42 protein-coding genes are annotated in these 46,285 nt (G+C 61.6%); 20 read left to right on the top strand and 22 right to left on the bottom strand.

Annotated elements, in window-relative coordinates; all coding sequences use genetic code 11:
- The coding region (locus BFQ04_RS18170; RefSeq protein WP_065952029.1) for a TPM domain-containing protein at positions 1–691 on the bottom strand (691 nt) is incomplete at its 3' end.
- An 18-nt stretch (positions 692–709) separates the two neighbouring features.
- The gene (locus BFQ04_RS18175) at positions 710–1,321 is read right to left on the bottom strand and encodes a LemA family protein (protein WP_065886194.1); all 612 of its coding nucleotides are present in this window, start codon (positions 1,319–1,321) and stop codon (positions 710–712) included.
- Positions 1,322–1,559: 238 nt separating this feature from the next.
- On the opposite strand from BFQ04_RS18175, the gene bglX reads away from it, so the two are divergent.
- The gene (bglX, locus tag BFQ04_RS18180) at positions 1,560–3,851 is read left to right on the top strand and encodes a beta-glucosidase BglX (protein WP_065951995.1); all 2,292 of its coding nucleotides are present in this window, start codon (positions 1,560–1,562) and stop codon (positions 3,849–3,851) included.
- 82 nt (positions 3,852–3,933) lie between these two features.
- Here bglX and BFQ04_RS18185 read toward each other — a convergent pair whose 3' ends face one another.
- From BFQ04_RS18185 to BFQ04_RS18200, 4 genes are all read right to left on the bottom strand, one after another.
- On the bottom strand, positions 3,934–5,091 hold the full coding sequence (locus BFQ04_RS18185) for a phospholipase D-like domain-containing protein (RefSeq protein ID WP_065951996.1): 1,158 nt from the start codon (positions 5,089–5,091) through the stop codon (positions 3,934–3,936).
- Position 5,092: 1 nt separating this feature from the next.
- Positions 5,093–5,674, bottom strand: a complete 582-nt coding sequence (locus BFQ04_RS18190; protein ID WP_065951997.1) for a YceI family protein — start codon at positions 5,672–5,674, stop codon at positions 5,093–5,095.
- A 171-nt stretch (positions 5,675–5,845) separates the two neighbouring features.
- On the bottom strand, positions 5,846–6,160 hold the full coding sequence (locus BFQ04_RS18195) for an amidase (protein ID WP_065951998.1): 315 nt from the start codon (positions 6,158–6,160) through the stop codon (positions 5,846–5,848).
- On the bottom strand, positions 6,157–7,230 hold the full coding sequence (locus BFQ04_RS18200) for a serine hydrolase domain-containing protein (protein WP_065951999.1): 1,074 nt from the start codon (positions 7,228–7,230) through the stop codon (positions 6,157–6,159). Before BFQ04_RS18200 ends, BFQ04_RS18195 begins: the two co-directional genes overlap by 4 nt.
- Positions 7,231–7,415: 185 nt before the next feature.
- Here BFQ04_RS18200 and olsB point away from each other — a divergent pair, with 185 nt between their 5' ends.
- Positions 7,416–8,171 carry an L-ornithine N(alpha)-acyltransferase gene (gene olsB, locus BFQ04_RS18205; RefSeq protein ID WP_065886188.1) on the top strand — a complete coding sequence of 252 codons (756 nt, stop codon included), beginning with the start codon at positions 7,416–7,418 and terminating at the stop codon, positions 8,169–8,171.
- Positions 8,171–8,962 (top strand): lysophospholipid acyltransferase family protein, encoded by a 792-nt coding sequence (locus BFQ04_RS18210; protein WP_065952000.1) that lies wholly within the window; start codon positions 8,171–8,173, stop codon positions 8,960–8,962. The genes olsB and BFQ04_RS18210 overlap by 1 nt, the downstream gene beginning before the upstream one ends.
- A 50-nt stretch (positions 8,963–9,012) precedes the next feature.
- Here the strand turns inward: BFQ04_RS18210 and BFQ04_RS18215 are convergent, their stop codons facing one another.
- Positions 9,013–9,597: an acyl carrier protein phosphodiesterase gene (locus BFQ04_RS18215; RefSeq protein ID WP_065952001.1), complete on the bottom strand. Its 585-nt coding sequence runs from the start codon at positions 9,595–9,597 to the stop codon at positions 9,013–9,015.
- A gap of 155 nt (positions 9,598–9,752) precedes the next feature.
- Between BFQ04_RS18215 and BFQ04_RS18220 the strand changes: the two genes are divergently transcribed.
- Complete coding sequence (locus BFQ04_RS18220; RefSeq protein ID WP_065952002.1) at positions 9,753–10,073, top strand: ArsR/SmtB family transcription factor; 321 nt, start codon at positions 9,753–9,755, stop codon at positions 10,071–10,073.
- 133 nt (positions 10,074–10,206) lie between these two features.
- The gene (locus BFQ04_RS18225) at positions 10,207–11,262 is read left to right on the top strand and encodes an alkene reductase (RefSeq protein ID WP_065952003.1); all 1,056 of its coding nucleotides are present in this window, start codon (positions 10,207–10,209) and stop codon (positions 11,260–11,262) included.
- A 304-nt stretch (positions 11,263–11,566) separates the two neighbouring features.
- Here the strand turns inward: BFQ04_RS18225 and BFQ04_RS18230 are convergent, their stop codons facing one another.
- The gene (locus tag BFQ04_RS18230) at positions 11,567–12,199 is read right to left on the bottom strand and encodes a TetR family transcriptional regulator (protein ID WP_065952004.1); all 633 of its coding nucleotides are present in this window, start codon (positions 12,197–12,199) and stop codon (positions 11,567–11,569) included.
- Positions 12,200–12,485: 286 nt separating this feature from the next.
- On the opposite strand from BFQ04_RS18230, the gene BFQ04_RS18235 reads away from it, so the two are divergent.
- The 8 genes from BFQ04_RS18235 (at position 12,486) to BFQ04_RS18270 (ending at position 25,955) form a co-directional block, all read left to right on the top strand.
- Positions 12,486–13,631: an efflux RND transporter periplasmic adaptor subunit gene (locus BFQ04_RS18235; RefSeq protein WP_065952005.1), complete on the top strand. Its 1,146-nt coding sequence runs from the start codon at positions 12,486–12,488 to the stop codon at positions 13,629–13,631.
- A 3-nt stretch (positions 13,632–13,634) separates the two neighbouring features.
- Positions 13,635–16,796 (top strand): efflux RND transporter permease subunit, encoded by a 3,162-nt coding sequence (locus BFQ04_RS18240; protein ID WP_065952006.1) that lies wholly within the window; start codon positions 13,635–13,637, stop codon positions 16,794–16,796.
- Complete coding sequence (gene adeC / locus BFQ04_RS18245) at positions 16,793–18,250, top strand: AdeC/AdeK/OprM family multidrug efflux complex outer membrane factor (RefSeq protein ID WP_065952007.1); 1,458 nt, start codon at positions 16,793–16,795, stop codon at positions 18,248–18,250. The genes BFQ04_RS18240 and adeC overlap by 4 nt, the downstream gene beginning before the upstream one ends.
- Before the next feature lie 163 nt (positions 18,251–18,413).
- The gene (locus BFQ04_RS18250; protein WP_065952008.1) at positions 18,414–20,111 is read left to right on the top strand and encodes a molecular chaperone HscC; all 1,698 of its coding nucleotides are present in this window, start codon (positions 18,414–18,416) and stop codon (positions 20,109–20,111) included.
- An 11-nt stretch (positions 20,112–20,122) separates the two neighbouring features.
- Positions 20,123–21,805, top strand: a complete 1,683-nt coding sequence (locus BFQ04_RS18255; protein ID WP_065952009.1) for a J domain-containing protein — start codon at positions 20,123–20,125, stop codon at positions 21,803–21,805.
- A 150-nt stretch (positions 21,806–21,955) separates the two neighbouring features.
- Positions 21,956–23,206 carry an OprD family porin gene (locus tag BFQ04_RS18260; RefSeq protein WP_065952010.1) on the top strand — a complete coding sequence of 417 codons (1,251 nt, stop codon included), beginning with the start codon at positions 21,956–21,958 and terminating at the stop codon, positions 23,204–23,206.
- An 84-nt stretch (positions 23,207–23,290) separates the two neighbouring features.
- Complete coding sequence (locus BFQ04_RS18265; RefSeq protein WP_065952011.1) at positions 23,291–24,190, top strand: polysaccharide deacetylase family protein; 900 nt, start codon at positions 23,291–23,293, stop codon at positions 24,188–24,190.
- A 103-nt stretch (positions 24,191–24,293) separates the two neighbouring features.
- Positions 24,294–25,955, top strand: coding sequence for a M91 family zinc metallopeptidase (locus tag BFQ04_RS18270; protein WP_256544589.1), 1,662 nt, complete (start codon positions 24,294–24,296; stop codon positions 25,953–25,955).
- A gap of 18 nt (positions 25,956–25,973) precedes the next feature.
- Here BFQ04_RS18270 and pcaC read toward each other — a convergent pair whose 3' ends face one another.
- From pcaC to pcaR, 11 genes are all read right to left on the bottom strand, one after another.
- Positions 25,974–26,372, bottom strand: a complete 399-nt coding sequence (gene pcaC / locus BFQ04_RS18275; RefSeq protein WP_065952012.1) for a 4-carboxymuconolactone decarboxylase — start codon at positions 26,370–26,372, stop codon at positions 25,974–25,976.
- Positions 26,373–26,382: 10 nt separating this feature from the next.
- Positions 26,383–27,174: a 3-oxoadipate enol-lactonase gene (pcaD, locus tag BFQ04_RS18280; RefSeq protein WP_065952013.1), complete on the bottom strand. Its 792-nt coding sequence runs from the start codon at positions 27,172–27,174 to the stop codon at positions 26,383–26,385.
- 10 nt (positions 27,175–27,184) lie between these two features.
- Positions 27,185–28,549: a 3-carboxy-cis,cis-muconate cycloisomerase gene (locus BFQ04_RS18285; protein ID WP_065952014.1), complete on the bottom strand. Its 1,365-nt coding sequence runs from the start codon at positions 28,547–28,549 to the stop codon at positions 27,185–27,187.
- A gap of 10 nt (positions 28,550–28,559) precedes the next feature.
- The gene (locus BFQ04_RS18290) at positions 28,560–29,855 is read right to left on the bottom strand and encodes an MFS family transporter (RefSeq protein WP_065932817.1); all 1,296 of its coding nucleotides are present in this window, start codon (positions 29,853–29,855) and stop codon (positions 28,560–28,562) included.
- A gap of 188 nt (positions 29,856–30,043) precedes the next feature.
- Positions 30,044–30,610 carry a protocatechuate 3,4-dioxygenase subunit alpha gene (pcaG, locus tag BFQ04_RS18295; RefSeq protein ID WP_065952015.1) on the bottom strand — a complete coding sequence of 189 codons (567 nt, stop codon included), beginning with the start codon at positions 30,608–30,610 and terminating at the stop codon, positions 30,044–30,046.
- A 1-nt stretch (position 30,611) separates the two neighbouring features.
- Positions 30,612–31,316, bottom strand: a complete 705-nt coding sequence (pcaH, locus tag BFQ04_RS18300) for a protocatechuate 3,4-dioxygenase subunit beta (RefSeq protein WP_065952016.1) — start codon at positions 31,314–31,316, stop codon at positions 30,612–30,614.
- A gap of 18 nt (positions 31,317–31,334) precedes the next feature.
- Positions 31,335–32,537, bottom strand: coding sequence for a 3-oxoadipyl-CoA thiolase (pcaF, locus tag BFQ04_RS18305; RefSeq protein ID WP_175413296.1), 1,203 nt, complete (start codon positions 32,535–32,537; stop codon positions 31,335–31,337).
- Positions 32,534–33,313 carry a CoA-transferase subunit beta gene (locus tag BFQ04_RS18310; RefSeq protein WP_065952018.1) on the bottom strand — a complete coding sequence of 260 codons (780 nt, stop codon included), beginning with the start codon at positions 33,311–33,313 and terminating at the stop codon, positions 32,534–32,536. Before BFQ04_RS18310 ends, pcaF begins: the two co-directional genes overlap by 4 nt.
- Positions 33,313–34,170, bottom strand: a complete 858-nt coding sequence (locus tag BFQ04_RS18315) for a CoA transferase subunit A (RefSeq protein ID WP_065952019.1) — start codon at positions 34,168–34,170, stop codon at positions 33,313–33,315. The genes BFQ04_RS18310 and BFQ04_RS18315 overlap by 1 nt, the downstream gene beginning before the upstream one ends.
- Before the next feature lie 263 nt (positions 34,171–34,433).
- The gene (locus BFQ04_RS18320) at positions 34,434–35,774 is read right to left on the bottom strand and encodes an MFS transporter (protein WP_065952020.1); all 1,341 of its coding nucleotides are present in this window, start codon (positions 35,772–35,774) and stop codon (positions 34,434–34,436) included.
- Between the two features lie 144 nt (positions 35,775–35,918).
- Entirely contained in the window at positions 35,919–36,761 is an 843-nt protein-coding gene (gene pcaR, locus BFQ04_RS18325; protein ID WP_065886157.1) for a pca regulon transcriptional regulator PcaR, read from the bottom strand.
- Here pcaR and BFQ04_RS29355 point away from each other — a divergent pair.
- From BFQ04_RS29355 to BFQ04_RS18335, 3 genes are all read left to right on the top strand, one after another.
- Positions 36,750–36,977 (top strand): hypothetical protein, encoded by a 228-nt coding sequence (locus BFQ04_RS29355; RefSeq protein WP_137201566.1) that lies wholly within the window; start codon positions 36,750–36,752, stop codon positions 36,975–36,977. The two genes, pcaR and BFQ04_RS29355, sit on opposite strands and share 12 nt — an antisense overlap.
- Before the next feature lie 292 nt (positions 36,978–37,269).
- On the top strand, positions 37,270–37,470 hold the full coding sequence (locus BFQ04_RS18330) for a hypothetical protein (protein ID WP_003172389.1): 201 nt from the start codon (positions 37,270–37,272) through the stop codon (positions 37,468–37,470).
- A gap of 329 nt (positions 37,471–37,799) precedes the next feature.
- Complete coding sequence (locus BFQ04_RS18335; protein WP_057723136.1) at positions 37,800–39,275, top strand: inorganic phosphate transporter; 1,476 nt, start codon at positions 37,800–37,802, stop codon at positions 39,273–39,275.
- Positions 39,276–39,443: 168 nt separating this feature from the next.
- On the opposite strand, the gene ccoM is transcribed toward BFQ04_RS18335, so the two are convergent.
- Complete coding sequence (ccoM, locus tag BFQ04_RS30230) at positions 39,444–39,560, bottom strand: cytochrome c oxidase subunit CcoM (RefSeq protein WP_017530457.1); 117 nt, start codon at positions 39,558–39,560, stop codon at positions 39,444–39,446.
- Positions 39,561–39,703: 143 nt separating this feature from the next.
- Complete coding sequence (locus BFQ04_RS29700; protein ID WP_090408332.1) at positions 39,704–39,865, bottom strand: hypothetical protein; 162 nt, start codon at positions 39,863–39,865, stop codon at positions 39,704–39,706.
- A gap of 132 nt (positions 39,866–39,997) precedes the next feature.
- Here BFQ04_RS29700 and BFQ04_RS18340 point away from each other — a divergent pair, with 132 nt between their 5' ends.
- The 3 genes from BFQ04_RS18340 (at position 39,998) to BFQ04_RS18350 (ending at position 42,609) form a co-directional block, all read left to right on the top strand.
- Positions 39,998–40,870 carry a LysR substrate-binding domain-containing protein gene (locus tag BFQ04_RS18340; protein WP_065952021.1) on the top strand — a complete coding sequence of 291 codons (873 nt, stop codon included), beginning with the start codon at positions 39,998–40,000 and terminating at the stop codon, positions 40,868–40,870.
- Between the two features lie 90 nt (positions 40,871–40,960).
- Positions 40,961–41,431 carry a RidA family protein gene (locus BFQ04_RS18345; protein ID WP_065952022.1) on the top strand — a complete coding sequence of 157 codons (471 nt, stop codon included), beginning with the start codon at positions 40,961–40,963 and terminating at the stop codon, positions 41,429–41,431.
- Positions 41,428–42,609 carry an aminotransferase class V-fold PLP-dependent enzyme gene (locus BFQ04_RS18350; protein WP_065952023.1) on the top strand — a complete coding sequence of 394 codons (1,182 nt, stop codon included), beginning with the start codon at positions 41,428–41,430 and terminating at the stop codon, positions 42,607–42,609. Before BFQ04_RS18345 ends, BFQ04_RS18350 begins: the two co-directional genes overlap by 4 nt.
- Here the strand turns inward: BFQ04_RS18350 and BFQ04_RS18355 are convergent.
- Entirely contained in the window at positions 42,606–42,947 is a 342-nt protein-coding gene (locus tag BFQ04_RS18355; RefSeq protein WP_065893415.1) for an aspartate-semialdehyde dehydrogenase, read from the bottom strand. The genes BFQ04_RS18350 and BFQ04_RS18355 overlap by 4 nt on opposite strands.
- A gap of 219 nt (positions 42,948–43,166) precedes the next feature.
- On the opposite strand from BFQ04_RS18355, the gene rapA reads away from it, so the two are divergent.
- Positions 43,167–46,013: an RNA polymerase-associated protein RapA gene (rapA, locus tag BFQ04_RS18360; protein WP_065952024.1), complete on the top strand. Its 2,847-nt coding sequence runs from the start codon at positions 43,167–43,169 to the stop codon at positions 46,011–46,013.
- The last annotated feature ends 272 nt before the right edge of the window (positions 46,014–46,285 follow it).

Below are 46,285 nucleotides of genomic sequence, written 5' to 3' on the forward strand. Positions count from 1 at the left end.
CGCCGCCGCGGAAACCACCGCCACCGCCGCCGCCCCCACCGCCGCCGCGTCCGCTGCTGCTGAGGATCGCCAGCAGGATAGCGCCCACCGGCAGGCCCATGCGATTGCACAGCCACAACACGCCGATCAGCAGGACGAACAAACCGATGGAAAAACCGGGATTGTCCTTGGCGAAATTCGTATCCGCCACGTGGGCCGGCACAGCCAACGGTTCACCGCCCACCACCTGGATCATCGCCGCGACACCGTCACTGATGCCCTGGCTGAAATTGCCGGCCTTGAACTTGGGCGCGATCACCTGGTTGATGATCACCCAGGACTGCGCATCCGTCAGCACACCTTCCAGGCCGTAGCCGACTTCGATGCGCAACTTTCGCTCGTCGCGGGCCACGAGCAACAGCGCGCCGTTGTCCTTGCCCTTCTGGCCGATGCCCCACGCGCGGCCCAATTGATAACCGTAGTCTTCAATCGGCACGCCCTGCAGGTCGGGCACGGTGACCACCACGATCTGGTCACCGGACGTCTGCTCCAGCGCCTGCAATTGCTGGGTCAGTTGTTCGCGCACCGCCGGGTCGATCATCTGGGCGTTGTCCACCACCCGCCCGGTCAATGCCGGGAAGGTCAGGGCCGCCTGGGCCATGCCCACGCAGCCCAGCAGCCACAGCGCCAGGCCTATCCGTAATAAACGCATCGACACCTCAAGGCAGCGTTATTTGAACTTCACCTGCGGCGCCTTATCGGCATCGGCACTGGTGGCTTCAAACGTGGCGCGGATCGGCAAGTCGCTGTACATCACGCTGTGCCACAGGCGACCCGGGAACGTACGAATCTCGGTGTTGTAGGTCTGCACGGCCTGGATAAAGTCGCGACGGGCCACGGCGATACGGTTTTCCGTGCCCTCGAGCTGCGATTGCAGGGCCAGGAAGTTCTGGTTGGCCTTCAGGTCCGGATAGCGCTCGGACACCACCATCAAACGGCTGAGTGCGCCGCTCAAGCCGTCCTGGGCTTGCTGGAACTGCTTGAGTTTTTCCGGGTTGTCGAGGGTGCTGGCATCCACCTGGATCGAGGTGGCCTTGGCCCGCGCTTCAATCACGGCGGTGAGGGTGTCCTGCTCGTGGGCGGCGTAGCCCTTGACCACTTCCACCAGGTTGGGAATCAGGTCGGCACGGCGTTGGTACTGGTTCTGCACCTGGCCCCAGGCCGCCTTGGCCTGTTCGTCCAGGGTCGGGATGTTGTTGATGCCGCAACCGCTCAGCACGCTGCTGATCAATAACAGCGCCGCGGCTTTCAAGCCCCAGCGGTAACCTTGTGCTGCTTGCATGGTGTTTCTCCTGCCCAATCTGGATGGAATGTGATGACTAACCCTATAAACCACGCGCTTGGGGCATAATCCGCCACCACTGGAATGCTTCGAGCCAATCAGCTACAAAGATGCCCAGCGCGAAAAAGAGTTCAGAGTGTGCTGCATTTATCTGAACAACACCCGAACAACAATAGACGCTCCCGTCATTTTGGCCGATCAGCCTGACCGCTGTGCAGTGAGCCGAAAAAGGATATTCATGAAGAAGCTGTGTTTGCTCGGCCTTGTTGCCACTCTGGCCAGCCACCCCGTATGGGCAGAAACAAAGCCTGCTGCGCTTAAAGACAAGGACGCCTTCGTCAGCGACCTGCTCAAGCAGATGACCCTCGATGAAAAGATCGGCCAGTTGCGCCTGATCAGCATCGGCCCGGAAATGCCCCGCGAGCTGATCCGCAAGGAAATCGCCGCCGGCCGCATCGGCGGCACCTTCAACTCCATCACCCGCCCGGAAAACCGTCCGATGCAGGACGCGGCCATGCGCAGCCGCTTGAAGATCCCGATGTTTTTCGCCTACGACGTCATCCACGGCCATCGCACGATTTTCCCGATCAGCCTGGCCCTGGCCTCCAGCTGGGACATGGACGCCATCGGCCGCTCCGGGCGCATCGCCGCCCAGGAAGCCGCCGCCGACAGCCTCGACATCACCTTCGCGCCGATGGTCGACATCTCCCGTGACCCGCGCTGGGGCCGCACCTCGGAAGGTTTCGGCGAGGACACCTACCTGGTGTCGCGCATTGCCGAAGTGATGGTCAAGGCGTTCCAGGGCGCCAGCGCCGCGAATGCCGACAGCATCATGGCCAGCGTCAAGCACTTCGCCCTGTACGGCGCGGTGGAAGGCGGCCGCGACTACAACGTGGTCGACATGAGCCCGGTCAAGATGTACCAGGACTACCTGCCGCCCTACCACGCGGCAATCAAGGCCGGCTCCGGCGGCGTGATGGTGGCGCTCAACTCGATCAACGGCGTGCCCGCCACCGCCAACACCTGGCTGATGAACGACCTGTTGCGCAAGGACTGGGGCTTCAAGGGCCTGGCCGTGAGCGACCACGGCGCAATCTTCGAACTGATCAAGCACGGCGTGGCCAAGGACGGGCGTGAAGCTGCCAAGCTGGCGATCAAGGCCGGCATCGACATGAGCATGAACGACACGTTGTACGGCAAGGAACTGCCGGGGCTGCTCAAGTCCGGCGAGATCGAGCAGAGCGACATCGACAACGCCGTGCGCGAAGTGCTCGGCGCCAAGTACGACATGGGCCTGTTCAAGGACCCTTACCTGCGCATCGGCAAGGCCGAGGATGACCCGGCCGACACCTATGCCGACAGCCGCCTGCACCGTGCCGACGCCCGCGACATTGCGCGCCGCAGCCTGGTGTTGCTGAAAAACCACAACGACACCCTGCCCCTGAAAAAATCCGCGACCATCGCCCTGGTCGGCCCGCTGGCCAAGGCCCCGATCGACATGATGGGCAGCTGGGCGGCGGCCGGTAAGCCGGAACAGTCGGTGACCCTGCTTGACGGCATGAACGCCGTGATCGGCGAAAAGGGCAAAGTCATCTATGCCCGTGGCGCCAACATCACCGGCGACAAAGCGGTGCTCGACTACCTCAACTTCCTCAACTTCGATGCCCCGGAAGTGGTGGATGACCCGCGCCCTGCCCAGGTGCTGGTCGATGAGGCGGTGAAGGCTGCGCAGAATGCTGACGTGATCGTCGCGGCCGTGGGCGAGTCCCGTGGCATGTCCCACGAGTCGTCGAGCCGCACCGACCTGAATATCCCGCAAAGCCAGCGCGACCTGATCAAGGCCCTCAAGGCCACCGGCAAGCCGTTGGTGCTGGTGCTGATGAACGGCCGGCCGCTGTCGATTCTCGAAGAGCACCGACAGGCTGACGCGATCCTGGAAACCTGGTTCTCCGGCACCGAAGGCGGCAACGCCATCGCCGACGTGCTGTTCGGTGACTACAATCCGTCGGGCAAGCTGCCGATCACCTTCCCACGCTCCGTGGGGCAGATTCCCACCTACTACAACCACCTGAGTATCGGCCGGCCATTCACGCCGGGCAAGCCGGGCAACTACACCTCGCAGTACTTCGATGACACCACCGGGCCGCTGTTTGCGTTTGGCTATGGCCTGAGCTACACCACGTTCGGCCTGTCGGACATGGCACTGTCGTCCACCACCCTGAACAAGACCGGCAAGCTGGATGCGAGCGTCACCGTGAAGAACACCGGCAAGGTCGATGGCGAAACCGTGGTGCAGTTGTATATCCAGGACGTGGCCGGCTCGATGATCCGCCCGGTGAAAGAGCTGAAGAACTTCCAGAAAGTCATGCTCAAGGCCGGTGAAGAACGCACCTTGCACTTCACCATCACCGAGGAAGACTTGAAGTTCTACAACGCTCAGCTCAAGTTCGCCGCGGAGCCGGGTGAGTTCAATGTACAGATCGGGCTGGATTCCCAGGATGTGCAGCAACAGAGCTTTGAACTGCTCTAGGGGGAGCTTCAAGTTACAAGCTACAAGCGCCAAGAAAGAGCAGTTCTGCTTTTAACTTGTAGCTTGTAGCTTGCCGCTGTCTTCAACCCCTTCGGTCAAGAAGGTTCACCACCAACCGATCAATCCACCCCCACACCCGCTGCTTCACCCGCCGCCACAACGGTCGCGCCTTCCATGTCTCCAGGCTCACCGCCTGGCTTTGCGCAAAATCGCGCTCGAAACTGCAAGCCACCGCCCGCGTCAATTCAGGGTCCAGCGCTTCCAGGTTGGCTTCCAGATTGAAGCGCAGATTCCAGTGGTCGAAATTGCACGAGCCAATGCTGACCCAGTCATCCACCAGCACCATCTTCAGGTGCAAAAAGCACGGCTGGTATTCAAAGATTTGCACGCCTGAACGCAGCAGACGCGGGTAATAGCGGTGCCCGGCGTAGCGCACCGACGGGTGATCGGTGCGCGGGCCGGTGAGCAGCAAACGCACCTCTACCCCGCGCCCGGCCGCTCGGCGCAAGGCGCGGCGCACACTCCAGGTGGGCAAGAAGTACGGCGTGGCCAGCCAGATGCGCGTCTTGCTGCTGTTCAAGGCACGGATCAGCGATTGCAAAATATCGCGGTGCTGACGGGCGTCGGCATACGCCACGCGACCAAGCCCTGGCCCGGTGGCAGGCACCTTGGGCAAGCGCGGCAAACCGAAATGCGTGGCGGGTTTCCACTCCCGACGTGCCGCGTTGGCGTGCCACTGGCGGTCGAACAGAGCCTGCCAGTCCAGCACCAGCGAGCCGCTGATCTGCACCATCACTTCATGCCAGTCGGCCGTGTCTTGTCCAGGCGTCCAGAACTCATCGGTGACGCCGGTCCCGCCGATCACCGCGACGTCCTGGTCGATCAGCAACAGCTTGCGGTGGTCGCGGTACAGGTTGCGCATCCAGCGTCGCCAGTTCAGGCGATTGTAGAAACGCAGCTGCACCCCCGCGTCGGTCAACCGCTTGCGCAACCCGAGGGTAAACGCCAGGCTGCCGTAATCATCGAACAGGCAGCGCACCTGTACCCCGCGCTCAGCGGCCAGCACCAGCGCCTGCACCATCGCTTCGGCACAGGCCCCGGCTTCCACCAGGTACAGTTCCAGGTCCACCTGCCGCTCGGCGCGAGCAATGCCGACCAGCATCTGCGGGAAAAAATTCGGCCCGTCGATCAACAACTCGAAACGGTTGGCGCTGCGCCACGGGAACACCGCACCGCCCACGTCAGCGCGCCGTGAAGATCAGTACCGCACCCACCGGCACCGACAAACTGATCGACTTCAACCCCGCCGCCTTGCGCAACGCCGCCACACCGGGTTGCAGCTCGAAATCTTCGGCGCGCACCACCACCGGCTCCAGGGTCACGACCTGAAAGCGCCGGTCATCCAGACGCGTGGCCAACAGCTCGGCGTTGTACGTGTGGGTCTTGCCATGCACGGTGATGCTCAGCGGCAAGCGCAATTCCAACTGCGCGCCGGACGCCAAGTCATTGATCGGTTGCAGGTTGATCTGCGTGCTGATCAACGCTTCGGGAAACTGCTTGATCTCGAACAGCTGCTTACGCATGCGCTCGTCACGCAGCGGGATACCGCTGTTGATCGACTCCAGCTCCACCTGCACCTGGGCCGCGCCCTGGCTGTCGACCTTGCCGTGCAGCACCAGGAAGCGGTGCACTTCAGCAATCTCGGTGTTTTTGGTGGTGACGAAGGACAAGCGTGAGGATTCGTTATCCAGGTACCAGTCGGCGTGGGCAGGCACGGTGGCACAGGTCAGCAATGCGAAGACCAGAGGTTTGAGATTGAACATAAAGGCTCATGGGGCAAAAAATCTGGATGAACCTTAAGCGCAATCTCACGAACGGCGCAAATCCAATGTGGGAGGGGGCTTGCCCCCGATGACGGCGTGTCAGCCAAACATTGATGACAGGCCCACCGCTAACGGGAGCAAGCTGGCGCATTGCAACAGGCGCCTGATACTTCATGGCAGCAACCGACACCCCTGCCTCTCCCCCATCCACCGCGCCGTATGCGTACGCCCCAACCCACTCGCCGTCACTTCACTGCGCTCCGGCGTGTCGATAAACCCACTGGTCGGCACATACTGCTTCACATACCCCAGGCAATACTGCGCAGGATTGTTCTCCACATACCGGCACGAGCAATACTCCTTGGCCGTGTACGCCGCGATGATGTCAGGGAAGGCTTGCAGGTTGACGCGCTCATGCCACACCCAGCCCAGCAGGGCGAGCAACAGCAGCACAAACAAGCTGGTAAATGGCCGACGGCAGATCATGGCTGCACCGCCGCCAGTACGCGCTTGAGCAGTTCGTTATGCCGGTAGCTGCCGTCGCGGTCATCGCCGTAGCGCACGATCACCAGGTGTTCGTCCGGCAGTACAAAGAGCGCCTGGCCCCAGTGGCCGAGGGCGGCGAAGGTGTCGGCGGGGGCATCGGGCCAGGGTTTGGACGCGCCTGTGTTGAGCCACCACTGGCCGCCGGGGACTGCTTCATCCTGGCCGCTTTTGTATTTGTCGAACGGCTGCCGATTGAAGGCCACCCACTCTTTAGGCAGCAACTGTTGCTCGCCCCAACGCCCGTCCCGTGCCATCAGTAGCCCGACACGCGCCAAGTCCCGGGCGGTGAGGTAGGCATAGGACGAGGCGACGAAGGTTTCATCGGCATCGGTTTCCCAGGTCGCATTGCGAATACCCAGCGGCTCGAACAGTACATCCCATGGATAGCTCATATACGCCTTGTGGCCGAGCATACCTTTGAGGGCCGCAGACAAGATGTTGCTGTCGCCACTGGAATAACGAAACGCCTGGCCCGGTGCAGCAGCGGCGTCGGTATTGGCGGCAAACTCGGCCATATCGGCACGTCCTCGGGTATAGAGCATCGCCACCACCGAGGACTTCAACGGTGCGTACTCGTAGTCTTCCTGCCAATCCAGGCCCGAGGCCCAGTGCAGCAGGTCGGCCATGGTCACCTTGGGGTGCTGTCTCATCGGCGGGTAGAAACGCGCAACGGGGTCGCTCAGCTTGAAGCGGTTTTCGCCGTAGGCCACGCCGAGTACGGTGGCCATCAGGCTTTTGCTCACCGACCAGGTCAGGTGCGGCGTGCTGGCGGTGGTGGGCGCGGCGTAGCGTTCATAGATGATTTCGCCGTCACGAATCACCAGCAGCGCATCGGTGCGGATGCCATCGCGGGTGGCGTCGTCACGGGTGGGAAAAGCATAGGCGTTCAGGGCATCGACAGCGGGACCCTGGAGTGGCTTGCCCGTGGCCCATTCTTTTTCGGGCCAGATTTCAGCGCGGGCAGTAACGGTGACGAACAGCACAACAACGCACAACAGGCCTCGGACCATGGGCACAAACTCAAGGGGGGCATTCAAGCCCGCGAGCCTAGCGCAGGCCCATGACAGATTTGCGACATAGGGCCTGTCACCCAACCGTCACCGTAACTTCACGGAGATGACACCGAGGCTACATAGCCTGACTTTGGACAACAAAGTCGACCGGCCGCAACCTGGCCGGCACTCGGAGACTCGCTATGACTCAGATCGCCCGCATCAGCGACAAAGGCAATGAACGCCGCCTGCAAGCCGAACGCCTGGTCGGCGCACAGGCCTTGCAGGAAGCCCAGGCCCTGCGGTTCAACGTGTTCAGCGGCGAGTTCAATGCCAAGCTGAAGGGCGCGGAACTGGGCCTGGACATGGATGACTATGATGTTCACTGCAGCCACATCGGCGTGCGGGATTTGAACAGCGGTCGGCTCGTCGCCACCACCCGTTTGCTCGACCACCAGGCCGCCAGCACCTTGGGCCGGTTCTACAGCGAGGAGGAGTTCAGCCTGCATGGCTTGTTGCACTTGCAGGGTCCGATCCTGGAAATCGGCCGCACCTGCGTCGACCCGGCCTACCGCAACGGCGGCACCATCGCGGTGTTGTGGGGTGAGTTGGCCGAGGTACTCAACCAGGGTGGCTACAGCTACCTGATGGGCTGCGCGAGTATCCCGATGCACGATGGCGGCATCCAGGCCCACGCGATCATGCAGCGTCTGCGCGAGCGCTACCTGTGCAACGAGCACCTGCGCGCCGAACCGAAAAAGCCACTGCCGGCACTGGATCTGCCCTCCAACGTCATCGCCGAAATGCCGCCACTGCTCAAGGCCTATATGCGCCTGGGGGCGAAGATCTGCGGCGAACCGTGCTGGGACGAAGATTTCCAGGTGGCCGATGTGTTCATCCTGCTCAAACGCGATCAGTTGTGCCCGCGCTATGCGCGCCACTTCAAGGCGGCGATGTGATGGGCCGCCTGCGCGTGTACGGACGCATCGCCCGGGTGCTGCTGGTGGTGGCACTGGGCCTGAGCATGGCCAGTGTGTTTGGCCTGTTCGAGCGCCTGGGGGTGGCCAACTCAATGGTGCGGCGCCAGCGTTGGTCGCGGTTCTTCATGGCACGGCTGACCAATGCCCTGCCCTTTCGCGTGACGGTGCACGGCGAACTGCCGCAAACGCCGATGCTGTGGGTGAGCAATCATGTGTCCTGGACGGATATTCCGCTGCTGGGCATGGTCACTCCACTGTCGTTTCTGTCCAAAGCCGAAGTGCGCACCTGGCCGGTGGCCGGCTGGTTGGCGGCCAAGGCCGGCAGCCTGTTCATTCGTCGCGGTTCAGGTGACAGCCAGTTGATCCGCAAGCAGATGACCCGTCATCTGGAGCAACGCCACCCGCTGCTGATGTTTCCGGAAGGCACCACCACCGACGGACGCAGCCTGCGCACCTTTCACGGGCGCTTGCTGGCCAGTGCGATCGATGCGGATGTGTCGCTGCAACCGGTGGCGATACGGTATCTGCGCGACGGTGCGGTGGACTCACTGGCGCCGTTCATCGGCGATGATGATTTGCTGTCGCACCTGATGCGGCTGTTCGCCAATGACCAGGGTGATGTGGAGATTCATCTGCTCAAGCCGATTGCCTGCGCCGGGCAGGAGCGCGCGGCGCTGGCCTATCAGGCGCAGCAGGCGGTGCAGAAGGCGTTGTTCGGGCCGTTGCCGGAGAGTGAGCAGGCGCATGTGCGACCAGCGTTTGCCGCCTGAATGCTGTGAATACACTCTAAATGTGGGAGGGGGCTTGCCCCCTCCCACATTTAGACCTCAGTGGTCAGCTGGATACGTGCAAAGCTCTGTAATTCGGGGTAGAAAACCCGGAAATCCTCACTCAAAGGCTCATAGAGCTCGCGCAACTCACGCATCGCAAATCCTAACGCCTGCGGGTCCGTCAGCCGCCGCGAAATCCCGCGCAGCACCTGCTCCATCACCGCAAACTCACGATAAGACCCCAGCCAGTCATCCGCCGCCATAGAGGGTGCGATTTGCGCCAGCCGCCCCGGCAACGCGGGTTCGGCCGCCAGCACCCGGTACACCTGCGACGTAAAACGCTCCAAGGGCTGATCGGCATACAGCGCCCAATCCCGCGCCAGGCAATGGTCGAAAAACACGTCGAGCACGATCCCGGCATAGCGCCTGCGGGTCAGGCTGAAGCGCGACAACGCGGCCCCCACCAATGGGTGGCTGTCGGTGAATCGGTCAATGGCGCGATGCAACTGGATCGCCGCTTCGATTTGCGGGTTGAACTGGCCCTGCAGACGGCCTTTGACGAAGTCGCCATACAGGCTGCCCAGCAATTGCGCAGGCAGTTGGCCGCCCAGGTGCAGATGTGCGAGATAATTCATGGCGCGCAGTCTACCACTGCGGCCATCATATCGTTATAACCCGATATACCGATTCGTGCTGATTCCAGATCAAAATCATATTGGTATATCGGAATACGACGATTTAAAGTTCGCCTCATCGCGATATAACGTTTTACGCCACCGAGCACCCTGCCATGCCGATCGACCTCGACGAAATAATAAAAGCCCTGGCCCACCCAGTACGACGAGACATCCTCACCTGGCTGAAAGACCCGAAAGTGCAGTTTCCCGAGCAATTGCACAACCACGAATACGGCATCTGCGCCGGGCAGATCGACCAGCGCTGCGGCTTGTCCCAGTCGACCGTGTCGGCCCACCTGGCGACCTTGCAACGGGCGGGCTTGATCACCAGTCAGAAAGTCGGGCAGTGGCACTTTTTCAGACGCAATGAGGAAACGATCCAAGCCTTCCTCGCAGCGCTCATCGCCGAACTCAGCGCCCCTGCGCCGCAATAAGGAGCCGAAAATGCCGCGCTCATTGCTAATGATTCTCGCGCTGCCGGTGACCCTGATTACTTTCCGTCAGAACGGCGATGCCGACCTGGCCCCCGCCACCAACTGATCAACTTGAAGAGAAAGGTACATTCCCATGACGACTATTTTTGATCCGATAAAACTGGGCGACCTGGAACTGTCGAACCGCATCATCATGGCGCCGCTGACCCGCTGCCGTGCCGATGAAGGCCGCGTTCCCAACGCGCTGATGGCCGAGTATTACGTGCAGCGCGCATCCGCCGGGCTGATCCTCAGCGAAGCCACTTCCGTGACGCCCATGGGCGTGGGTTACCCGGACACACCGGGGATCTGGTCGAACGACCAGGTGCGCGGCTGGGCCAACATCACCAAGGCCGTGCACGGCGCAGGCGGCAAGATCTTCCTGCAACTGTGGCACGTCGGCCGCATCTCCCATGAGTCGTACCTCAATGGCGAGGCCCCGGTGGCGCCGAGCGCGGTCCAGGCCAAAGGCCACGTCAGCCTGGTACGCCCGCTGGCCGACTACCCCACCCCACGCGCCCTGGAAACCGCTGAAATCGCCGACATCATCGACGCTTACCGCACTGGCGCCGAAAACGCCAAGGCCGCCGGTTTCGACGGCGTGGAAATCCACGGTGCCAACGGCTACCTGCTCGACCAGTTCCTGCAAAGCAGCACCAACCAGCGCACCGACCCATACGGCGGCTCCCTGGAAAACCGTGCGCGCCTGTTGCTGGAAGTGACCGACGCCGCCATCGAGGTCTGGGGCGCGGGCCGCGTGGGCGTGCACCTGGCACCGCGTGCCGACGCCCACGACATGGGCGATGACAACCTGGCGGAAACCTTCACCTACGTCGCCAGCGAACTGGGCAAGCGTGGCATTGCCTTCATCTGTTCCCGTGAAAAAGAAGGCGCAGACAGCCTCGGCCCGCAACTGAAAAAAGCCTTCGGCGGCGTGTACATCGCCAACGAACGCTTCACCAAAGACAGCGCCAACGCCTGGCTGGCCGCCGGCAAGGCCGATGCAGTGGCGTTCGGCATACCGTTCATTGCCAACCCGGACCTGCCGGCACGCCTGAAGGCCGATGCGCCGTTGAACGAGCCGCACCCGGAAACTTTCTACGGCAAAGGCCCGGTCGGCTATATCGACTACCCAACCCTGCCGATCTAACTGACCGAAACACAAAGCAATGTGGGAGGGGGCTTGCTCCCGATAGCGGAGCTTCAGTCAACACATCAGTGACTGACACACCGCTATCGGGAGCAAGCCCCCTCCCACATTTTTGACCGCATGTTTCGTCTTGGAAACATCGCTTCACAGAACCGCAACAATATCGCTACAAAATACTTAGGCCGCTACCTATCAACCGCCCGCCAGTCCGTATATAAAGTCACCCCTTCAATCAGGCAGAAGGACGATTGACCGTCCTTGGGCTTTACTGTTGACACAACTGGTCGCAATTACGCATTTTGTCTCAATTGCGCAGGCTGGGGCTCAGGCGCAGCATGTCCAGCCCTGCGTCCACCCAGCGCTCGGCGTCCTGATGCAGTTGAAAGCTTTCAGGCACCAGCAGCCACTGGCCGATAAGGCCGTGGATGTACGCATGCAGGCACACCGCAGCACGGTGGGTATCAAGACCGTCCGGTAATTGCCCGCGATGCACCGCGTTACGCAACGTCAGACCGATGCGCAGGTTGCACTCCAGGCTATGGGCCTGGCGCTGGCGGCGCATGTCACACATTTCATCGGTGAACTCGCACTTATGAAACAAGATCTCGTTGATGCGCCGGGTTTTCGGGTCCAGGGCCACTTGATGATAGAGATGAATCAGCAGTTTGCGCATGCACCCCAACGGGTCGACTTCATCCTCGCTTTCACTGGCCCGGGCCAATTCGTCCAAGGGTTCGTGCAGCGTGTCGAGCAGGGCCTGCAGCAAATCGGACTTGTTACTGAAATGCCAGTAAATAGCACCGCGCGTCACGCCGGCCAGGGCGGCAATGTCCGCCAGCGTGGTCCGTGCAACGCCACGTTCATAAAAGGCTTGCTCGGCGGCTTGGAGGATCTGGCTGCGCGTTTCCTGAGCTTCCTCTTTGGTGCGACGAACCATGGCAGTAAAACCTCAATCAGAACACTGGGGACTATCGTTAACGCGACGTTAATAGGCGTGAACGATCATCTGAATAATTGTGGGACGACACCGTCATGGGCGCCGAACGTACTAAAATCGAGGCTTTGGGCGCTGCTTTGTCAGCATTGCGCCGAGCCTGTCAAGAGTTTACAAACAACCATGAACGTAAGTATATTGCGTAGCAAGCTACTTATCCACTCACGGCTTGTTTTTTACCCTTCCACACTTCTTGTGCGCACCCTGCGCGCCTGACCCGAGGATCTTCATGCAACTTAAGCCAGCTGTTACCGCTCTGGTCACTGCCGTCGCCCTGGCATCGCTGCTCAGCGGATGTAAAAAGGAAGAAGCGGCTCCGCCCGCTCAAACCCCTCAGGTCGGCGTGGTCACTATTCAACCGCAAGCCTTTACCCTGACCACCGAGCTGCCGGGCCGCACCACGGCCTACCGCATTGCCGAAGTGCGCCCTCAGGTGAACGGCATCATTCTCAAGCGCCTGTTCAAGGAAGGCGCCGACGTGAAGGAAGGGCAGCAGCTCTACCAGATCGATCCGTCGGTGTATGAGGCCACGCTCAAGAGCGCCCAGGCCAAGCTGACGCAGACCAAATCGATCACCGATCGCTACAAGCAACTGATCGATGAGCAAGCCGTCAGCCGCCAGGAATACGACACCGCCGTCGCCGACCGCATGACCGCCGAGGCCGACCTGCAGAGCGCGCAGATCAACGTGCGCTACACCAAGGTTTTCGCGCCGATTTCCGGGCGTATCGGCCGCTCTGCGGTAACCGAAGGCGCCCTGGTCAGCAACGGCCAGGCCGACGCCATGGCCGTGATCCAGCAGTTGGACCCGATCTACGTCGACGTCACCCAGTCCTCGGCCGAAATGCTGAAACTGCGTCGAGACCTGGAAAGCGGCCAACTGCAAAAATCCGGCGACAACGCCGCCATGGTCAAGCTGACCCTGGAAGACGGCAGCGACTACGGCCAGCAAGGCAAACTGGAGTTCTCTGAAGTGTCGGTCGACCAGACCACCGGTTCCGTGACCCTGCGCGCCGTGTTCCCCAACCCCGACCATGTGCTGCTGCCGGGTATGTTCGTGCACGCCCAACTGCAGGCCGGTGTGAACAGCAAGGCCATCCTCGCGCCGCAACAAGGCGTGACCCGTGATCTGAAGGGCACCCCGACGGCCCTGATCGTCAATGCCGACAACAAGGTCGAGCAGCGTGAACTGGTAGCCAACCGTACTGCCGGCGCCTATTGGCTGGTAGAGAAAGGCCTCAACGCCGGCGATCGCGTCATCACCGAAGGCTTGCAGTACGTCAAGCCGGGCGCCGAGGTGAAAGTCACCGAAGCCGGCAACGCCAAGCCCGCCGGTTCTGCCGCTCCTGCTGCCGCTGCTGGCAAAGGGGAGTAATCCATGTCGAAATTTTTTATCGACCGTCCCATTTTCGCCTGGGTAATTGCCCTGGTGATCATGCTGGTCGGGGCACTGTCAATCCTGAAGCTGCCTATCAACCAATACCCGGCCATTGCGCCAACCGCCATTGACATCCAGGTGACCTACCCAGGCGCGTCCGCACAAACCGTGCAGGACACCGTGGTACAGGTCATCGAGCAACAGCTCAACGGTATCGACAACCTGCGCTATGTGGCCTCGGACAGTAACTCCGACGGCAGCATGACCATCACTGCGACGTTCAACCAGGGTACCAACCCGGACATCGCCCAGGTTCAAGTGCAGAACAAGCTGAACCTGGCGACCCCACTGCTGCCGCAAGAAGTGCAGCAGCAGGGTATCCGCGTGACCAAGTCGGTGAAGAACTTCCTGATGGTGATCGGTCTGGTGTCGGAAGACGGCAGCATGACCAAGGACGACCTCTCCAACTACATCGTGTCCAACATCCAGGACCCGATTTCCCGTACCTCGGGTGTGGGTGACTTCCAGGTCTTCGGTTCGCAGTACGCCATGCGTATCTGGCTTGACCCGGCCAAGCTGAACAACTTCCAGCTCACCCCGGTGGATGTCAGCAACGCCATCAAGGCCCAGAACGTGCAGGTGGCCACCGGCCAACTGGGCGGCCTGCCTGCCCTGCCCGGCACTCAATTGAACGCCACCATCATCGGCAAGACGCGCCTGCAAAGCGCCGAAGAGTTCGCCAAGATCCTGATGAAGGTGAATGCCGACGGCTCGCAAGTGCGCTTGGGCGACGTTGCACGTATTGAACTGGGCGGCCAGAACTACAGCATCAGCGCGCAGTTCAACGGCAAGCCGGCGTCCGGTATGGCGATCAAGCTGGCCGCCGGGGCGAATGCCCTGGACACCGGTAAAGCGATCCGCGCCACCGTGGCATCCCTGGAGCCGTTCTTCCCGCCAGGCATGAAAGCCGTGGTGCCGTACGACACGACCCCGGTAGTGACCGAATCGATCTCCGGCGTGGTTCACACCCTGATCGAAGCGATCGTGCTGGTGTTCCTGGTGATGTTCCTGTTCCTGCAGAACTTCCGCGCCACCATCATCACCACCATGACCGTACCGGTGGTACTGCTGGGTACGTTCGGGATCCTGGCGGCGTTCGGTTTCACCATTAACACCCTGACCATGTTCGGCATGATCCTGGCCATCGGCCTGCTGGTGGACGATGCCATCGTCGTGGTGGAAAACGTCGAGCGGGTCATGGCCGAGGAGCACCTGTCACCCAAGGAAGCGACCATCAAGTCCATGGGCCAGATCCAGGGCGCCCTGGTGGGTATTGCCCTGGTACTCTCGGCGGTATTGCTGCCGATGGCCTTCTTCGGCGGCTCCACCGGCGTGATCTACCGGCAGTTCTCCATCACCATTGTGTCGGCGATGGCGTTGTCGGTACTGGTTGCCCTGATCTTCACCCCAGCCCTGTGCGCCACCATGCTCAAGGCGATCGACCCGGAAAAACACGGCCAACCCAAGCGCGGCTTCTTCGGCTGGTTCAACCGCACCTTCGACAGCGGCGTACTCAAGTACGAGCGCGGCGTGGGCGGCATGATCAAGCACAAGATCCCGGCCTTCATCGTGTATGCGCTGATCCTGGCCGGCATGATCTGGATGTTCACCCGTATCCCGAGCGCGTTCCTGCCTGAGGAAGACCAGGGCGTGATCTTCGCCCAGGTACAGACACCCGTGGGCGCCTCGGCCGAGCGTACGCAAAAAGTCATCGACGACATGCGCGCCTTCCTGCTGCATGACAAGGAAGGCGAGCCGGGCGAAGGCAAGGCCGTGAAGTCGGTATTTACCGTGAACGGCTTCAACTTTGCCGGCCGCGGCCAGAGCTCGGGTCTGGCATTCGTGATGCTCAAGCCATGGGACGAGCGCGATTCGTCCCAGTCGGTATTCGAAGTGGCCAAGCGGGCCCAGGGTTACTTCTTCGGGGCCTTCAAGGACGCCATGGTATTTGCCATCGTGCCGCCTTCGGTTCTGGAACTGGGTAACGCCACCGGCTTCGACGTGTTCCTGCAAGACCAGGGTGGCGTCGGCCACGACAAGCTGATGGCAGCCCGTAACCAGTTCCTCGGTGCGGCGGCCCAAAGCAAGATACTGGCGGGCGTGCGGCCCAACGGCGTGAACGATGAGCCGCAGTACGAACTGACCGTCGATGACGAGAAAGCCAGCGCCCAGGGCATCAGCCTGTCGGACATCCAGCAGACCCTGGCCATCGCGCTGGGCGGCAGCTACATCAACGACTTCATCGACCGTGGTCGGGTGAAGAAGGTGTATGTACAGGGTGATGCGGCCAGCCGTATGTCGCCGGAAGACCTGGACAAATGGTACGTGCGCGCCGACTCCGGGAAGATGGTGCCGCTGTCGGCCATTTCGTCGGGCAAGTGGATCTACGGCTCGCCGAAGCTCTCGCGTTACAACGGTGTAGCGGCCATGGAAATCCTCGGCACGCCGGCGCCTGGCTACAGTACCGGTGACGCGATGGCGGAAGTCGAGCGGATTGCCAAGGAACTGCCGGCCGGCATCGGCTATGCCTGGACAGGCCTGTCGTACGAAGAACGTCTGTCCGGCTCCCAGGCGCCCGCGCTGTATGCCCTGTCGCTGCTGGTCGTGTTCCTGTGTCTCGCCGCCTTGTATGAAAGCTGGTCGATCCCGATTGCGGTGATTCTGGTAGTGCCGCTGGGTGTGATCGGTGCGTTGATCGCCACCAGCATGCGCGGCTTGTCCAACGACGTGTTCTTCCAGGTCGGCCTGTTGGTGACGGTGGGCCTGGCAGCGAAAAACGCGATCCTGATCGTGGAGTTCGCCAAGGAGCTGCACGAGCAAGGCAAGGGCATTGTGGAGGCGGCCATCGAGGCATCCCGCATGCGTCTGCGCCCGATCATCATGACGTCCATGGCGTTCGTGCTCGGCGTATTGCCGCTGGCGATTTCCAGCGGCGCAGGCTCGGGCAGCCAGCACGCGATCGGTACCGGCGTGATCGGCGGTATGATCACCGCGACCGTGCTGGCGATCTTCTGGGTGCCACTGTTCTACGCAACCGTGTCTTCCGCCGGCGAACGCAAACAGAAAAACACCACTGAAACTCCTAAAGAGGCTGGCCAATGAGCAAGTCGCTACTTTCCTTAGCCGTCACCGCCTTCGTGCTCAGTGGCTGCTCGCTTATCCCCGACTACCAGCGCCCCGAAGCGCCGGTAGCGGCGCAGTTCCCGCAGGGGCCGGCGTACTCGTCGGCCCAGGCGCCGGGCCAGGCTGCCGCGGAGCAAGGCTGGAAGCAGTTTTTCCATGACCCTGTCCTGCAACAGCTGATCCAGACCGCGCTGGTGAACAACCGTGACCTGCGCGTCGCGGCCCTGAACATCGACGCCTATGCGGCGCAGTACCAGATCCAGCGTGCCGACCTGTTCCCGGCCGTCTCGGCCACCGGCAACGGCACCCGTTCGCGTACCCCGGCGCGGCTGTCGCAGACCGGCGAATCGAGCATTTCCAGCCAGTACTCGGTGGGCCTGGGGATCAGCTCTTATGAGCTGGACCTGTTTGGCCGCGTGCGCAGCCTGAGCGAAGAAGCATTGCAGAAGTACTTCGCCACCGAAGAAGCGCGGCGCAGCACCCAGATCAGCCTGGTGGCCAGCGTGGCGAATGCCTACCTGACCTGGCAGGCCGACAAGGAACTGCTCAAGCTGACCCAGGACACCCTCGGGGCGTTCGAGCAGAGCTTCAAGCTGACCTCGCGCAGCAACGAAGTCGGCGTGGCCTCGGCCCTCGACCTGAGCCAGGCGCGCACCTCGGTGGAAAACGCCCGGGTGCAGCTTGCCCGGTATACGCGCCAGGTGGCCCAGGACGAAAACAGCCTGACCCTGCTGCTGGGCACCGGCCTGCCGGCGAATATCGCCAGCAAGCCACTGTCTGATGACCTGCTCAGCGAAGTACCCGCCGGCCTGCCGTCGGACCTGCTGCAACGGCGTCCCGACATCGTTCAGGCCGAGTACAACCTCAAGGCCGCCAACGCCAACATCGGTGCGGCCCGTGCGGCGTTCTTCCCGAGCATCAGCCTGACCGCCAGCGCCGGCACCGCCAGCCCGAACCTGGGCGGCCTGTTCAAGGGCGGCTCGGGCACCTGGTCGTTCGCACCGCAGATCAACATCCCGATCTTCAACGCCGGTAGCCTGCGCGCAAGCCTGGACTACTCGAAGATCCAGAAAGAGATCAACGTGGCCAACTACGAGAAGGCCATCCAGACCGGCTTCCAGGAAGTCTCCGACGGCCTGGCCGCGCGGGCAACCTACAAGCAGCAACTGGACGCCCAACGTGGCTTCGTCGCCGCCAACCAGGACTACTACCGCCTGGCCGAGCGTCGCTACCGCATCGGTGTGGACAGCAACCTGACCTTCCTTGATGCCCAGCGCCAACTGTTCAGTGCCCAGCAATCGCTGATCACCGACCGCCTGGCGCAGCTGACCAGCGAGGTCAACCTGTACAAGGCCCTCGGCGGCGGCTGGAATGAGCAGACCGCGAAGAACGAGCCGGTGAAAGAACAAGCGCCGCCGCTCAAGTTGTTCTGATAGCGCCTGTCTAATCAAACCGCTTCCCTTACCGGAAGCGGTTTTTTTTTGCCATGTCACTAACCCCTGCGAATCAAAGGTGGGCGCTGGCTTGCCTTCCCTTCAACCTTTCAGGGTAAGATTGGTAACAGATTTTTACAGACCACAGAGGGAGCTTGTCGTAATGATCGTAGGCATTGACCTGGGCACGACCAATAGCCTGGCCGCCGTGTGGCGCGGCGATGCCGCCGAAATGGTGCCCAATGCCCTTGGCCAGTTGCTGACCCCAAGCGTGGTAGGCATGGATGATCAAGGCCGCATCCTGGTGGGCCAAGCCGCCAAGGAACGCCTGCATACTCACCCGCACCTGACCACGTCGCTGTTCAAGCGCTACATGGGCAGTGCCACCGAAGTGCGCCTGGGCGACCGCTCGTTCCGCCCCGAAGAGCTGTCGGCGCTGGTCCTCAAAAGCCTCAAGGAAGACATCGAGCGCACCTATGGCCAAACCGTCACCGAAGCGGTGATCAGCGTGCCCGCCTACTTCAGCGACGGCCAGCGCAAAGCCACGCGCATTGCCGGTGAACTGGCGGGGCTCAATGTTGAAAAACTGATCAACGAGCCCACCGCCGCCGCCTTGGCTTATGGCTTGCACCAGCGTGACAAGGAAACCTCGTTCCTGGTTTTCGATCTCGGCGGCGGCACCTTTGACGTGTCGATCATCGAGCTGTTCGACGGTGTAATGGAAGTACGCGCCAGCGCCGGCGACAACTTCCTGGGCGGCGAAGACTTCGACACGTTGTTGCTGGAACACTTCGTCGACAGCCAGCGCAATGCCCAGGGTTTCCCGCCCACCCGCAGTGTGTTGCAAGCCCTGCGTCGCGAAGCCGAGCGCGTGCGCAAAGCCTTGGGCCAGGACGACAGCGCCGAGTTCGCCCTGCGTATCGATGGCCAACAGTGGGTCACAACCATCACCCAGGCCGAACTCGCCAAGCTCTACACGCCCTTGTTGGAACGCCTGCGCGCACCGATTGAACGCGCCCTGCGAGACGCACGCATTCGGGTCGGTGACCTGGATGAAATCCTGTTGGTCGGCGGCACCACGCGCATGCCGCTGGTGCGCAAACTGGCCGCTGGTTTGTTCGGGCGTTTCCCGTCCATCAGCCTCGACCCGGACCAGGTGGTCGCCCACGGCGCGGCGATCCAGGCCGCGCTCAAGGCCCGCTCGGCGGCACTGGAAGAAATCGTGCTGACCGACGTCTGCCCCTACACCCTGGGTATCGAAACCTCGAACCAGTACGGCGGCCATATCGAAAGCGGGCATTACCTGCCGCTGATCGAACGCAACAGCAGCGTGCCGGTGAGCCGGGTCAAAAGCGTGGTCACGCTCTACGACGACCAGCCCCGCGTGCTGCTGAAAATCTACCAAGGCGAAAGCCGCCTGGTGAAAGACAACATCGAACTGGGCCAGTTGGAAATCCCCGTGCCCAAGCGCAAGGCTGGCGAAGTCTCACTGGACGTGCGCTTCACCTACGACAACAACGGTTTGCTCGAAGCCCAGGTGAACATTCCGCTGACCGGCGAGCAGCACTCGCTGGTGATCGAAAACAATCCTGGCGTGCTCAGCCCGCAAGAGATCCAGCAACGCCTGCAAGCTTTGGCATTGTTGAAAATTCACCCGCGCGACCAGCAGGTCAACACCGTGCTGACCGCCCGCCTCGAACGGCTCTACCAGGAAAGCCTGGGCGAGCTGCGCGAGCAACTCGGACACTGGGCCGCGCAGTTTCAGCAAGTGCTCGACACCCAGGACGAGCGCCGCATCCGTGAGGCCCGCAGCGAACTGACCCGACAACTTGAGCAACTCGATAACGGGTTCTGGCGCTGAAGGAAATCCACATGGACTGTTGGACAGTGTTGCAATTGGCGGACGATGCCGACGAACGGACCATCAAGCGAACCTACGCGCGACTGCTGAAAAGCTGCCGCCCGGACGATGATCCCGAAGGGTTCCAGCGTCTGCGCGAAGCCTATGAGGCTGCATTGGGGTACGCACGCTGGCGTGCAGACAACGAAGAGGAACAGCGCGCAACTGCCGTCGTCGAACAGACTGACAGCAACCTCAAGGATCTGGCCGAGCTGATGGATGTCCGTCCCTTGAGCCCTGCTGCGTTCGAGGCACCTGCGCCCAAAGGCGCCTACGATCTGGCCGAGCTGATGGACGTCAGTACGCTCAGCCCCGCGCCCTTTGAAGCGCCAAAACCTGACCCGGTCCACGCGTTGCTCACCGGCCTCAACGCCGACAACCTCGATGAACGCTGGGCCCAGGCCCGGCAACAGGACTGCAGCGACGCCTTCCAGGCCGGCCTGCTGCGCCACTGCTTTGAAGCCCCCGGCGAGCGCAGTGCAATTACCCGTTGGGCGATGCAACATCTGGAATGGCTGACACCCTGGCAACGGGTGGCCATGACGCCATGGCAGCACGATGCACTGACCAGTGAGCTGTTGCAGGAATATCGCCTCAACTTGCAGGAACTGCTGGAGCAAAAGGCCGAGCGCGAGTTCATCACCCAACTGACGCACTACAACGAGCAAGCCTGGCTGCGGGTGTTCGATCAGCAGCAACAGTGGCAACACATTATTCTGCAACTGCTGCACGACACCCAATGGAGCGTGCCGCTGTTTGAACGCGTATGCCAGGCCTTTGGCTGGGACGACCAGAAAGGCGTGTTTGCGGAACCCGCGTGGATGTGGCGCAGCCTGGTGTCGCGTTGCGAGCAGGAAAGCTTTTATATCAGCCTCCAAGACAAAGCCCAGGACACCCGGCGCACCTGCGCCGATGCCCTGGCCGCGCGCTTGTTGCTCACGCCCATGACCGCAACCCAACAGATGCGCATCATCGGCAGGTTTGGCCAAAACGAATGGAACGCTTGCCAGCATCTGGGCGAAACCCTGACCTGGCGTTATCCGCAGTTGATCGAACGCCTGCCCCAAAGCGACCTGTTTTTCTGGCGCAAATTCGTCCCGCGACCGATTTACGTCCATGTGCTTATCCGGCTCTGGGCGATCTTTGCCTTGGCCGCTGTCCTGAACCTCGTTCACGTTGAAACCGAAAAGCTGGACTTCGGGGTCGTACTCATCTTAGTGGTATTGGCGATCTTGCCGGCCGTGGTCTTCTTTCGGATCACGCAGATGTGGGCCGGGATGAGTGCGTCCTTTGTAGCTGCGGACGTGTGGCTGAGCCAGTATTTGATCCCTAAACGCGTCAACCCCAACCAGTATTGGCTGGTGTTACGCCACGGCATCCCGCAATTGGCCATGCTCGCGGTGTGCGGGCTGGCACTGGGCATTCTGGGAGCGATTACGTATGCCGGGATGCTGCTGATCAACCTGCTGCACAGCAAACGCATCGGCCACATGGGTGAGAAAAGCCTGAAATTTCCGTGGCTCAACGGCCTGCATTGGGCCTTCTGGAGCCCGCTGCAAGTGGTATTCCTGGTGGTGATGGTGGCGGTGATCATCGCCGCGCAGCATTACCTGCCAGCGGTGCCATGGTCCCATATCGACCTGCCCAAACAGTAACGAGACGCTTGGGCCTGAGCGTATTGCGCAGGCCCGCAACTTGCGTTCGATCATCGCCCACAACCCGCTCTGCCCCACTTTCACCGTCCCCGCAGCACCCAGCACCATGGCGGCCACCTGCATAACCCCAATAACAACAGGTCCGATACCATGAGCACTTTCCATCCGCGCCAGCTCCTGCTGGCCAGCGTTGTCAGCAGTCTTGCCCTGCCCGCTCTTGCCGAGGAGCACGGCTTTCTCGAAGACGCCAGCGCCAACCTCAACCTGCGTAATTTTTTCTTCAATCGCAACTACACCAACCCGACCAAAACCCAGGGCGGCGCGCAGGAGTGGACGCAAAGTTTCATCCTCGACGCCAAGTCCGGGTTCACTCAAGGCACGGTCGGCTTCGGTGTGGACGTGCTGGGCTTGTACTCGCTCAAGCTCGATGGCGGGCGCGGCACCGGCGGCACGCAGTTGTTGCCGCTGGACCACGACGGCCGCCCGGCCGATGCGTTCGGGCGCCTGGGCGTGGCGTTCAAGGCGCGGTTTTCCAGGACTGAAGTGAAAGTCGGGGAATGGATGCCGGTGCTGCCGATCCTGCGCTCGGACGATGGTCGCTCACTCCCGCAAACCCTGCGCGGCGGGCAGATCACATCAAAGGAAATCGATGGCCTGACCCTGTATGGCGGTCAGTTTCGTGCCAACAGCCCGCGCGACGACAGCAGCATGCGCGACCTGTCGATGACCGGCAAAACCGCGTTCACGTCCGATCGTTTCAACTTCCAGGGCGCCGAATATGCCTTCAACGACAAACGCACCCAAGTCGGGGTGTGGAATGCCCAGCTCAAGGACATCTACAGCCAGCAGTTCGTCAATCTGATCCACAGCCAGCCCGTAGGCGACTGGACCCTGGGCGCCAACCTGGGGTTCTTCTACGGCAAGGACGACGGCAGCGCCCGCGCCGGCAACCTGGACAACAAAACCTGGTCCGGCCTGCTGTCCGCGCGCCACGGTGGCAACACCTTCTACGTCGGCCTGCAAAAACTCACCGGCAACAGCGCCTGGATGCGTGTCAACGGCACCAGCGGCGGCACCCTGGCCAACGACAGCTATAACTCGAGCTACGACAACGCCGAGGAAAAATCCTGGCAGGTTCGCCACGACTACAACTTCGCCGCCCTCGGCGTACCGGGCCTTACCCTGATGAACCGCTATATCAGCGGCAGCAACGTGCACACCGGCACGGTGACCGACGGCAAGGAATGGGGCCGCGAAAGCGAATTGGGCTACACCGTACAAAGCGGCAGCCTGAAAAACCTGACCCTGCGCTGGCGCAACTCCAGCATGCGGCGTGACTACAGCAACAACGAGTTCGATGAAAACCGGTTGATCGTCAGCTACCCGATAAGTCTGCTGTAAACCGGCGCCGCAGTTACTGTATGGTGCGCGCCTGCCGCTGCTGATCGCCCCAGCAGCGGCCTTTCATTCGGGCCCGCGCACAGCATGAAAACCTTCGTCCCAGCAATCGCAGTGTTTGCCCTGGCCCTGAGCCTGGGCGGCTGTATCGGTTCGCCCATTGCCCTGACGCCGCAGACCGAGCAACGCCTGCAAGCCCGGGCGCCGATCCGTTTTCTGCTGACTTTCGATGACGGCCCCAGCGCCTCGGGCTACAACAACCCGAGCCGCTCGGTGGTGGCCGATCTGGCCGATAACCCGGTATCGCCGGGGATCAAGGCGGTGTTCTTTCTACAGACCGAAGCCGCCCGTTCAGGGGGCAGCGCGCGGGGCCGCAAGACCATGGTGCGTGAGCATGCCGCCGGCCATGTCCTGGCCTTCCACACGGCGACGGCGTTTCATACCAATCATCGCTGGCTCAATGACGCCGAGTTGGAACGCACCCTGACCCAGGGCGCCGCGGACATCGCCGCCATCACCGGCACGCCGCCCCTGCTGGTGCGGCCACCGTTCTGGAACTACGACCACCGCACATTCGCCGCCTACCGACGCCACGGCATGCAGGTCCTGCTGACCGACCTGAGTGCCAACGACGGCAAGATCTGGGGCTTCAATGGCAGCCCACGCCGCCGCGCCAACCTGTACCGGCAGCTGTCAGTGGTGCGTGAGCGCATCGCGGCGGGTGAGTTGCCGACGGTGGACGGCGTGGTACCGGTGGTGGTGACCTTCCATGACATCAACCGCTACACCGCACGGCATATGCAGGAGTACCTGCAGATCCTGATGGACAGCGCCCGCATCAACGGCCTGAAGACCGCCGCCACGCCCTTCTACACCGACACCGCCACCCTGCAACGCGCAGCGCTGGCCCGCACGGTCCAGGATATGAACGAGCCGGTGCATCTGCCAGGGGTGTGGAATTGGCTGTGGGACGCCGATGCCCACTAAGCGCCCCGCAACAATTGGATGTGCAGGTATAAATAGATATCAGGAACCCTACATCAATACTTGCCACCAAAGAGGAACGCAACTCTTCATGCCCAGGTAGACAATGATTACCCAACCGCCCTCCCCGCCCATACCAATGACGGATCCCTTACTTTCGCCAACCTTTCAAGCCTCTGGCGCTCCAACGGCGACGATGATTAATATTCCTAGTGTGAGCGACCCTCACGCCAACAACGATCGACGCCTGAGGTTCAACGCAAACTCACGACTCGCCCCAGACCAAAAACCGGTTCATCGGTACAAAGAGAAATACATCAACGCTGAAGTGCTGCGACACGACAAGCATGTAAAAATAAGTCATGAAACAACCATCAACAGCCTGCATAGAAAACCCCACTTAGCCGAAGACTTAGTAGTGGTGATTGAAACAGGCAATGCCAATGACCGTATCAGAATAAAAGACGGTCCCGACCAGAGCATAATCGTCACAGTCAATGATAAACCCTACCAACTCAATAAGATTTACTCCGAAGAAAGCGAAGTCTACAGCCTGCGTATTAAAACAAACGGGGGCGACGACTGTGTGCTTGTCGACGCTGATGTGAAATTCCCCGTAGACATCGACTTAGGGGACGGTAACGATTACGCCCAGGCTGGCTCAGGATATACCACCCTGCGCGGTGGATCAGACAACGATACGCTTAAGCTCGGCAGTGGCCAGGGCATAGCGTTCGGGGGTGACGGCGAGGATCTGATGATCGCCGGTACCGGTAATGGCGTGCTCAGGGGCAATAATGGCAATGACCGCATGCAAGCTGGCGAACGGACTAAGGGGAGTAGTCTGTACATGGACGGAGGAGACGGTCACGACTTCATGATTGTCACCAAGAACACCCTTGATAACCCGACTATTTTACACGGGGGTAAGGGCGAGAACCTTATCGTTACCCACGGCAAGGCCACCGTATACACCGGACGCGATAAAAACATTGTTCGGACGCACAGCGACGACAGCGTAATTTATGCCAAACCCACGGACGAAGTTCATCGTACCCCGGGCTCCACACTGACTCACACGACCTTCAAGGAGGTGGGACACAGTGGGTATACCGTCGAAGGTTCTGAAGAGTTTGTACAGACCGTAAAAGATGATCTTGACTTATTACGTCTCTCGCCGACAGGCAAGCAGATGTTAGCTGAGGCGGACGCGGCAGCGAACCGTAATGATGCTCCGACGCTGATCAAAGAAACCAAAGTCAATAACGGTTCTTATCACTTCAACAGTTTGAAACTGAGAAAACATTTTTCCACGGACAGACCTGATGAAGTAAACCCTAAAGACAAATGGAAGGGACAAAACTTCGGCGGCGTGTTCACCACATACGACCTGGAAGGATTAACTCCAGCCGACTGGGGAGAGGTTACTTACAATCGACCCGGGGATGTCGCGACCGCAGGCGAAATACATTACAACCCCTCCTTTTCGCTCCCTGATGTCAGTGGCCCCATCGTCACGCTGTACCATGAGATGGCCCATGCGTATAACGGAGCCAACGGCAGCATGCTACCCGGGAGAACAAGGGTGCCGCATAAACTCTCCGGTGAACGCGATGTTGAACACCAGGCGGTTGGCTTACCCACCGACGCGCAGCCGTTCAACTTCATCAACAGGCCATCTGCGCAACCCACCACGACCAACCCCAAGCCGTTCACTGAAAACGCATTGAGAGAGGAACTGCAACTGCCCCTCAGAAAAAAATATTAGAAACAGGGCCACCGCCTATCAGGCCGAACCTCGCGACTCCACGCCCAACTCATCCCACACCGATTCGGCCAAGTGGAACGTCGCGTTGGCCGCCGGGATCCCGCAGTAGATCGCGCTCTGCATCAGCACTTCCTTGATCTCGGCGCGGGTCACGCCGTTGCTGGCGGCGGCACGTAAATGCAGCTTCAACTCTTCGGTGCGGTTCATGCCGATCAGCATCGCGATGGTGATCAGGCTGCGGGTGTGACGTGGCAAGCCTGGGCGGGTCCAGATGTCTCCCCACGCATGGCGAGTGATCATTTCCTGAAACTCGCTATTGAACTCGGTCAGGGCATTGAGGCTGCGCTCCACATGGGCGTCGCCCAGCACTTCGCGGCGCACTTGCAGACCCTCGGCATAACGTTGTTTCTCGTCCACGAAAAGCTCCTCAGCGGCCCAGCAGAAATTCAATCACGCGGTCGCTGAACGCAGCGCCGGCTTGCACATTGGACAGATGCGCCGCATAGAACTCGGCGTATTCGGCGCCCTTTACATGGTTCTGGATAAAGTGTCCGCCGGCTGGCGGGGTCACCGCGTCTTCCGTGCCGGCAATCACCAGGGTGGGCACTTTGATCGACGCCAACTGATGACGCAAATCCGCATCGCGCACCGCCGCGCAGTTGGCGGCATACCCTTGGGGCGAAGTGGCCGCAAGCATGGCAGTGATCTGCTCGGCCTGGTGGGGGTTGGCGGCGGTAAAATCGGCGGTGAACCAGCGTGCAATCGAGGCATCACGCAGTGCAACCATCGCCGCCGCGCCATCGCGCAATACCATTTCGATACGCGGGTTCCACACCTCAGGCGTGCCGATCCTGGCGGCGGTGTTGCAGACCACCAGACGATTGAGCCGCGTGCCGGCGTTGATGCCTAACCATTGGCCGATCAACCCGCCCATGGACAGCCCGCAAAAATGCACGCGGTCAATATCAAGCGCATCCAGCAACGCGATCACATCGTGACCCAGTTGTTCGATGCTGTAGGGGCCCTCGGTGACCAGGGATTTGCCATGGCCGCGGGTATCAAAGCGCAGCAGGCGAAAATGCTGGGTGAATGCCGGCACCTGGATGTCCCACATATGCAGGTCAGTGCCCAGGGAGTTGGACAGCACCAGTACCGGTGCATCGGCGGGCCCATCGAGTTGGTAATGCAGTTCGCCCTCGGCGAGTTGTACGAAAGCCACAGTGGTCTCCTTACGCGGTCAATGCAAAGTGTTCAGTCACGGCGCGGCTGACCCAGGCAGGGGCCTGGCCGAGGTAGTTGGCCGGGTCGAGCAGACGGTCCAGTTCGGCCGAGGATAACTCGGCGGTGACCTGCGGCTGATCCGCCAGCACGGCACGCAAATGGCGCTGCTCGGCGACCGCGCGTTTGCAGCACTGCTCCAGCAAGTGGTGCGCGGTTTCACGCCCCAGGCGTTGGGCAAGCACGCTGCTGACAGCTTCGGCCAGCACCAGGCCCTGGGTCAGGTCGAGATTGCGGGCCATGCGCTCGGCATCCACCTCCAGCCCTTCGCTGACCAGCAGCGCCTGTTTCAGTGCCCCCGAGACCAATCGGCAGATCTGCGGCAAGGTTTCCCATTCGGCATGCCACAGCCCCAGGCTGCGTTCGTGCTCCTGGGGCATGGCACTGAACATCGTCGCCACCAGACCGGGCACACGGGTCGCGGCGCTGATCAGCACGGCGGCGCCGACCGGATTGCGCTTGTGCGGCATGGTCGAAGAGCCGCCCTTGCCCGGCGCCGAGGGCTCGAACACTTCCGCCGCTTCGGTTTGCATCAACAGGCTGATGTCGCGGCCCAGCTTGCCAAGGCTGCCGGCGATCAGGCCGAGCACGCTGGCAAACTCCACCAGACGATCACGTTGCGTGTGCCACGGCTGCTCGGGCAAGCTCAGTTGCAACTCGGCGGCCAAGGCTTGCGCCACCGGCATGGCCTGCTCGCCCAGCGCAGCCAGGGTGCCCGACGCACCGCCAAACTGCAGCACCAGCAAACGCGGTTTCAATTCCACCAGGCGCTGGCGACTGCGCGTCACCGCGCCCAGCCAGCCGGCGATCTTCATGCCCAGGGTGACGGGCGTGGCATGCTGCAGCCAGGTGCGCCCGACCAGAGGTGTCGATGCATACCGCTGCGCCTGGGACGCCAATACATCGCCCAGGCGCGCCAGGTCCGCTTCGATCAGCTCCAGCGCGCGGCGCAATTGCACCACCAGGCCGGTGTCCATCACATCCTGGCTGGTTGCCCCCAGATGCACATAACGCTCGGCCCCGGCGTCTTCAGCGGCAATCAACTTGCCCAGCGCCTTGACCAATGGAATCGCCGAGTTGCCCGCCGTGGCAATCGCCACGCTGAGCGTATCCACGTCATACAGCGATGCCAGGCAGGCCTGGGCAATCGGCGCCACGGCGGCCTGCGGGATCAACCCGACCTGGGCCTCGGCCCGGGCCAGCGCGGCCTCGAAATCCAGCATGCCCTGCAATCGGCCCTGGTCACAGAACACTTCAGCCATGCTGTCGGCGGTGAAGTAGGCGTCGAACAGTTGGTTGCTCGTGCGCAGTGTCATAACTCATCCCTTACAAATCGTGATGCAGGTACGCCGCCTGTTTCGGCAGGCGCAAGCTGAACAGGAACGCCACGGCCATCATCGCGGTGACGTACCAGTAAAAGGTGTTTTCCATACCGATGGACTTCAGGCTCAGCGCAACCACTTCCGCCGAACCGCCGAACACCGCGTTGGCCACGGCATACGCCAGGCCCACGCCCAAGGCACGCACCTGGGGTGGGAACATCTCGGCTTTGACCAGGCCACTGATGGAGGTATAGAAGCTGACGATGGCCAGTGCCAGCGTGATCAGCACAAAAGCCAGGAACGGACTGGTCACGGTTTTCAGGGTAAGCAGGATCGGCACCGTGAACAGCGTGCCCAGGCCGGCGAACCAGAGCATGGAATTGCGCCGGCCAATCTTGTCGGCGAGCATGCCGAACAGCGGCTGCATGCACATGTACAGAAACAGCGCGCCGGTCATGATGTAGCTAGCGGTCTTGGCGTGCATGCCGACGGTGTTCACCAGGTATTTCTGCATATAGGTGGTGAACGTATAGAAAATCAGCGAGCCACCGGCGGTGTAGCCCAGCACCGTAATGAACGCTTTGCCGTGGTCACGGAACAGCGCGACGATACTGCCGGCGTCCTTGTCTTCGCGCATTTCCTTGCTGGTGGTTTCCTTGAGGGTGCGGCGCAGCAACAGGGAGATCACCGCCGCAATGGCGCCGATCACGAACGGAATGCGCCAGCCCCAGGCACGCAATTCTTCTTCGGTGAGGATCTGTTGCAGGATCACCACCACCAGCACCGCCAGCAGTTGCCCGCCGATCAGGGTCACGTACTGGAACGAGGCGAAGAAACCGCGCTGGCCCTTGAGCGCCACTTCGCTCATGTAGGTCGCCGTGGTGCCGTATTCGCCCCCCACCGACAACCCCTGGAACAGCCGCGCCACCAGCAGCAGCGCCGGGGCCCAGGCGCCGATATCCTTGTAGGTCGGCAGGAAAGCGATGACCAGGGAACCGGCGCACATCATCAGCACCGAGATCATCATGGAATTCTTGCGGCCATGTTTGTCGGCCACCCGGCCAAACAGCCAGCCGCCGATCGGACGCATCAGGAACCCGGCGGCGAACACGCCGGCGGTGTTGAGCAGTTGGACGGTGGGGTCGTCCGAGGGGAAAAAGGCCGGGGCGAAGTAAATGGCGCAGAAGGCATAGACGTAAAAGTCGAACCATTCGACCAGGTTGCCGGAGGAAGCACCGACAATCGCAAAAATCCGTTTGCTGCGCTCTTCTCCGGTGTAGTGACTGGTTTTTGTGGTCATGGTTTTTTACTCAATGGGAACGGTTATAGCCTAGACATACTTTGCAACAACCGTTTCATGCAAGCAGACTTTTGGGTAGGTGGTGCCTGGGAGGGGCCCATCGGGGGCAAGCCCCCTCCCACATTTTGATTTGTGAATACATTCAAGTGTGGGAGGGGGCTTGCCCCCGATAGGGCCCTACAGCCCACTCAATAATCGAAAAACACCGTTTCCTTATCTGTCCCCTGCAAAACCACATTCCACTGATAAACCCCCGCCGCATCCTGCCTGGCAATCAACGTACCGCGACGCTGCGCCGGCACACACGCCAGCAACGGGTCATCCCCATTCAACGCCTCACCGTCAAAATAAATCCGCGTCAGCAAGTGCTTCACCAACCCACGAGCAAACACCAGCACCACCAGATGCGGCGCCTGGGTCGTGCCTTGAAGCCCCGGCACACTGCCCGGCTTGATCGTGGTAAAGCGAAAGCGCCCTTCGGCATCCACCGGCACGCGGCCAAAGCCTTCGAAGTTGGGATCCAGCGCTTTGTCCTGCTCGTCTTCCGGGTGGTCGTACTTGCCGGCGGCGTTGGCCTGCCAGACCTCAAGCATGGCGTCGTTGACGACATCGCCGTTGCCGTCCACCACCTGCCCGCTGATTGCCACGCGTTCGCCCAGGGTGGCGGCGACCGTCAGGTCTTCGCGGTTCAGCCAGGTCAGGCCGATGTGGTAATACGGCCCGACGGTGTGGGACGTGGTTGCGTAAAGGCTCATCTCATTTCTCCATCGGCGTGGCGTCGCGGCCGCGCAGGACGATGTCCCAGCGGTAGCCGAGGGCATAGGAAGGAATGGTTTTTTCCAGGTCGAAGCTTGCGATCAGGCGTTGCTTGGCGCTGGCGTCCGGCACGCAGTTGTAGATCGGGTCGTATTCGAGCAGCGGGTCGCCGGGGAAATACATTTGCGTGACCAGCCGCGTCAGCACGCTGGGTCCGAACAGCGAAAAGTGAATATGCGCCGGGCGCCAGGCGTTGTGGTGGTTGCCCCACGGGTAGGCGCCAGGCTTGATGGTCTGGAACTGGTACCAGCCCTCGGCGTCGGTGACGGTACGCCCGGTGCCGGTGAAGTTCGGGTCCAGCGGCGCATCGTGCAGGTCGCGCTTGTGGTTGTAGCGACCGGCGGCGTTGGCCTGCCAGATCTCCACAAGGATGCCCGGCACCGGCAGGCCGTTCTCGTCCAGCACCCGCCCGTGAATGATGATGCGTTCGCCCTGGGGCTCACCTTCATGCTGGGCGGTCAGGTCGTTGTCGTTCTTGCTGATGCGCTCGGCGCCGATGGTGGGGCCGGTGATTTCCGACAAGGAATGGGGCAGAAACACCAACGGTTGCGACGGCGAACGCAAGTTCGTCGACTGGTAGGCCGGGTGCAGGTAGTCAGGTTGAGTGCCCGCGTGCGGGCGCCGGTAACCGGGCTTGTCTTTCATGGAGCAAATCCTCTGTTGTTAGACGCGTTCAATCGCCAGGGCCAGGCCTTGGCCCACGCCCACGCACATGGTCGCCAGGCCTTTGCGGCCGCCGGTTTTTTCCAGCTGGTGCAGGGCTGTCAGTACCAGCCGTGCGCCGCTCATGCCCAGTGGGTGACCCAGGGCGATGGCGCCGCCGTTGGGGTTGACCTGCGGCGCGTCATCGGCAATACCCAACTCGCGCAACACCGCCAAGCCTTGGCTGGCGAAGGCTTCGTTGAGTTCGATCACGTCAAAATCAGTGACCGCCAGACCGAGGCGCTCCACCAGCTTGCGCACCGCCGGCACCGGGCCGATCCCCATCACGCGCGGGGCGACGCCGGCACTGGCCATGCCCAATACACGGGCGCGGGCAGTGAGACCGTGTTTCTTCACAGCCTCTGCAGAAGCGAGGATCAGCGCGGCAGCGCCATCGTTGACGCCCGAGGCGTTGCCGGCGGTGACGGTCTTGTCCGGGCCGTTGACCGGTTTGAGTCTGGCCAGAGCGTCCAGGGTGGTGTCCCGTGGATGCTCATCGTGCTCCACCAGGGTTTCGCCTTTTTTATGGGCCACCCGCACCGGCACAATCTCTTCGGCAAAGAAGCCGGCGGCCTGCGCGGCAGCGGTACGTTGCTGGCTGCGCAGGGCAAAGGCATCCTGGTCGGCGCGCGAAACATTGTAGTCGTCGGCGACGTTATCGGCGGTCTGCGGCATCGCGTCGACGCCGTATTGGGCTTTCATCAAGGGGTTGATAAAACGCCAGCCGATGGTGGTGTCTTCGAGCTTCATGGTGCGTGAAAACGCCGCATCGGCCTTGCCCATCACGAACGGCGCACGGGACATCGATTCGACGCCGCCGGCAATCGCCAGCTCCATTTCGCCGCTGGCAATCGCGCGAAAGGCGGTACCGACGGCGTCCATGCCCGAGGCGCACAAGCGGTTGAGGGTCACACCGGGAATACTCTGCGGCAGACCCGCCAGCAACAGCGCCATGCGTGCCACGTTACGGTTGTCTTCGCCGGCCTGGTTGGCACAGCCGAGGAACACTTCATCCACGGCGCTCCACTCCACCGTTGGGTTGCGTTCCATCAGCGCCTTGATCGGCAAGGCCGCCAGGTCATCGGCGCGCACCGTGGACAAGCCACCGCCGAAGCGGCCGATGGGGGTGCGAATGGCGTCACAGATAAAGACATCGCGCATCAGGCTTCTCCCGGTGCTTGGCCATGGGCGGCGGCGGTGCGTGCTTCGAGGTCACGCAGGGCGCTCAGCTCCACCTCAGTCGGTTCGGCGGTCACCTCGATCTGGTCGGCAAAACGAACGGCCCAGCCGGTCGCCGCCACCACTTGCTCGCGGGTCACCCCAGGGTGCAACGCAGTGACCACGAACTCATGGCTGCCCGCTTGCGGCTCCATGATGCACAGGTCGGTAATGATGCCGACCGGACCGGCGCCCGGCAGCCCCAGGCGTTTGCGTGAATCGCCGCCTTCGCCGTGGCCGACCGAGGTGATGAAGTCCAGCTTGTCGACAAACGAACGGGACGACTGTTTAAGGATGATCAATACGCTCTTGGCGGAACCGGCAATTTCCGGCGCGCCGCCGGCACCCGGCAAACGCACCTTGGGCTGGTGATAATCGCCGACCACGGTGGTGTTGATGTTGCCGAAACGGTCGACCTGAGCCGCGCCGAGAAAGCCGACGTCGATGCGCCCGCCCTGCAGCCAGTAGCGGAAGATCTCACCGGTGGGCACCACGGTATCGGCGGTTTCCGCCAACTCACCGTCGCCGATGGACAGCGGCAGCACCGATGGCTTGGCGCCAATCGGGCCGGACTCGTAGATCAGCACCACGTCAGGCGACGAGGTCAGGCGCGCCAGGTTGGCTGCCTTGGACGGCAGGCCGATGCCGACGAAGCACACCGAGCCATTCTTGAGGCGGCGCGCGGCGGCGACGGTCATCATTTCATTCGTGGAGTAAGTCATTACTTGGCCTCCTGCGCGGTGGCCAACCTGGCCTGGAATTCACTGAAATCGGCGGTGCCGTGGATGTATTCGTCGATCCAGGCGGTAAAGGTCCCACGGTCGCGGGCAATCGGGTCCCACGCCTGGTAGAAACGGTTGTCGCGTTCGTTATAGCCGTGGGCGTAGGACGGATGCGCGCCACCGGGCACATGGCACACGGCGGTCAGGGCCCAGGTCGGCAATACGCAGCTGTTCATCGGCGCGTTCAGGTCATCGACGATTTCCTCGACGGTGACGATGCAGCGCTTGGCCGCCAGGGCCGCTTCCTTCTGCACGCCGAGAATGCCCCACAGCAGCACGTTGCCCTTGCGGTCGGCCTTCTGCGCGTGGATCACCGTCACATCCGGGCGTACCGACGGGACGGCCGCCAGCACCTCGCCAGTAAACGGGCACGTGACGGTCTTGATCAGCGGGTTGACCTTGGGCAAGTCGGAACCGGCGTAGGCACGCAGCACCGCAAACGGCAGGCCGGAGGCGCCGGCGACGTAGGCGTTGGCCAGGTCGGCATGGCTGTGTTCTTCGATCTCCAGTGGCTGCGGCCAGTGTTTTTCCACGGCGTCGCGCAGACGATGCAGGGAGCCCACGCCCGGGTTGCCGCCCCAGGAGAAAATCAACTTGCGCGCACAGCCGGCGCCGATCAACTGGTCGTAGATCAGGTCAGGCGTCATGCGCACCAGCGTCAGGTCTTTCTTGCCCTGACGAATGATTTCATGACCTGCGGCCGTGGGGATCAGGTGAGTGAAGCCTTCGAGGGCGACGGTGTCGCCGTCGTTCACGAAGCGCTTGACCGCATCACGCAGGGTGAGAATTTCAGCCATGGGGTTGGGCTCCCGGTGTTGATCGAAAAAGGCGCTGAGGGGGGCGCCGAAGTGCTTGAAGATTAAGCCGGGGGGATGGGCCGAACAATCCGATAATCGACTCAGTGTTCGATTATCGAACGAATTGTTGCGGGGCTGACTCTTGGGCGCAGATGATCCAATGTGGGAGGGGGCTTGCCCCCGATGGCGGTGTATCAGTCAGCAATTATCAAGCTGACCCACCGTAATCGGGGGCAAGCCCCCTCCCACATTTTCGCCAGACGTCAGGTCGCGTCGGCGTGACTGACCATGCCCTTGATCAGCACCGCTGCCGTGGCCAACCCCGCCGGAATCACCAGCGCCGTCAGTACCTGCTCGAAGTTCCAGCCCAGTCCCAGCAAGGTAGCGCCCATCCACGCACCGAGAATGGCACCGAAACGGCCGATGCCGAGCATCCACGACACGCCGGTGGCGCGGCCCTGGGTGGGGTAGAAGCGCGCAGCCAGCGAAGGCATCGCCGATTGCGCACCGTTGACGCACATCCCGGCAATCAGCACCAGAGTCGCCAATAGCGTGATATTGCCCAGGCTCTGCCCGACCGCGTAGGCAAATACCCCCGCCAACAGGTAGAAGATGCCAATCACTTTGTGCGGGTTGAACCGGTCCATCGCCCAGCCCACGCCGACGGCGCTCAATACGCCGCCAAACTGGAACAAGGCGCCGATAAAGGCGGCCTGCTCCATGCTGGCGCCACTGTCGCGCATCAGGGTTGGCAGCCAGCTGGTGAGCAGGTAAACAATCACCAGGCCCATGAAATAGGTGAGCCACAGCAACAGCGTGCCGGCGCTGTAGGTGCCGGAAAAAATCACCGCGAACACGTTGCGCGCCTTGACGGTCTTTTGTTCCGGCACGCTGAAGTGAGTGGCCTGGGCGACAATGCCGGGTTCAATCGGTGACAGGGCCTTGCGTACCTTGTCAGTGCCACGGTTGCGCACCACCAGGTAACGCGCCGACTCCGGCAACCACACCAGCAGCACCGCGCCCAGGATCAACGGCAGGATGCCACCGATCAGCAACAGGCTGTGCCAGCCGAAGGCCGGGATCAACTTGGCCGAGATAAACCCGCCACCGGCCATGCCCAGGTTGAAGCCACAGAACATGCTGGTCACCAACAGCGACTTGTGCCGCTCGGGGGTGTATTCGGAGAGCAGCGTGGTGGCGTTGGGCATGCCGGCGCCCAGCCCCAGGCCCGTCAGGAAACGCAACACCAGCAGTTGGTCGACATTGCTGCTGTAGGCCGAAGCCAGGCTGAAGGCACCGAACACCAGCACCGCACCTACCAGCACCACTTTGCGCCCGAAGCGGTCGGCCAGCGGGCCGGAACCCAGCGCGCCGAACACCATGCCGATCAACGCGGCGCTCATCACCGGGCCGAGGCTGGCGCGGTCGATGCCCCAGTCCTGGGACAGCGCGGGTGCGATAAAGCCCATGGCGGCGGTGTCGAGGCCGTCGAGGAAGACAATCAGGAAGCACAGGATCACCACACGCCATTGGTAACGAGACAACGGCTGGGTATTGATGAAGGACTGCACGTCCAGGGTAGAACCGACAGATGGCTGATTCATTATTTTTATTCCACACCGATGGCGGGCCAGCGACCTGGGGTCGCCATTATTATTGGAGCGCGCCCTGAAGCGCTGCCGCACATTAATAAGTCAGGGGAAACAGCGTCAATTGATCACGCCGGGTTCTGTGCGGTCACCGAACACTCAGGCAAACAGTTGCATGCTCAGCTCGCGACTGGCGCTGAGCATGCTCGGCAGGAAACGCTGCTCCAACTCGCTGCGGCTGACCCGCCCGGCATGGGTACTGACATTGAGCGCGGCCAGCACCTGGCCCGAGGCGTCGTAAACCGGTACGGCAATTGAACGCAGGCCCTGCTCCAGCTCCTGATCGACGATGCACCAGCCCTGCTGACGCACTTGTTGCAGGCATTCGAACAACGCTTCGGGCGTGGTCAAGGTGCGACTGGTCTTGGTTTGCAGATCGGCGTGGTCAAGGTAATCCTGCAACGAGGCATCATCCAGGGCAGCAAGCAGAATGCGGCCCATGGAGGTGCAGTACGCCGGCAAGCGTCCACCCACGGACAGGTCAACGGAAATCAGGCGCTGAGTGGTGGCCGAACGGGCGATATAAAGAATGTCGTCGCCTTCAAGGGTCGCCATATTGCAGGCTTCGTGAAGCTGTTCGCTCATGCGGTCCAGATAAGGCTGGGCCGACACGGCCAAAGGGGTCGACGATAAATAGGCGTGGCCAAGGGTCAGCACCTTGGGCAGCAACGAGTAGGTACGGCCATCGGTGGTGGCATACCCCAGCTTGATCAAGGTATGCAGGCAGCGGCGCACGGCGGCACGCGGAATTTCGGTGCGATGGCTGATCTGGGCGATGGTCAGGTGACGCTTGCGCTCCTGAAACGCCTGCACCACGGCCAGGCCACGGGCCAGGGAGGTCATGAAGTCCGGATCACCCGTGAACGCCTGGATGCGCTTGGCGGGTGATGCCACGATCGGCGGCGCCACTGACGCGAAGGAGTTGCGCAATTGATCGTTCATTTCCAGGGATCCTTTTTCTTGTTTTCAACCACAGAAGGGCTGGCTGCTATTACTAGCTGCACGCTTAGCGATGCACAAGGCAAGGGCGGCAACATTGGGCGATTATCGGACGATCATTCGATTATCGCAATTCTCGGCTGCCAAGCCTGCCGCAGCGCGTTGCTCGGTAAAAAACGGCTGCCTGAGGTATATGTTCAGCCGACACTTAGGTTGTGATGTAACAAAACTCGCACATGAAGTTGAGGCTTTTTAACTTTATGCCGATAGCGTTCTTCAAATGCGTCGCTATAATGCAGCCTGTACAGAGGTCAGCCCAATTCAGCTATTGGGATCGGAGCTCGCCCGGCGCCGCATTCCGTGCGCATGGTCGATTAAAGCAGTGGATTGAAAAAGCGATCTCAGGTCCCTACTTAAACTTGGACAGGGCGTCTGTTCAAGTAGGTATACCCGCGGCGCCTTCTGGCTTGAAGTTGTACCCTTATTAAACCCAACTCAATTAGGTAACACTGTGACGAAAGATGAACTGCGCGCGGAACTTGAGCGCCAGGAGCAACGTTACAAGGACGTTTACGGCGGGGAAGTCACCACCTACGCCGCCCAGCCTGAGCCGGAACGTAAGCCATGGCGCAAGCGCGCCAGCCTGCTGGACCAGGCATTCGCCCAGGAAATCCAGAAGATCGAGCAGGAACTCAAAGCCGAAGAGCCCTAGGGCTGTGCGTTGAGCCTCCAGGCTTTACCGTCTGTGCCGGCCATCGCCTGCGAAGGGCATCGCCCTTCAAAGCCACTGGTCGGCGCCCTACTGCTGCTAACGAAATTTCATACAAATGTTTCACACATGACATTTTCGTGTCGAAACCGCGTTTTTTCGCGCCCGGGCTTTACAAATCAACCACTTGCCAAAGCCCCGAAAACCCTGGGATGCGCCTGCACAGCCCGGTTTTTTTCAAGCTAGATTGTTACCGATGAGCAGCTAATGCATCGATTACTGAGGTTTTCTGGCATAATCGCGCCCCCTTACGACCGGGTCAGAAAACCTTCATGATCGATTTATTCAGCGGACTGGATGCTTGGGTTCTAGTGAGCCTGTTGCTCGCCCTGGCCTTTGTCCTCGCCTTCGAGTTCATCAATGGCTTTCATGACACCGCTAACGCGGTGGCCACAGTCATCTATACCAAAGCCATGCCGCCGCACCTGGCGGTGTTCTTCTCCGGGGTGTTCAACTTCCTTGGCGTGTTGCTCGGCGGTGTAGGTGTCGCCTACGCCATCGTGCATCTGCTGCCGGTGGAATTGCTGATCAATGTGAACACCGGCCATGGTTTGGCAATGGTCTTCTCATTGTTGGCGGCGGCAATCACCTGGAACCTGGGCACCTGGTACTTCGGTATCCCCGCCTCCAGCTCCCACACGCTGATCGGCTCGATCCTCGGTGTGGGCCTGGCCAACGCCCTGATCAACGATATTCCCCTGGCTGACGGTGTGAACTGGCAGAAAGCGATCGATATCGGTGCGTCCCTGGTGTTCTCGCCGATGGCCGGCTTTCTCGTCGCAGCCCTGGTGCTGATCGGCCTGAAGTGGTGGCGCCCGCTGTCGAAGATGCACAAGACCCCGGACCAGCGCCGCAAGCTTGACGACAAGAAGCACCCGCCGTTCTGGAACCGCCTGGTGCTGGTGATTTCGGCCATGGCTGTCAGCTTCGTGCACGGCTCCAACGATGGGCAAAAAGGCATCGGCCTGATCATGCTCGTGCTGATCGGTATCGTGCCGGCGCAGTTCGTGCTCGACCTGGGCAGCACCACCTACCAGATCGAACGTACCCGCGACGCCACCGTGCATTTGAGCCAGTTCTACCAGCGCAACAATGCCACCCTCGGCGAGTTCCTGGCCCTGGGCAAAAGCGTGAAAGACGATCTGCCGGGCAAGTTCCAATGCAACCCGCAGCAGACCGAGCCGACTATCAACGCGCTCGTTGATACGCTCAAAGGTGTTTCCGACTACCACGCGTTGAGTGCCGACCAGCGCATTGAAGTACGTCGTTACCTGCTCTGCCTGGACGATACCGCCAAGAAAGTCGGCAAGCTGCCTGGCCTGGATGCGCGTGAAAAGTCCGACCTCGACAAGCTGCGCAAGGACCTGACCGCTACGACCGAGTACGCACCGTTCTGGGTGATTCTCGCGGTCGCACTGGCCCTGGGCCTGGGCACCATGGTCGGCTGGAAGCGCGTGGTGCTGACCATCGGTGAGAAGATCGGCAAGCAAGGCATGACCTATGCCCAAGGCATGTCGGCACAGATCACCACGGCCACCATGATCGGCTTTGCCAATATCTTCGCCCTGCCGGTGTCCACCACCCACGTGTTGTCTTCTGGCGTGGCCGGTACCATGGTCGCTAACAAAAGCGGTCTGCAAGGCGGTACGGTCAAGACTATCCTGATGGCCTGGGTGTTGACCTTGCCGGCAACCGTAGGCCTCTCGGCCGGGTTGTTCTGGCTGGCGTCCTGGGCGCTGGGCAGCTGATTAGTCGCCTGCAATAAAAAAGGTGCGATTCGCGAGAATCGCACCTTTTTTTATGGCCTGATGATCGTTCCCACGCCCTGCATGGGAATGATCGGCCAACGATCGGCCAAAAAAAAGGGCGACCGAAGTCGCCCAAAATGCCTTGCGTGCCCTGTAATCCGGAAAAACCTAGGGTTTTTTACGCTTGTTTGCGTCTTTCCAGATAAAAAATCCAAATCCTACAAAAAACAGCACCATGAGGCTTACGGTCAGCACTCCGGCAAATACCACATTATCGATAAACATGACCGGCCTCCTGCACTTGCCCTGTTGCGATAGGGCTAAGTTAATGGAGAAGGCGCAATGGAAAATTGACGGGGATCAATGTCGCCCGCGACGGGGCGTAAAGAAGGGCAATAACTGACCTGGATCAATCCAGGCAAGTTGATTCAACGTTTTTTCGGCTTGTTCTTCGACTTCTTCTTGGCTTTACCCAGGGGCATCGCCTGTTCAAACGCCTGGCGCACTTCGTTCAGGCGTTTGTCATTGAGGTCGTGCACGCGCTTGGCGCGTTCGGCATTCAGGTCGATCAGCTTGTCGTCGTCACTCATGGCTTGGCTTACGTTATGGCGGGAGTGCCCAATAATGCGGTCTCCCGCGCCCGACGGCAAATCAGCGGGCGACAAAAGGCAGGGCATCGACCAGAATCGGCACTTTCCTTCCTCCCCAGGAGACGCAACCCGGTGGCACTGCACAAGGACCTTCCTCCGTTGCTGGCCCTGCGCGCCTTTGAGGCTGTGGCGCGGCACTTGAGCTTTATCAAGGCGGCAAATGAGTTGTCGGTGACCCAGAGCGCCCTGAGCCACCAGGTGCAGAAACTTGAGCAACACTTGGGCAAACCGCTGTTTATCCGGCGCACACGTGCGATAGATCTAACGGTGGACGGCCAGCATTACTACAACGAAATCCGCCCGGCCCTTGATGCCATTGCAACCGCCACCCGCCACCAAAAAGAAGTTCCCGGCCCGAGCCTGTTGCGCGTCGGCTTGCTGGCGTCCTTTGCCACGCTGTGGTTGGCGCCGCGTCTGGCCGGGTTTCTCGATCGCTACCCGCATATCCAGGTTGAATTGCTGCCCGCCATTCAATTGGCCAACGTCGCCGGTGCCGAGGTTGACCTGGCCATCCGTTACGGCAAGGGCGACTGGCCCGACGTGCACGCCACGCGACTGATGACCGAAACCCTGTCACCGGTATGCAGCCCGGCCTTCAAGGCCGGCCAATCGCAGGATAGCCCGCTGTTGATGGCCACCTCACACCGCCCGTTCGAGTGGACGGATTGGTCGCAGCATTATCAGGTCGACCTTGAGCGCCACCCTCGCGTGATGCTGCATGACTACAACATCGTGGTCGAAGCCACCGTGGCCGGCCAGGGAATCGCCATGGGCCGCCATCGCCTGATCCAGCGCAAGCTTCGCGACGGCAGCCTGGTGGAGGCGTTCGACTGGCCGCCGTACCACAGTGAGATCGGCTACTGGCTGATCACGCCCCACAGTCCGCTGAGCGAAGCGGCGACATGTTTCAGTCAGTGGCTGCAGGCAACCTGCGCCGACGCATGATTTTTTTAGATGCGTCGGTTGAGATCTATCCGTTTGTCGGCCACCGGTGCAGCCAACATGCTGGAACCTCACCCCTCAAGAGGTTGCATGATGAGCGACTCCATCCGTCAACGCGTTCACGCCCTTGGCCTGACACTGCCGACTGCCAGCCAACCGGCGGCCAACTACATCAACCATGTCGTCAGCGGGAACCAACTCTTCATTTCCGGGCAGATTCCCCTGCTCGATGGCACGCCCGCCTACGTCGGTCGCGTGGGCGACACGCTGGATGATCAACAAGGCGCGCAGGCGGCAGAACTCGCGGCGCTGGGCCTGCTCGGGCAACTGAGCGATGCCCTGGGCGATGACCTGTCGCGCGTGGTGCGCATCGTGAGGCTGGGGGTATTCATCGCCTGCAACGCCGATTTCCAGCGCCACAGCGTGATCGCCAATGGCGCGTCGAACCTGCTGGTCAACGCCCTCGGTGACAAAGGCCAGCATGTGCGCACCGCTGTCGGCGTGAGCAGTTTGCCAGCAGGCGTGGCCGTGGAGGTTGACGCCATTTTCGAGTTGCAACCGTGACCCCGCTGGACATCCGACAGCTGCGAGCGGCCACGCCTGGCTGCCGGGCCGGCATCGTGCACTTCAATCATGCCGGCGCTTCTCTGCCCAGCCAGGCCACCCTCGACGCCATCGTCGCGCAACTGCAACGCGAAGCCCAGGACGGTCCGATGGAAGCTGGCGAGCATGGCGCTCTGCTGGTGGAGCAGGCCCGTCGCGCCGCCGGGCAATTGCTCAATGCGCCTGCGCCTTCCATTGCCTTCGCCAGCAGTGGCTCGACGGCGTGGAACCTGGCGTTCCAGGCCCTGGGACCGTGGCAGCCGGGTGACCGCATCCTGGTGGGCCGGCATGAATGGGGCGGTAACCTGGCGAGCATGGCCATGGCCGTGCAAGCAGGTGCTCGAATCGACGTCATCCCCTGCGATGCGGCCGGCGCAGTGTGCCCGGTGGCACTGGAGGCGATGATTGACGCCGACGTGAAGTTGATCAACCTCACCTGGCTACCGGCCAACGGTGGGCTGATCAACCCTGCCCAGGCCATCGGCGAAGTGGCGCGGCGTCACGCCATCCCCTACTTTATCGACGCCGGACAGGCGCTCGGCCAGGTGCCTGTGGATGTGCAGGCGCTGCACTGCGATGTGCTCAAGTGCGCCGGCCGCAAGCACCTGCGCGGGCCACGGGGCACAGCACTGTTGTATGTAAGGCCGGCGTTTTTGCAGCGCCTGAATCCTGCCCAGCGCGATGTGTTTTCAGCCCCCTGGACCGCCGCCGGTTTCGATTTGCGCAACGACGCGCGGCGCTTCGAGACCAGCGAAGCGTCCTTTGCCTTGCTGGCCGGACTCGGCAATGCCTTGCAGGAGATCAACCAACTGGGGATAGAAGCGGTATGGGAAAGCGTCTCGCGCACCAGCGCGCGAATCCGCGAAGGGCTGCGCCAGATCCCGGGGCTTTCCTTGCATGACGTGGGCACGCTTCAGTCCGGACTGATCGCCTTCAACCTGAGCGGTTGGGACGCCTTCGAACTCAAGCAGCGCCTGGGCTTGCAGCGCATCAACATCGGCGCCAACGGTGTGGCCTACACACCGCTGGACATGCAGGCGCGCGGGTTGAACAGCATTGCGCGAATCTCCGTCAGCCCATTCAACGACGACCGGGACTGCGAGTTACTGCTGGGGGCCTTGCGAGCACTGCGCGACTAAACCTCGATGTCTACCCACAAGCCCTGGCGCGGTGCGTCTTCAATCAGCGGCGCCACGGGAACGGTGTTGTCGGCGTTGAGCAGATCGCCGGGAATCGGCAGGTGCTGCTCAGGGTCGTCGCCGGCTTCACGCTGACGTTTTTGCTGCTCTTGCTGGCGGCGTTGTTCTTCGCGCAGCAGAAAGGTCGATTGCTCCGCATCGCCCTTTTTCAGGTCGATGGTGCTCTCGTTGGAGCCCGGTTGAACCGGCACAACGGGCGGGATATCCGGCTTCTGGCGCACCGGATCGAGTTGCGACGTGACCGGCACGACACTGACGGGCAGCATGGGTGGCAACATAATCTTGATTCTCCTGATCAACAGGCTGTCGGCGCGCCTCAGGGCGACTTGAGCGTTCGCTCGCCAAGCTGTGACCCAGTCGACAGTTGTGAGTGCCCGCCACCCGTCGATTTAGCCGGCGGGCGTGCACACCAACCCAGTAGTTTTCGTCAGAGTCCTTGGGCGTGGGGCCTTGTTCCGTTAAGATAGTCGGCTTTTTCACGGCGGGAGTCAGGCAGCATGGCGCAGCAGTATCAACCGGGGCAACGCTGGATTAGTGACAGCGAAGCAGAGCTGGGGTTAGGCACCGTTCTGGCACAGGACGGCCGCTTGTTGACCGTGCTCTATCCGGCCACTGGCGACACTCGCCAGTATGCGCTACGGAATGCGCCCCTCACCCGCGTGAGGTTTTCGCCGGGTGACAGCATCACCCATTTCGAAGGCTGGAAAATGACCGTACAGGAAGTCGATGACGTCGACGGCCTGCTGGTCTACCACGGCCTCAACGGGCAGAACGAGCAGGTCACCCTGCCGGAAACCCAGCTGTCCAACTTCATCCAGTTCCGCCTCGCCAGCGACCGCCTGTTCGCCGGGCAGATCGACCCGCTGGCCTGGTTCTCGCTGCGCTACCACACCCTGGAACACACCAGCCGCCAGCTGCAGTCTTCGCTGTGGGGCCTGGGCGGCGTGCGTGCGCAACCCATCGCGCACCAACTGCACATCGCCCGCGAAGTCGCCGACCGTATCGCACCACGGGTATTGCTGGCCGACGAAGTGGGCCTGGGCAAGACCATCGAAGCGGGCCTGGTGATCCATCGCCAGTTGCTCTCGGGCCGTGCCAGCCGCGTGCTGATCCTGGTCCCGGAAAACCTGCAGCACCAGTGGCTGGTGGAAATGCGCCGCCGCTTCAACCTGCAGGTTGCACTGTTTGACGAAGAACGCTTTATCGAAAGCGATGCCACCAACCCGTTCGAAGATACTCAGCTGGCGCTGGTCGCCCTGGAATGGCTGGTGGACGACGAGAAGGCCCAGGACGCGCTGTTCGCTGCCGGTTGGGACCTGCTGGTGGTCGACGAAGCCCACCATCTGGTGTGGCACGAAGACAAGGCCAGCGCCGAGTACTCGCTGGTCGAGCAACTGGCCGAAGTGATTCCCGGCGTGCTGCTGCTCACCGCCACCCCGGAACAACTGGGCCAGGACAGCCACTTCGCGCGCCTGCGCCTGCTCGACCCGAACCGCTTCCACGACCTGCACGCCTTCCGCGCCGAGAGCGAGAACTACCGCCCGGTGGCCGAAGCCGTGCAGGAGCTGCTGGACAAGGGCCGTTTGTCGCCTGCCGCGCACAAGACCATCCAGGGTTTCCTTGGTAACGAAGGCGAAGCCTTGCTGACCGCCGTCAACGATGGCGACACCGAAGCCAGCGCGCGCCTGGTGCGTGAGCTGCTCGACCGCCACGGCACCGGCCGCGTGCTGTTTCGCAACACCCGCGCCGCCGTACAAGGCTTCCCGGAGCGCAAGCTGCACGCCTACCCGCTGCCGAACCCGGACGAATACATGGAGTTGCCGCTGGGCGAACACGCCGAGCTGTACCCGGAAGTCAGCTTCCAGGCACAACCGGACATCGAGGAAGAGCACCGCTGGTGGCGCTTCGACCCGCGTGTCGAGTGGCTGATCGATCAGCTGAAAATGCTCAAGCGCACCAAGGTCCTGGTGATCTGCGCTCACGCCGAAACCGCCATGGACCTGGAAGACGCACTGCGCGTACGCTCCGGCATTCCGGCCACGGTGTTCCACGAAGGCATGAACATCCTCGAACGCGACCGCGCCGCAGCGTACTTCGCCGATGAAGAATTTGGCGCCCAGGTACTGATCTGTTCGGAAATCGGCAGTGAAGGCCGCAACTTCCAGTTCTCCCACCACCTGGTGCTGTTCGACCTGCCGTCCCACCCCGACCTGCTGGAACAGCGCATCGGCCGTCTGGACCGGATCGGCCAGAAACACGTGATCGAACTGCACGTGCCGTACCTGGAAACCAGCCCGCAAGAGCGTCTGTTCCAGTGGTACCACGAAGCCCTGAACGCGTTCCTCAATACCTGCCCGACCGGCAACGCCTTGCAGCATCAGTTCGGCCCACGCCTGCTGCCGCTGCTGGAAAACGCCGACGACGGGCAATGGCAGGCCCTGATCGACGAAGCCCGCGCCGAGCGCGAGCGCCTGGAACAGGAGCTGCACACCGGCCGCGACCGTTTGCTGGAACTCAACTCCGGCGGCGCGGGTGAAGGTGATGCGCTGGTCGAGGACATCCTCGAGCAGGACGACCAGTTCGCCCTGCCGATCTACATGGAAACCCTGTTCGACGCCTTCGGCATCGACAGCGAAGACCATTCGGAAAACGCACTGGTCCTCAAGCCCAGCGAAAAGATGCTCGACGCCAGCTTCCCCCTGGGCGACGACGAAGGTGTAACCATCACCTACGACCGCAACCAGGCGTTGTCGCGTGAAGACATGCAGTTCATCACATGGGAACACCCGATGGTGCAAGGCGGCATGGACCTGGTGCTGTCCGGCTCCATGGGCAATACCGCCGTGGCGCTGATCAAGAACAAGGCGCTCAAGCCGGGAACCGTCTTGCTGGAACTGCTGTATGTCAGCGAAGTGGTTGCCCCGCGCTCGCTGCAACTGGGCCGCTACCTGCCACCGGCGGCCCTGCGCTGCCTGCTGGATGCCAACGGCAATGACCTGTCCGGCCGCGTGTCGTTCGTGACCTTGAACGACCAGTTGGAAAGCGTGCCGCGGGCCAGCGCCAACAAATTCGTGCAGGCCCAGCGCGACCAGTTGACGCCGCGCATCAACGCCGGCGAAGAGAAGATCGCCCCGCGTCACGCCGAGCGCGTGGCCGAGGCCAAGCGTCGCCTGGCGGCCGACACCGACGAAGAGCTGGCGCGTTTGACCGCGCTGCAGGCGGTCAACCCGACCGTACGCGACAGCGAGTTGGTGGCCCTGCGCAACCAGCGCGAGCAAGGCCTGGCCATGCTCGACAAGGCGGCGTTGCGACTGGAAGCGATTCGAGTGCTGGTGGCGGGTTGATCACTGCCTGCTGAAAAAGAGAGGCCCGCACACACTGCGGGCCTTTTTTATAAGCCTTCAGGGCCTCATCGGGGCGTAGGTATCTACACAACTTTGGCGTGAGGCCGAACGTGTGGCGAGGGAGCTTGCTCCTCGCTGGGCCCGGCAGCCTATGACTATCTTACTGATACCCCACAAATCCAAATGTGGGAGGGGGCTTGCCCCCGATGGCGGCCTCTGGGCCGACCAGGATGCTGGATTGGAACGAGTACATATCCGTTTCTGCGTAACGG

It is taken from the genome of Pseudomonas sp. 37 R 15 (genome assembly GCF_900004865.1).
In the GTDB taxonomy this organism is placed as follows: domain Bacteria; phylum Pseudomonadota; class Gammaproteobacteria; order Pseudomonadales; family Pseudomonadaceae; genus Aquipseudomonas; species Aquipseudomonas fluorescens_AM.

Coding starts and splice junctions, on each gene's coding strand:
- BFQ04_RS18270 (WP_256544589.1), top strand. CDS start 24,294: ATGATTACCCAACCGCCCTCCCCGCCCATACCAATGACGGATCCCTTA.
- BFQ04_RS18310 (WP_065952018.1), bottom strand. CDS start 33,313: ATGACTTACTCCACGAATGAAATGATGACCGTCGCCGCCGCGCGCCGC.
- BFQ04_RS18190 (WP_065951997.1), bottom strand. CDS start 5,674: ATGTTCAATCTCAAACCTCTGGTCTTCGCATTGCTGACCTGTGCCACC.
- BFQ04_RS18260 (WP_065952010.1), top strand. CDS start 21,956: ATGAGCACTTTCCATCCGCGCCAGCTCCTGCTGGCCAGCGTTGTCAGC.
- BFQ04_RS18220 (WP_065952002.1), top strand. CDS start 9,753: ATGCCGATCGACCTCGACGAAATAATAAAAGCCCTGGCCCACCCAGTA.
- BFQ04_RS18255 (WP_065952009.1), top strand. CDS start 20,123: ATGGACTGTTGGACAGTGTTGCAATTGGCGGACGATGCCGACGAACGG.
- BFQ04_RS18290 (WP_065932817.1), bottom strand. CDS start 29,855: ATGACCACAAAAACCAGTCACTACACCGGAGAAGAGCGCAGCAAACGG.
- BFQ04_RS18355 (WP_065893415.1), bottom strand. CDS start 42,947: ATGTTGCCACCCATGCTGCCCGTCAGTGTCGTGCCGGTCACGTCGCAA.
- BFQ04_RS18175 (WP_065886194.1), bottom strand. CDS start 1,321: ATGCAAGCAGCACAAGGTTACCGCTGGGGCTTGAAAGCCGCGGCGCTG.
- BFQ04_RS18320 (WP_065952020.1), bottom strand. CDS start 35,774: ATGAATCAGCCATCTGTCGGTTCTACCCTGGACGTGCAGTCCTTCATC.
- ccoM (WP_017530457.1), bottom strand. CDS start 39,560: ATGTTTATCGATAATGTGGTATTTGCCGGAGTGCTGACCGTAAGCCTC.
- rapA (WP_065952024.1), top strand. CDS start 43,167: ATGGCGCAGCAGTATCAACCGGGGCAACGCTGGATTAGTGACAGCGAA.
- BFQ04_RS18315 (WP_065952019.1), bottom strand. CDS start 34,170: ATGGCTGAAATTCTCACCCTGCGTGATGCGGTCAAGCGCTTCGTGAAC.
- pcaH (WP_065952016.1), bottom strand. CDS start 31,316: ATGAAAGACAAGCCCGGTTACCGGCGCCCGCACGCGGGCACTCAACCT.
- BFQ04_RS18200 (WP_065951999.1), bottom strand. CDS start 7,230: ATGGTCCGAGGCCTGTTGTGCGTTGTTGTGCTGTTCGTCACCGTTACT.
- BFQ04_RS18215 (WP_065952001.1), bottom strand. CDS start 9,597: ATGAATTATCTCGCACATCTGCACCTGGGCGGCCAACTGCCTGCGCAA.
- BFQ04_RS18240 (WP_065952006.1), top strand. CDS start 13,635: ATGTCGAAATTTTTTATCGACCGTCCCATTTTCGCCTGGGTAATTGCC.
- BFQ04_RS18250 (WP_065952008.1), top strand. CDS start 18,414: ATGATCGTAGGCATTGACCTGGGCACGACCAATAGCCTGGCCGCCGTG.
- BFQ04_RS18230 (WP_065952004.1), bottom strand. CDS start 12,199: ATGGTTCGTCGCACCAAAGAGGAAGCTCAGGAAACGCGCAGCCAGATC.
- BFQ04_RS18225 (WP_065952003.1), top strand. CDS start 10,207: ATGACGACTATTTTTGATCCGATAAAACTGGGCGACCTGGAACTGTCG.
- BFQ04_RS18345 (WP_065952022.1), top strand. CDS start 40,961: ATGAGCGACTCCATCCGTCAACGCGTTCACGCCCTTGGCCTGACACTG.
- pcaR (WP_065886157.1), bottom strand. CDS start 36,761: ATGAACGATCAATTGCGCAACTCCTTCGCGTCAGTGGCGCCGCCGATC.
- olsB (WP_065886188.1), top strand. CDS start 7,416: ATGACTCAGATCGCCCGCATCAGCGACAAAGGCAATGAACGCCGCCTG.
- BFQ04_RS18265 (WP_065952011.1), top strand. CDS start 23,291: ATGAAAACCTTCGTCCCAGCAATCGCAGTGTTTGCCCTGGCCCTGAGC.
- adeC (WP_065952007.1), top strand. CDS start 16,793: ATGAGCAAGTCGCTACTTTCCTTAGCCGTCACCGCCTTCGTGCTCAGT.
- BFQ04_RS18285 (WP_065952014.1), bottom strand. CDS start 28,549: ATGACACTGCGCACGAGCAACCAACTGTTCGACGCCTACTTCACCGCC.
- BFQ04_RS18195 (WP_065951998.1), bottom strand. CDS start 6,160: ATGATCTGCCGTCGGCCATTTACCAGCTTGTTTGTGCTGCTGTTGCTC.
- BFQ04_RS18335 (WP_057723136.1), top strand. CDS start 37,800: ATGATCGATTTATTCAGCGGACTGGATGCTTGGGTTCTAGTGAGCCTG.
- bglX (WP_065951995.1), top strand. CDS start 1,560: ATGAAGAAGCTGTGTTTGCTCGGCCTTGTTGCCACTCTGGCCAGCCAC.
- BFQ04_RS18235 (WP_065952005.1), top strand. CDS start 12,486: ATGCAACTTAAGCCAGCTGTTACCGCTCTGGTCACTGCCGTCGCCCTG.
- BFQ04_RS18210 (WP_065952000.1), top strand. CDS start 8,171: ATGGGCCGCCTGCGCGTGTACGGACGCATCGCCCGGGTGCTGCTGGTG.
- BFQ04_RS29700 (WP_090408332.1), bottom strand. CDS start 39,865: ATGAGTGACGACGACAAGCTGATCGACCTGAATGCCGAACGCGCCAAG.
- pcaG (WP_065952015.1), bottom strand. CDS start 30,610: ATGAGCCTTTACGCAACCACGTCCCACACCGTCGGGCCGTATTACCAC.